This is a genomic window from Microcoleus sp. A6-C6 (assembly GCF_036705955.1).
GTDB lineage: Bacteria > Cyanobacteriota > Cyanobacteriia > Cyanobacteriales > Microcoleaceae > Microcoleus.
Genome location: NZ_JAUBVR010000047.1, coordinates 1 through 49,964, shown reverse-complemented (window position 1 = coordinate 49,964; position 49,964 = coordinate 1). Strand labels below are relative to the sequence as shown.

At 45.4% G+C, this 49,964-nt stretch carries 39 protein-coding genes; 22 read left to right on the top strand and 17 right to left on the bottom strand.

Translation table 11 applies throughout. From position 1 onward, the window contains the following. Positions 1-206: 206 nt before the first annotated feature. From QUB52_RS18880 to QUB52_RS18865, 4 genes are all read right to left on the bottom strand, one after another. Complete coding sequence (locus tag QUB52_RS18880) at positions 207-1,217, bottom strand: AAA family ATPase (protein WP_332974367.1); 1,011 nt, start codon at positions 1,215-1,217, stop codon at positions 207-209. Next, positions 1,214-1,885 carry a nicotinamide riboside transporter PnuC gene (gene pnuC / locus QUB52_RS18875; RefSeq protein WP_332974366.1) on the bottom strand — a complete coding sequence of 224 codons (672 nt, stop codon included), beginning with the start codon at positions 1,883-1,885 and terminating at the stop codon, positions 1,214-1,216. The genes QUB52_RS18880 and pnuC overlap by 4 nt, the downstream gene beginning before the upstream one ends. A gap of 27 nt (positions 1,886-1,912) precedes the next feature. Further along, positions 1,913-3,358, bottom strand: a complete 1,446-nt coding sequence (locus tag QUB52_RS18870) for an NAD(P)/FAD-dependent oxidoreductase (RefSeq protein ID WP_265239775.1) — start codon at positions 3,356-3,358, stop codon at positions 1,913-1,915. Between the two features lie 87 nt (positions 3,359-3,445). Continuing rightward, complete coding sequence (locus QUB52_RS18865) at positions 3,446-4,516, bottom strand: glycosyltransferase family 2 protein (protein ID WP_332974363.1); 1,071 nt, start codon at positions 4,514-4,516, stop codon at positions 3,446-3,448. A gap of 603 nt (positions 4,517-5,119) precedes the next feature. Here QUB52_RS18865 and QUB52_RS18860 point away from each other — a divergent pair. Continuing rightward, the gene (locus QUB52_RS18860; RefSeq protein ID WP_265239773.1) at positions 5,120-6,232 is read left to right on the top strand and encodes a glycosyltransferase family 2 protein; all 1,113 of its coding nucleotides are present in this window, start codon (positions 5,120-5,122) and stop codon (positions 6,230-6,232) included. A 161-nt stretch (positions 6,233-6,393) separates the two neighbouring features. Here QUB52_RS18860 and QUB52_RS18855 read toward each other — a convergent pair whose 3' ends face one another. Further along, the gene (locus tag QUB52_RS18855) at positions 6,394-6,933 is read right to left on the bottom strand and encodes a Dps family protein (protein ID WP_265239771.1); all 540 of its coding nucleotides are present in this window, start codon (positions 6,931-6,933) and stop codon (positions 6,394-6,396) included. Between the two features lie 152 nt (positions 6,934-7,085). Here QUB52_RS18855 and QUB52_RS18850 point away from each other — a divergent pair, with 152 nt between their 5' ends. The 5 genes from QUB52_RS18850 to QUB52_RS18830 all read left to right on the top strand — a co-directional run bounded on the left by QUB52_RS18850 (position 7,086) and on the right by QUB52_RS18830 (position 11,986). After that, the gene (locus tag QUB52_RS18850) at positions 7,086-8,126 is read left to right on the top strand and encodes a mevalonate kinase family protein (RefSeq protein WP_332974360.1); all 1,041 of its coding nucleotides are present in this window, start codon (positions 7,086-7,088) and stop codon (positions 8,124-8,126) included. A 178-nt stretch (positions 8,127-8,304) separates the two neighbouring features. After that, entirely contained in the window at positions 8,305-9,216 is a 912-nt protein-coding gene (locus tag QUB52_RS18845; protein WP_332974359.1) for a UTP--glucose-1-phosphate uridylyltransferase, read from the top strand. Between the two features lie 308 nt (positions 9,217-9,524). After that, a complete protein-coding gene (locus QUB52_RS18840; protein WP_265239768.1) occupies positions 9,525-9,875 on the top strand; it encodes a hypothetical protein in 351 nt (116 codons plus the stop codon). A 106-nt stretch (positions 9,876-9,981) separates the two neighbouring features. Continuing rightward, positions 9,982-11,502 carry a stress-responsive protein Ycf46 gene (gene ycf46 / locus QUB52_RS18835; RefSeq protein WP_265239767.1) on the top strand — a complete coding sequence of 507 codons (1,521 nt, stop codon included), beginning with the start codon at positions 9,982-9,984 and terminating at the stop codon, positions 11,500-11,502. Between the two features lie 130 nt (positions 11,503-11,632). Further along, complete coding sequence (locus QUB52_RS18830; RefSeq protein WP_006635781.1) at positions 11,633-11,986, top strand: DUF1257 domain-containing protein; 354 nt, start codon at positions 11,633-11,635, stop codon at positions 11,984-11,986. A gap of 109 nt (positions 11,987-12,095) precedes the next feature. On the opposite strand, the gene QUB52_RS18825 is transcribed toward QUB52_RS18830, so the two are convergent. From QUB52_RS18825 to QUB52_RS18815, 3 genes are all read right to left on the bottom strand, one after another. Beyond that, complete coding sequence (locus QUB52_RS18825) at positions 12,096-12,458, bottom strand: hypothetical protein (protein WP_332976233.1); 363 nt, start codon at positions 12,456-12,458, stop codon at positions 12,096-12,098. A gap of 173 nt (positions 12,459-12,631) precedes the next feature. Continuing rightward, positions 12,632-13,882 (bottom strand): glycosyltransferase family 4 protein, encoded by a 1,251-nt coding sequence (locus tag QUB52_RS18820; protein WP_265239764.1) that lies wholly within the window; start codon positions 13,880-13,882, stop codon positions 12,632-12,634. Positions 13,883-14,383: 501 nt separating this feature from the next. Beyond that, a complete protein-coding gene (locus tag QUB52_RS18815) occupies positions 14,384-15,388 on the bottom strand; it encodes a glycosyltransferase (RefSeq protein WP_332974358.1) in 1,005 nt (334 codons plus the stop codon). Between the two features lie 418 nt (positions 15,389-15,806). On the opposite strand from QUB52_RS18815, the gene QUB52_RS18810 reads away from it, so the two are divergent. Both QUB52_RS18810 and QUB52_RS18805 read left to right on the top strand, forming a co-directional pair. Continuing rightward, positions 15,807-16,010, top strand: a complete 204-nt coding sequence (locus QUB52_RS18810) for a hypothetical protein (RefSeq protein ID WP_332974357.1) — start codon at positions 15,807-15,809, stop codon at positions 16,008-16,010. A gap of 21 nt (positions 16,011-16,031) precedes the next feature. Continuing rightward, positions 16,032-16,697 (top strand): glycosyltransferase family 4 protein, encoded by a 666-nt coding sequence (locus QUB52_RS18805; protein ID WP_265239761.1) that lies wholly within the window; start codon positions 16,032-16,034, stop codon positions 16,695-16,697. Between the two features lie 62 nt (positions 16,698-16,759). Here QUB52_RS18805 and QUB52_RS18800 read toward each other — a convergent pair whose 3' ends face one another. The 6 genes from QUB52_RS18800 to QUB52_RS18775 form a co-directional block, all read right to left on the bottom strand. Further along, positions 16,760-17,314 carry a serine O-acetyltransferase gene (locus QUB52_RS18800; protein ID WP_265239760.1) on the bottom strand — a complete coding sequence of 185 codons (555 nt, stop codon included), beginning with the start codon at positions 17,312-17,314 and terminating at the stop codon, positions 16,760-16,762. A gap of 402 nt (positions 17,315-17,716) precedes the next feature. After that, the gene (locus QUB52_RS18795; protein WP_265238500.1) at positions 17,717-18,298 is read right to left on the bottom strand and encodes a serine O-acetyltransferase; all 582 of its coding nucleotides are present in this window, start codon (positions 18,296-18,298) and stop codon (positions 17,717-17,719) included. Between the two features lie 326 nt (positions 18,299-18,624). Then, the gene (locus QUB52_RS18790; protein ID WP_265238499.1) at positions 18,625-19,635 is read right to left on the bottom strand and encodes a glycosyltransferase family 2 protein; all 1,011 of its coding nucleotides are present in this window, start codon (positions 19,633-19,635) and stop codon (positions 18,625-18,627) included. A gap of 244 nt (positions 19,636-19,879) precedes the next feature. Continuing rightward, entirely contained in the window at positions 19,880-20,491 is a 612-nt protein-coding gene (locus QUB52_RS18785; protein ID WP_265238497.1) for an acyltransferase, read from the bottom strand. Next, the gene (locus QUB52_RS18780) at positions 20,484-20,699 is read right to left on the bottom strand and encodes a hypothetical protein (RefSeq protein WP_265238496.1); all 216 of its coding nucleotides are present in this window, start codon (positions 20,697-20,699) and stop codon (positions 20,484-20,486) included. Before QUB52_RS18780 ends, QUB52_RS18785 begins: the two co-directional genes overlap by 8 nt. Before the next feature lie 419 nt (positions 20,700-21,118). After that, a complete protein-coding gene (locus tag QUB52_RS18775; protein ID WP_265238495.1) occupies positions 21,119-22,036 on the bottom strand; it encodes a histone deacetylase family protein in 918 nt (305 codons plus the stop codon). Positions 22,037-22,113: 77 nt separating this feature from the next. Between QUB52_RS18775 and QUB52_RS18770 the strand changes: the two genes are divergently transcribed. The 4 genes from QUB52_RS18770 (at position 22,114) to QUB52_RS18755 (ending at position 30,607) form a co-directional block, all read left to right on the top strand. Then, positions 22,114-22,638, top strand: a complete 525-nt coding sequence (locus QUB52_RS18770) for a hypothetical protein (RefSeq protein WP_265238493.1) — start codon at positions 22,114-22,116, stop codon at positions 22,636-22,638. A 201-nt stretch (positions 22,639-22,839) separates the two neighbouring features. Further along, positions 22,840-27,579, top strand: a complete 4,740-nt coding sequence (locus QUB52_RS18765; RefSeq protein ID WP_332974356.1) for a PAS domain S-box protein — start codon at positions 22,840-22,842, stop codon at positions 27,577-27,579. Continuing rightward, positions 27,545-29,572, top strand: a complete 2,028-nt coding sequence (locus tag QUB52_RS18760; RefSeq protein ID WP_332974355.1) for an adenylate/guanylate cyclase domain-containing protein — start codon at positions 27,545-27,547, stop codon at positions 29,570-29,572. The genes QUB52_RS18765 and QUB52_RS18760 overlap by 35 nt, the downstream gene beginning before the upstream one ends. 144 nt (positions 29,573-29,716) lie before the next feature. Further along, positions 29,717-30,607, top strand: a complete 891-nt coding sequence (locus tag QUB52_RS18755) for an alpha/beta fold hydrolase (RefSeq protein WP_265238487.1) — start codon at positions 29,717-29,719, stop codon at positions 30,605-30,607. A gap of 400 nt (positions 30,608-31,007) precedes the next feature. On the opposite strand, the gene QUB52_RS18750 is transcribed toward QUB52_RS18755, so the two are convergent. Continuing rightward, the gene (locus QUB52_RS18750) at positions 31,008-31,889 is read right to left on the bottom strand and encodes a Cof-type HAD-IIB family hydrolase (protein ID WP_332969402.1); all 882 of its coding nucleotides are present in this window, start codon (positions 31,887-31,889) and stop codon (positions 31,008-31,010) included. 345 nt (positions 31,890-32,234) lie between these two features. Between QUB52_RS18750 and QUB52_RS18745 the strand changes: the two genes are divergently transcribed. From QUB52_RS18745 to QUB52_RS18725, 5 genes are all read left to right on the top strand, one after another. Beyond that, positions 32,235-37,748 carry a trifunctional serine/threonine-protein kinase/ATP-binding protein/sensor histidine kinase gene (locus QUB52_RS18745; RefSeq protein ID WP_332974354.1) on the top strand — a complete coding sequence of 1,838 codons (5,514 nt, stop codon included), beginning with the start codon at positions 32,235-32,237 and terminating at the stop codon, positions 37,746-37,748. Between the two features lie 52 nt (positions 37,749-37,800). Then, on the top strand, positions 37,801-39,213 hold the full coding sequence (locus tag QUB52_RS18740) for an adenylate/guanylate cyclase domain-containing protein (protein ID WP_265238481.1): 1,413 nt from the start codon (positions 37,801-37,803) through the stop codon (positions 39,211-39,213). Between the two features lie 193 nt (positions 39,214-39,406). Then, the gene (locus QUB52_RS18735; RefSeq protein WP_332974352.1) at positions 39,407-40,540 is read left to right on the top strand and encodes an acyltransferase family protein; all 1,134 of its coding nucleotides are present in this window, start codon (positions 39,407-39,409) and stop codon (positions 40,538-40,540) included. Between the two features lie 155 nt (positions 40,541-40,695). Next, entirely contained in the window at positions 40,696-41,025 is a 330-nt protein-coding gene (locus tag QUB52_RS18730; RefSeq protein ID WP_332969405.1) for a hypothetical protein, read from the top strand. Positions 41,026-41,066: 41 nt separating this feature from the next. Next, the gene (locus QUB52_RS18725; RefSeq protein WP_332969407.1) at positions 41,067-41,285 is read left to right on the top strand and encodes a DUF433 domain-containing protein; all 219 of its coding nucleotides are present in this window, start codon (positions 41,067-41,069) and stop codon (positions 41,283-41,285) included. On the opposite strand, the gene QUB52_RS18720 is transcribed toward QUB52_RS18725, so the two are convergent. Further along, the gene (locus QUB52_RS18720; protein ID WP_332974369.1) at positions 41,224-41,415 is read right to left on the bottom strand and encodes a hypothetical protein; all 192 of its coding nucleotides are present in this window, start codon (positions 41,413-41,415) and stop codon (positions 41,224-41,226) included. The two genes, QUB52_RS18725 and QUB52_RS18720, sit on opposite strands and share 62 nt — an antisense overlap. Before the next feature lie 72 nt (positions 41,416-41,487). Between QUB52_RS18720 and clpP the strand changes: the two genes are divergently transcribed. Then, a complete protein-coding gene (gene clpP / locus QUB52_RS18715; RefSeq protein ID WP_265238472.1) occupies positions 41,488-42,099 on the top strand; it encodes an ATP-dependent Clp endopeptidase proteolytic subunit ClpP in 612 nt (203 codons plus the stop codon). Positions 42,100-42,370: 271 nt separating this feature from the next. Here the strand turns inward: clpP and QUB52_RS18710 are convergent, their stop codons facing one another. Continuing rightward, complete coding sequence (locus tag QUB52_RS18710; protein WP_332974351.1) at positions 42,371-43,354, bottom strand: hypothetical protein; 984 nt, start codon at positions 43,352-43,354, stop codon at positions 42,371-42,373. A gap of 882 nt (positions 43,355-44,236) precedes the next feature. On the opposite strand from QUB52_RS18710, the gene QUB52_RS18705 reads away from it, so the two are divergent. From QUB52_RS18705 to QUB52_RS18690, 4 genes are all read left to right on the top strand, one after another. Then, complete coding sequence (locus QUB52_RS18705) at positions 44,237-46,600, top strand: ribonuclease R family protein (protein ID WP_332969417.1); 2,364 nt, start codon at positions 44,237-44,239, stop codon at positions 46,598-46,600. A 288-nt stretch (positions 46,601-46,888) separates the two neighbouring features. Beyond that, positions 46,889-47,515, top strand: coding sequence for a flavin prenyltransferase UbiX (locus tag QUB52_RS18700; protein ID WP_332974349.1), 627 nt, complete (start codon positions 46,889-46,891; stop codon positions 47,513-47,515). Between the two features lie 79 nt (positions 47,516-47,594). Further along, on the top strand, positions 47,595-48,467 hold the full coding sequence (locus tag QUB52_RS18695) for a LapA family protein (protein WP_332974347.1): 873 nt from the start codon (positions 47,595-47,597) through the stop codon (positions 48,465-48,467). Positions 48,468-48,489: 22 nt separating this feature from the next. Next, positions 48,490-49,071 (top strand): shikimate kinase, encoded by a 582-nt coding sequence (locus tag QUB52_RS18690; RefSeq protein ID WP_332969415.1) that lies wholly within the window; start codon positions 48,490-48,492, stop codon positions 49,069-49,071. The last annotated feature ends 893 nt before the right edge of the window (positions 49,072-49,964 follow it).

Here is a 49,964-nt window from a genome sequence, read left to right as displayed (position 1 = left end):
CATCATTAAATGGTGCACACCCGATCATTGCCTTTTTGTCAAGTACAATTTATACCAAATTAGATGAGCTTGCCCTGCAACTAGACTGCGAAATCAAAGACGCATCTCTTTTGTCCTTGGAGCGATCGACACTAAAATCTTCATAGTACGATCGCTCGGTGTTGACATTCCACAAGTCGTTTGGAATATTGTTACAAATGTTTTCCCTAGTTTAGTGGTTCGCAAAAATTTGGGTGAACTTCCTTTAACGGTTCAAACACCAGCACTGAATCGATCGCCCTAATTGCCTGCGACATTCGCAACTCGTGCCTTCCTCCGACAGTAATATACCGCTTGCCTTTCTTCTGAAGAACCTCAACAAACCACTGGTGCATAGTCATCCGTAAATGTTCGCTTTCTCGCGTTCCATCCTGAACAAATCCGAAATCCGGCTGAGTCAAAATATACAAATCGCAGCGGCGGCTGTCAGCGATTTGCTCGATCGTCGGATGTTCTGAACCAACGTAACGTTTGTGCCAAATACAAGTAGCTAAAGGGTCTGTATCGCAAATAACGACTTTGTTAGCGCGAGTAGCAATATGGTCTTCTATAACAGCTTGTTTCTTGGCAATTTCTACAAATTCATAGCTGTCCCAAATTTCAGGATCGGGCGAATATTGCCTGCCTTCCCAGTAACACCTGCCGTATTCGGGAACCCAAACAGTTTGGTAGTGCTGTGCGAGCGATCGTGCTAGGGTAGTCGTGCCACTCGATTCTACACCCAGCACGCAGACTCGTTTGGCAAAATAAGCTTTGGCTGGGGGAGTCAGCATTTGCCAGTTTTCGGCTAGGTGCGATCGCAATTGCGTTCCAGAAATCGGGAATTTGAGCCGTTGGCGATCGACTGCACAGTGTTGAGATCCCATCAGTTTTGCCCAAGGTTCGCCGTAATCCTCTGAAGTAAAAGCGATATCGGGTTTTCGCCCGGAAAGCACCTCAAGAGTCCTCTGAGCCCAAGGTTCGGGAGCTTCTGGCAAATCGTCGAGCACTTCGATAACTTCTGCGTCGGGATGCAAAAACCGAATCCAGTCGGCTCTAACGCTTCCTGCAACTGCTTGATTTGTTTTATAACAGGCGAGAACGATTAAACGATCGACCTTCTTTTTAGCTTCTCGAATTAAGTAGTCGTGTCCTTTGTGGAAGGGGTAAAATTTGCCTACAGTAACACCGAGTATCATAAAGATTGCTGCTGTTTTAACTTTTGTTCCGAGTAAATCCGCTGGAAATTTTGCAGTCCGTGAATTGCCATAAACCAAAAAATCGCGTACAAAATACTCGTTAGATATAGCCCCCGCGAGGCATACAAGGGAACGTAAATCGTGTCTGCAACAATCCATAAATACCAGCTTTCGAGATAGCGTTCCATCAGGTACAACTGGGCGATCGCGCTTAAGATAGTTGTCAGGGCGTCCCAAAATGGTGCGGCGCCGCCCAAAGATACTAATACTGTTCGCAAGCCAAATACAGCAACTGTAACTAACACTGCGGTGAGGATGAGCCAGCGTTGAGAAATGCGACATACAGGTTTTTCTGTGCTGTTTTCGCCGCCCCGCAGCCAAATATAAATTGCTTGCAAACTCGTGATTAAATAGAAGAATTGAATCGCAACTTCGCCGTAAAGTTTAACTTGATAAAACACCGCAGCGTAGGTGATAACTCCGATTAAGCCGACCCACCAGCCCAGGGAATTGTTTTTAGCAAGCAGCCAAACACTCCAAGCAGAAGCGATCGCGGCTATCGCTTCGATTAAGTTGAGTTGGATAGGGACAAACCGCTGCACTGAAAGCAGGAGCAAAAAGATGCTTGCTGCGAAGCCGATTAAGTTTGGCAGGTTGGCTTTTTTCATGGCAATCCCTATTTCGGCTGGCTATATTCACTGCGAAATCAAAGACGCATCTTTTTTGTCCTTGGAGCGATCGACACTAAAATCTTCATAGTACGATCGCTCAGTATTCACATCCCACAAATCGTGCTTTTCCCCAAGAATATTTCTCGCGGCCAGCATCCCCGTTAGCATAGAATGGTCTTGATTGTTGTATCGGTGCATACCATTTCGCCCGATCGTCTGCAAATTCTCCATTCCCTTCAAAAAACCTTCAAGCACCTCCAAGTGTCCTCGATATTCCGCATCGTAAACAGGATAAGCCTTCGGCTGCCGCAACACCACCCCATCCTCAACATCCGCAGCTTTTGCCAAACCCAACTCAACCAACTCCCGAGTTGCTAATGCCACAAGTTCAGCATCCGACATTTCCCAAAGTTCCTCGCCTTCATTGCAAAAATATTCCATGCCCAAACAAGTTTTGTTCGCGTCGGGAACCAATGCAGCACTCCAATTCTTAAAGTTTTGAATTCGTCCGACTTTGACTTCGGGAGAGTGAATGTAAATCCAGTTGTCAGGAAACAAATCCTTGCAATCGACAATCAGCGATACAATCAAGAAATCTCGATATTTGAGCGATCGCGCGGCGTGCAATACCTCTTCGGGGGGCTGCGGTTTCAGCCGTGCTACCAGCGCCGATATCGGCATACTCGTAATAAAATTATCCGCAGAATATTGGACTAATTCTCCATTATGTTCAGCAGTAATAGTTTTAATTTTATTACCTTCACGCTCAAAGCTAATCACCTTAGTATCGAGATAAACTTTGCCCTCTTTAGCTTCCACAGATTCGGCAAACTTTTCCCACATCATCCCCGGCCCCAAAGCCGGATAGTCAAACTCTTTAATTAACGTTTTAGTATCATTGCTGCCAAACAAAGCATTAATAATCGCTGTTGTCAGCGACAATCCTTTAATGCGCTGCGCCGCCCAATCTGCTTGAATTTCAGAACAGGGAATTCCCCAAACTTTTTCTGTATAAGTCTTGAAAAATGTTTTATACAAACGTTCGCCAAAACGATTGATCACCCACTGTTCAAAAGTTTCTTCTTTCGGAAGTGGCCAAATTCTCACTTTCAGATAACTCAAAATAATCAGCGCACTCTCAATTATGCCCAAATTAAAGAGAGTATTGAAGGCGCTGATCGGATAGTTGAAAAATTTACCTCGATAAAAAATTCGCGACAATCGTGGCACTTTAATAAACTCATTTCCCAGTACCTCTTGCCACAACTCCTGCACGGCTGCAACTTTAGTATAAAACCGGTGGCCCCCAATGTCGAAACGGTAGCCTTTGTAGGTTTCGGTGCGGGCTAACCCGCCAACTTTATCCCCTTTTTCGAGTACAACAGGGATGATGCCTTCCTTGACTAGCTCGTAGGCGGCAGTCAAACCCGCAGGGCCTGCACCCACGATCGCCACAGGATAATGTTTCACTCAGCGTACCTCCAGCCTTTTTATAGAACTCTACAATTATTTATAACTTCTAAAATTAATAGATGCACCCGTGAATACCCTGAGAAACTATCTATCGGGCTGATGTTGAAGGAGAATTTGCCTTGATTTATTAAGCGATACTGGCAAGTTAATTTTACCAGTCAAGGGCTTTTTTTGCGATAAGTGGCGACCAGTGCCGATCGCAAATGCCAGTCCGCTGTAAAAATAGAAAAGCCAGTGCCAAGGAATTGTTTTCAGGGCAAATACGATACCGTGTTTTTCCTTAAAAAAACGGTAAAGCGGTGCATTAATTACTACCAGCGGTGTTGCCAGTAAGCCAGCCAGTACCAGAAAGTTCAGCGACCAGCACGTCCCCAAAACTGCCAGCAGCACTGCATAAGTTAAAATCACGCTGATGCGGTTCGAGACTTGCAAGTTGAGATCGTTATTCAATTTGCGATCGCGCCAAATAAGTTCCGTCCAAGGCAGCGCTCGGTAAAAAAAGTCAGCTTTCACCATCCCCACCGCTTCCCAGCGCTTCAAATGCTTCACCTGCAATGTTTTACACAGCCGAATTTTATAACCGGCTTGTTTCAAACGGTAGCCCAGCTCAATATCCTCGATCGAAGGTTCGCGGTAACTCTCATTAAAGCCACCCATCTGCAAAAAAATTTCCCGGCGAATCACTCCGCAAGCTCCCCAAAAAGTCGAAGCTTCTTCGTTACCTGTTTGGTGCACGTAGTGGTGCAGTAAATTCCTATACTGGGATAAAAAATCTGGATCTCCAGGAGCATCATCGTAGGAGCCGATCAAAGCAGCTAAGTAGGGATTATTTTTAAACACCGATTTCGCATAACCCACAGCTTCTGGACAAACAGCCACATCAGCATCCACAAAAAACAGAATATCTCCCTTGGCAGCTTGCGCTCCCAAATTTCTCGCTCTCGCCGGGCCTCCAGATTCGGGAATTCTGATCACTTTTGCGCCGAATTCCTTGGCCAGACGCCAAGAACCGTCGCTTTCGCCATCTGCTACTACAATAATCTCGATCGGTCTCGGTACAGATTCAGCCAGTTTTGACAAACAGGTGCGGAAGTAAGCCCCCCCGTTGTGGACTGGGATAATCACGGATACAGTCGGGTCTTTGGTATAAATCATTACCGAGTTTACTTTAAATTGCAGGGAAAACAAATGATTGAATTTCAATGCTCCTACTGTACGAAGGGTAAAATCAGCTCTACTTTTTTATTTATAACCCGATTTCTGTTTATCTTCAACTAGATTTTTTACTGACATTGTAGGCTGCATTTATCCCGACTCATGCCTGTATTCTAAGCCACATCTGGCTGAGACTCACCTGATGAAGACAACAGCTTTACGAAATCTTTATATATATTATTGTTTTTGTAAACCTGATAACAAGCCCCACCAGCCATTGTGTTTGAGAGTATTCCACCACACAAGAATTTTCTTTTTTACTTAATTATTAGTATAAAATACAACATATTAATACTGAGGAGAGCCAACGGTGAGGACTTGCCCGTACAGGTGATTTTACAGACATCATGGGCAATCAACTCCTGCACGAAGTCTGTATCCCGACTGCTGTGTCAATGCACATTTTATGAGTTTTGGCAACATATTTAAAATGTACATCTGAAAATTTTTCACGATGTGCGATCGACCTTAGCTCTTTGTTAACATAGCATCAGATCGCTGCTTGAGATCCAAAATTTTTTTATGTAAAAATTTTTATATTACATGAACACCACCAAACATAATTTAGAACAGCCATTAATTTCAGTAATTATACCCGCTTACAACGCCGAGGAATTTATTGCTAAAACATTAGAGTCTGTCTTATCTCAAACCTATCAAAACCTAGAAATTTTAGTAGTAGACGACGGCTCCACAGACACAACCGCCGAAATCATCAAAATTTTTGGTCAAAAAGATAGGCGAATCATCTTATTGCAGCAATCAAATGCCGGAGTCGCCGCCGCTCGCAACCTAGCAATTCAAAAATCCCAAGGCGAATACATTGCTCCCATCGATGCCGACGATATTTGGTATCCGCAAAACCTACAAAAACAAGTAGAATGCCTAAAAAAATCAGAACCATCTGTAGGAATTGTCTATTCCTGGTCAGTTGATATAAATGAAAAAGACTTGCTCATCGGTGGATTTTACAACTCCACCATCGAAGGAGAAGTTTACACAGCATTAGTTTATAAATATTTTATCGGCAATGCCAGCTCATCTCTAATTCGCCGCGCTTGCTTTGAAAAAATCGGCGGTTACAACTGCAAATTAAAAGCAGAAAACGCTCAAGGCTGCGAAGACTGGGAACTGCATCTCCGCATAGCCGAACATTATCGATTCAAAGTAGTGCCAGAATATTTAGTTGGCTACCGCCAGATTGCCAGCAGTATGTCTTGCAACTATGCAGCAATGGCAAAAAGTCACTGTTTAATTATGGCAAATGTCCGGCAGCAACATCCCGAAATTTCCAGCAATATTTATCGCTGGTCTAGCAGCAGTTTTTACATTTACTTAGCATTCAGAAGTAACAGCAGCGGCAATCACCGAAGTACCTTATCTTGGCTAGTTCGAGCTTTCAAAGAAGATTTATTTATGTCACTATTACGTCACAATCTGTACTTACTGTCAATAACCAGCCTATTGAAAATTATAGTCTCGCCGCCCACTGAATCGGGCTTAAAATTAAAACCAACATCAGAATCATATGAAGGGACGACACTTGCGACGATTGAGACGCGGACGAAAGTTCACAGAATGCTGCCGTCGCAGGTGTATGAAAGAATGCGGTTTAATAGTTTAACAAATCGAAAATTTAAATCTACCCAACATTGAAAAACCCGGTTTCTTGAAAAAACCGGGTTTTTGAGGAAGCTAGAGGGCGTTTAATTCTGCCTGGTTACGCGAGCGAAAATCAGAAAATAGGGTTAAATAAAAAATATAAATTTTCCCTTCTTCCTTCTTCCGCATTCACGCTTGACTTCTTCTTAATCTCTCTAAGCGTGAGAAGCCGTAGTAGTTTTAGCTTGTGGCTGCTTACCGTCCGGCGAAATAGATTCCCCTTCAATAAACGATCGCAACATCCAAGCCATTTGCTCGTGCTGTTCCATCAAACCAGTCAAAAAGTCTGCGGTTCCGTCATCCTTAAACTCTTCACCACACTGTTCAACGTGTTTGCGGAGATTGCGAATAACCAGTTCGTGATCGTCAACCAAACGCGATACCATCTCACTTGCTAAAGGCAAATCGCCGACGTGTTCCTTAATCGAAGCATACTTAAGAAAACCCTCAGCAGTACCAATTGGGTAGCCGCCTAAAGCTCTCACCCGTTCCGCCATAGCATCGATATTTATTGTTAACGCCTGATAGTGTTCTTCCCACAACTGGTGGAGCGAGCGAAACTGCGGGCCAACTACATCCCAGTGATACTTTTTAGTTTTGATTAACAGCAGATAAGCATCTGACAGGTCATGATTCAAAAGTTCGATAACACCTGCACGTTGCTCGTCAGATAGACCTATATTTAACTTACGCATTGAAATTATTTCCTCGATTCTTCTAACTAGACATTTATTAAAACAAATTTTGCCAGCAGTTGACATCAACCCAAAGGACGATCGCACTTTTAGTCAAATATCTGCATTTCAGGTTAAAGTAATCACAATATAGATACCCTTAGATAGATGTCATGCAGCTTTTTGTTCCTGGCCGCCTTTGTCTGTTTGGCGAACACAGCGATTGGGCAGCCGCTTATCGCCCCCTCAATCCCGCTATAGCAAAAGGCTGCACTCTGATAGCCAGTACAAATCAAGGAATTTATGCTGAAGTTAAGCCGCATCCCACACACTTGATTTTGCGGGCTGCTTTAAATGACGGCACCAAAATAGAAGCTGCACTCCCGATGGAAAAAAATTGTCTGCTTGCTGAAGCACAAACAGGAACTTTTTTCAGTTATGCAGCAGGTGTTGCGGCTCAATTTCTCACCTACCACCGCGTGGGAGGAGTAGAGATTGACAATTATTTAACAGATTTACCAATTCAGAAAGGCTTGTCTTCCAGCGCCGCAATTTGTGTGTTAGTAGCCCGCGCTTTCAACCGCTTATACGATTTAAAAATGAACGTGCGCGACGAAATGGAAATCGCTTATTTAGGCGAGACTGCAACACCTTCGCGCTGCGGCCGCATGGATCAGGGTTGTGCCTATGGAAATCGCCCGATCATGATGATTTTTGACGGCGCTACAATGGATGTTGTTGAGTTAACAGTTGCCAAAGATTTGTTTTTGGTTATCGTAGATTTGGGCGCCAGCAAAAACACTCAAGAAATCCTGGCAAGTCTCAATCTAGCTTATCCCTTTGCTGCGAATGAAGTTGCAGCAAACGTGCAGCAATATCTCGGTGCGATTAGTTCGAGAATTACGCAAGATGCAGCCGCAGCTTTACAGCAGGGAGATGCAGTTAAACTCGGTGAGTTGATGAAAGTTGCCCAGAGCAAATTTGACCAGCATTTAATCCCCGCTTGTCCGGGACAGTTAACTGCTTCTGTTTTGCACGAACTTTTGAACTATCCACAGATTCAGCCTTATATCTTGGGCGGGAAGGGAGTAGGTTCTCAAGGAGACGGCACGGCGCAGTTTATAGTTAAAGATGCAGAAAGTCAACAGCAGGTGATCGAGATGATTGCACGAAATTTTCCTCAGATGAATTGTGTAAAACTGAAAATAAGTTGAAAAAAAAGACCAATTTAGGGAATCTTCAAATTCTTCAATAGAGCAATTGCCAAAATCGGAAAATACCCTGAAATCATCTGCGTCAATCTGTGTTTATCTGCCCGATATCTGCGGTTTCTCTATCGAAAGCAGACTTCTGCAATGCAAGTCTAATCTAAAATCTAAAATCTAAAATCCTATGACAATCCGTTCTCAGTACAGAGTCCGCAAAGCGGTGATTCCGGCCGCCGGTTTTGGCACTCGGATGTTTCCGGCTACTAAGGCAGTGAAGAAGGAATTCTTTCCAATTATCGATCGCGACGGCCGCGCTAAACCGATAATTTTGGCAATTGTGGAAGAAGCTTTGAGTGCGGGAATCGAAGAAGTTGGTATAGTTGTGCAAAATGGCGATCGCACTTTTTTTGAAGATTTCTTTAAAACTGGGCCGTCTCCTGAACTTTTCCAAAAACTGTCTCAGCAAAATCAGGACTATAGCAAATATTTACAAGAGTTGGGGCAGCGCGTTACAATTCTTACTCAAGATGTTCAGGAAGGGTTCGGACACGCGGTATTTTGTGCTCAGGAATGGACGAACAATGAGCCATTTCTTCTGCTTTTGGGCGACCATATTTACTTGTCGGACACTGCAAACTCTTGCGCGCGCCAGCTATTGGATATTTACTCGCAAGTGCAGCAAAGCGTAATTGGTTTGAGGGTGACACAGGCTGAGGTAATTCATCACTACGGCTGTGCCGCGGGTGTTTGGCAGGCACAAGATGCTATTTTGTCGGTGACGCAAGTTTACGAAAAGCCGGATATCGAGTATGCGCGGCAGCACTTAAGCGTAGAAGGTATGGCGGAGGATTTATTTTTGTCATTTTTTGGAATGTATGTGCTTGAGCCTAAAATTTTTGATTATTTGGCTGAACATATTAATGTCAATTTTCGAGAAAGAGGCGAATTCCAGTTAACTTCGTGTTTGGATAAGTTGCGACAGTTTGAGGGAATGGCTGGTTATGTGGTGCAAGGGCGGTGTTTTGACACGGGATTACCGGAGGTTTACCGACAGACGCTGATTGATTTTGCCATATCTGGTGGGGCGATCGGCTAACATGGCTGCGCCCTTGCCTGTACCCTATTTGTAGTGAGGACTTCAGTCCTCATACAACGAATAACAGCAATTCACCAGCAGCGCCCCCTGAACAAATCCACAAACCAACTATATATATATAAGTCGATCGACTTTGACGCTACCACACATCAGCTATAACCCTTGGTTTTCCGTTGTTAACCGCCCAAAATTCCCGTTTGTTGTAACGAAATATTACAAAATGACGCTAAAACAGCATAGAGTCTTGACAGTAAGAAAGTAAGCCGCTATTCTGATATACATACCCGGGTAAGTCAATTCACAGTCCTATGCAAGAAAAGCAAAAAGTTACATTGTATCTTCCACCAGAACTGCATCGCCAGCTCAAAATCCGAGCCGCAGTCGAAGCTGAACCGATGTCATCAATTGCAGAAAGGGCAATTTTCTTTTACCTAGGAAACCCCGAACTGGTTGACGAAGTAGAAGCATCCTACGGACAAACCCATCGGGTATACACTTGTCCAGAATGCACGGGTTCTGTCGTAATGCGAGATGGAGAACTGGCATCCGTAACAAGTCAGCCGAGCGTATTGGCTGAGCAGGATCTTCCAGTAAAGCAGGTGTCAGGCATCAGCGCCAGCACAGCCCAAGCGGGAGAGGAAGAATTGGTTCCCTGCTAAGAATGCCTTGCTTCCCCAAAAACCGAGAACTGAAAATTTCAGCATTGGGCTAAAGGCAGCATTGAGATTCAGCAAAGATAGCACCGTCTCTAGTGGGTCGAGGAATATGCAAGAAGAGATCAGTATCCTAATCCAAGCTCAATATCCTCTGATCTACCTCGTGACATCCGAGGAAGAGCGGTGTGAGCAAGCAATTTCGACAATAGCTCAAGCAAAACCACAGCGACGAGTATTTATCTGGACTGTAACTCACGGCATTGTGGAGTACGGTCAACCGCGCACCACTACCCAGCACAACACCGTCTCCCCAGAGGCAGCCATTGAATGGGTGATCAGGCAGCGAGAACCAAACAGCAACGCTAGCATCTACATTTTCAAAGATTTACATCCTTTTATCGATTCTCCTCCGGTAACGCGGTGGTTGCGCGATGCGATCGCCAACTTCAAAGGAACGCAAAAGACAATTATACTGATGTCTCCTTTGCAGCAAATTCCGATCGAGCTAGAAAAAGAAGTAGTGGTATTAGACTTCGCGCTCCCAGACATGAAGGAACTAAACCAAGTATTGTCTAGCCAGTTGGAGCAAACAAAATCGAAACGCATTACCACAGAAGCGCGAGAAAAACTTTTAAAAGCAGCCTTGGGATTGACTAAGGACGAAGCTGAAAAAGTTTATCGCAAAGCCCAAGTTTGCACGGGGCGCTTAACCGAAGAAGAAGTAGACATCGTTCTTTCGGAGAAAAAGCAGCTAATTCGGCGCAACGGCATTCTAGAGTTCATCGAAGAAGACGAAACCCTGGATGCAGTCGGCGGTTTAGAAGAGCTGAAACGATGGCTCAGACAGCGTTCCAACGCCTTTACAGAACGGGCGAGAGAATACGGTCTGCCTCAACCAAAAGGGATGTTAATTCTCGGCGTACCGGGATGCGGAAAATCGTTGATTGCCAAGACCACCTCCCGCCTTTGGGGACTGCCCCTGCTGCGGCTAGATATGGGTAGAGTCTACGACGGCTCGATGGTAGGTCGATCGGAAGCCAACCTCCGTAACGCCCTGAAAACCGCAGAATCAATCTCTCCAGCCATCCTCTTCATCGACGAACTAGACAAAGCCTTTGCAGGAGGCACTGGTTCTGCCGACTCAGACGGAGGCACATCCAGCCGAATTTTCGGTTCCTTCCTCACTTGGATGCAAGAAAAGACTTCCCCAGTCTTCGTAATGGCAACAGCCAACCGAATCGAGCGGTTGCCGGGGGAATTCTTGAGGAAAGGTCGATTCGACGAACTCTTCTTTGTTGACCTGCCAACTAAAGAAGAACGCCAAGATATATTCAAAATTCACCTGTCAAAACGGCGTCGGGAAATTACTCGCTTCGATTTAGAGCAACTTTCCAATGTTTCCGACGGCTTTTCAGGAGCAGAAATTGAGCAAGGGCTGGTAGCAGCCATGTACGAGGCCTTCGCTCAAGATAGAGAGTTTACGCAGTTAGATATCATCGCGGCCATTAAATCTACATTGCCACTGTCTAAAACCATGACCGAACAGGTCAGCGCCCTCCGAGATTGGGCGAGACAGCGCGCACGGCCCGCTGCGTCTTCCGTCGCTGAATACCAGCGAATGGAATTCTAAAAGCTTTCTCCTGGTCCAAACAGGAGCAAAGGCTAGCAACAGCTAGCAGTTCGATTGAAAAGCCGCCCAGCGGCACCGTTAAATCCAGACCGTTGTTGTTTCTCTCTCAGTTTTATTAGGAGGAAATCCAATGTCTCACTTTAGCACTCTGCGTACCAAAATCACTGATGCCGAAATCCTGAAAGCTTCCCTGCGCGACTTGGGCATTTCAGTCAAGTCCGAAGCTGATGTTCGCGGCTATAACGGCCAGCGCGTTCGCTCCGACATCGTGGCGATTCTGGAAGGCGAATATGACCTGGGTTGGTCTCGCAATAGCGACGGTTCCTTTGATCTGATTGCAGACCTCTGGGGCGTCGCCAAAAAGCACAATCAAACTGAGTTAATCAACTCCATCAACCAGAAGTACGCAGTTAACAAAACCTTGGCAGCCGTCAAGCAGCGTGGTTTGCAAAATGCCAACGTTAAGCTGGTAGTGCAAAACTAATTGATCTGCGCGTTTCTAAGCTTGCGGGTTAACCACATACGGGTTAACCCGTTTTTTGCTAGCTAGGATGTAGAGTGGGCTTTTTTGCCCGCCACATTTTTTAGCACCCCTAAGCAGCAGCTTTCAACCGGAGAGCTGCTGCTTTAGCTCGACAGACGGGAATCCCCACAGGGCGAGTGGTACTCCACTTACTGTGGGATGAAAGGCGAGCAAGATGAGGATTCCACCCGCCGGAGGGCCTTCCAAGCGCAGAAGAATGGGAGTGGGCGGGTGGATGAGGAGATGAGATGCCGAGGGCTAAAGCTTTATCCAGTAAGGGTTTGAGTGCTAGAATTATAGTTATTAGGCAGCCGAAAATGCTACCAATATACTCAACCTTGACAACTGAAGATAGGGGGTTTCTTGGGGAAGTGACACATTTAATTGTGGCAGCAAGAGCTGCGAGTAAAATTTTCAAGGCACGAAGGTGCACTTAATTTCATGTTTGAAACCAAGAGTGGGGCGGGACGTGTCCCTCACTATAAAATGCCGTAGAGGGGAAACAATGCTCGTATACCTAGAAGGAAGATCTGGATATCCTTAACAGGACTCAGATGCCTACACCATAAAGCTTGCGGTTGGTGTAGGAGCGTCACTGCCTGAATACTAATTCTTCTGGCAAGTGTCGATGGTTTGTTGATAAATTTCAATCATGCGATCGACTTTGCGTTGCCAGTCAAAATGCTCCCGAACCCGCTCCCATCCCGCCCTACCCATACTCTGTCGCAATTCTGGTGACTGAGCGAGCTTCAGCATCGCATCAGTCAGTCCCTTGACAAAGCCTTCTTGAGAAGCTGGTTCTACTAAAATACCGCAAGTGGAATTCAGATAATCCGCTGGCCCACCCCAGTTCGTTGCTATGACGGGCAAGCCCAGTGCCATTGCCTCCATCACCACCGCCCCCCCAGGCTCCCGCAAACTCGGAAACACCATTGTATCAGCTTGTTTCATTTTGAGAGCGCACTGCTCCTGAGAGAGCCAGCCGCTGAATACAACGCTGCTGTCGATGCCTAAACGAGCTGTTTGAGCTTCGAGTTCCCCTCGCATATCCCCATCGCCGATGATTTCCAAGACTGCATCAGTTTGAGCGGCGACGGTGGCAAAGGCTTCCAGCAGCAAGTCTACACCTTTCCAGTCGGCCAGACGCCCCAAAAAAACAAAATGAACTTGTTTATTTGGCTCCTTTGATGCGGTAGAGTCCGATCGCCACACCGAGAAATCCACGCCGTTTTCCACAAGTTCAATGATTTTACCCTGCACCCCAGTCGGAAGTGCTTGCTTCGTGCGATCGTTTGCCACTAACATGGTCTCGGCTTTGATTTTACCGGGCAAAAGACGATTGCAGAAATCCACGCACTGGTGACCGATCGCGATTAAAATATCGACTGAACGGTTTTGGCGCGATCGAAATGCCAGAGGAAATTTAACCGACGTGTTCATCGGCCCCATGACTACCGGCACCCCCAATCCGAACATCAACGAAGGAATTGTTGCCGAGACTGGTGTTGGCTCGTGTACAACATCAATCTGGTGTTCGCTCACCAGCCGTCGCACAATGCGACGCTGTAGCACTTGGGTGTACAGGTGACTCAGCAGCCCAAAAGTAAATTCATTCACTCTTGCTGGGATAAATCGCCCGCAATTGTTAAGCAGCCGATGCAGCCAAGTGTCAGGTACAAAGTGCATTCGATCGCGATCTTCGGGAAATAGCGCTTCGAGTTCAGTCTGGGTGCGTGCGTGAACTACTAACCACGTCTCTATTTGGCGCGATCGAAGTATCCGGAAGTAGTTCACCGGCAGCAATGACTCGCCACCGAATTGACTTGAGGCATTTTGAGCAACAATTACTATTCGCATAACTTGTTTTTATTTCCACTAAATTAATAGACAATTTAAACTTAGAAGCTGCTTTTTGGCAATTCATTGATTGAATTCTACATCAACTGGATTACCTCAAAAATTAGCTGAATACCCGTTCTTTTCGCCTTTCATTGTCAGGCGTTTTTTCCAGGCAAAGTAGTTGTTTTTCTTCACCTCGCTGCTGTTGGCGATACAAGTAATACTTGTGTGTATTTTTTTAACTTTGACTGGAGCTTTTTATTTCTTTCGTCGTTAACAAGATTTACATCTGCCAGTTTTCTATTTGGTTGAAAAAAAATGTAACCGACCCAAGGTATAGATGCAGCATCGGGGTTGCACTCTATAAATTAAATTTTTTGGTTAGCCATTTGTTTGTGCTATCGGGATACTTGCCTGAGGCAGGAACGCCGCAGGCAAGGGCATAGGGGAAAGACAAGTTATAAGTTATGTTTATTTTGACTCATCTACTCACTAGATTTAGCACTCATTCTACATCGTCTAATTCATAGACTTTGATGTTTTGTATTCGATCAAATTGCTGCGCTGTCCCAGCAACCTACGCTGGTGAAACTGAATCTGACCTTGCAACTGGGGAAATCTGCCGATCGCACAAGATATAGCATAAAGCGCAGCATCCTTGGCAGGCCAATTCCGCTCTTGCTGCATCCGGCGATAAATTCGGTAAGTAAGCACCGGGTAGCCGGCCAGCAACCACAGGCTCCACCCGTGAGTAAACCAGGCTGTACCCAATGCTAGCACTGGCAAAACCAATCCCCAAAACCAGATTCTGAGGGTGTCTTTCACCCAGTGGCGTTCGGGGGTGTTCCCGTGCAGCCAAGAGCCCTCAGCATAAGCGTGACCCGCTCTTTGAGAGCGCTTCCACCACTGGTCAAAACGAGTCATTTGAGCGTCGTGCAGGGTCATTTCTGCATCTAAGCGCTCGATTTTCCAGCCGTTTTGGCGCAGCCTCACGCACATTTCCGGTTCTTCGCCGGCTATCAGTGCGGGGTTGAAACCACCGACTTGCTCGAATGCTTTGACTCGCATCATTGAGTCGCCACCGCAGGCTTTTGCTTCGCCGATGGGGGTGTCCCACTCCATGTCGCAGAGTCGATTGTATGCTGTGGCTTCGGGGAATTTTTCGCGCCTGCGCCCGCACACTACAGCTAATTCTGTGTTAGCTGCGAGTTTTTGCTGGGCTGTTTCGAGCCAGCCGTCAACTACTTCGCAGTCGCCGTCTACGAATTGGACAAATTCGATGTCGGGAACTACTTGTCGCAGGCGGGCAAATCCTGCATTTCTGGCGCGGGCTGCGGTAAAGGGTGTAGATAGGTCTAGTTCAACTGTATCGCAGCCGATCGACCGGGCTAATTCCAAGCTGCCGTCTGTTGAGCCGGAATCGACATAAACCACCAAAGCTACTTTGTCGATCGCCGATTGCAAGCACGCTTCGAGCCTCACGCCCTCATTTCGCCCGATCGCCACTAATCCAATTTGTTTCAAAGCTTACCTCTGGAATTCGACTTGCGAGCTGTTCTTTTAATATTTTAGTAACAGTCACGCTAATTTCACAATATCTTTATGCCAAAACTTTCAGCCAGTGGCTGTGGTGGACATCGAAGCTCGTTGAGCTTATCATATATTAAATCACATCCAATCCACAGTTTTTAATTCAGAATAGTTAACCATGCTAAACATTAGTTCTCTGTTCATAATTTACTGTAACGGTCAAGGAATAAGCCATATATTTTTGTCACTTTGCTCCGAGTGGAACCACTCTGACTTTAAAGCCCGCATGGTTGTTCCCAATTGCGATCCGCAATATCGCGGCTATAATATAGTTGAAGGTATACCCCGATATTTAAAATCGTTCTACTACAGGGGCAAAGATAGAGCGGAATCTTGTACTGAAAAACGTTTTTTGAGAGATTTCAATGATTTTGATGCAGCTTACTTGTGGCCTGGCACTTCAATCAAAACTATTAGAAAGGTAAAGCAGCGGGGCAAAACAATAATTTTGGAGCGTATTAACTGCTCTACTAAAAAGGCAAAATATATTCTTGACGATGCTTACGGCCGCTTGGGCATCTCTCCCCAACATGGAATTACAGATGCGATGATTTAGCAAGAAGATGAAGAAATGAGCTTGGCTGATTTCATTTTTTCTCCTAGTCCGGAGGTAAAAAAATCTTTTCTCGAAATAGGAGTTCCTGAATACAAACTGCTCTCTACCAGTTACGGGTGGTGTCCAAAGCGGTTCCCGAATATTTCGCCCCAAAAAGAGCCGTCAGACACCGTTACTGTGCTCTTTGTGGGCAGCATCTGCGTCAGAAAAGGCTCTCACTTGCTCTTGCAAGCCTGGGAAAAAGCCGGCATTAAAGGCAGACTGGTGCTTTGCGCAAGGATAGAGCCTGCAATTGCCGAAAGTTGCAGCGATATTTTAGGACGGTCTAATGTAATTCATATAGATTACACCACCAATGTTGGCGCGGTCTATGGCGAAGCTGACATTTTTGCCTTTCCGAGTCTCGAAGAAGGTAGTCCGCTGGTTACCTATGAAGCTATGGCTCACGGGTTGCCAGTTCTCACCTCACCTATGGGAGCGGGCGCAATTGCCCGGAACGGCAAAGATGGGATCGTAGTTGACCCCTACGACTCTGATGCTTTGGTTGAAAGCTTGCGAAAGCTTGCTTTATCGCCGGAGTTGAGAGCTGAGATGGGTTATAGTGCTCGCCAGCAAGCCGAGGAATTTACCTGGGCAAAAGTAGCACGCCGCCGGAAAGATTTAGTGCAGGAAAAATTGAAAGTTTAGGAAATAGGAGAATTCTCTGAAAGAATCGTTGCTTTGCAACTTCCTTTTTCCTGCAAATATTTCTAAGGGTGCATTTTCAGACTTACTGGTATTTCTTTTTCGATTATTTTTGCCGGAATTCCCACCGCAGTTGCACCGGGTGGCACGTCACAAACAACTACAGCATTGGCACCAATTAAAGCATGATCGCCGATCGTTACGGAGCGAATAATTTTTGCTCCTGCACCGATATCCACGTGACCACCAATTTTGACATCAGTAACAATTGTGACCTGTTGAAAAATTAGACAGTTCGGGCCAATAGACGCGCATGGATTAATGACTATGCCATTAGGATGAACCATAATGAGTCCCCCTCCTATCTGGCAGTTCAAAGGGATGTCAGTTCCAGTTACAATGCTCCAGAATAGATGCTGGATTACGTTCAACCTGGATAAAAAATACCCTAAAATTCCACCTTGCTGGCGCCATTTTTGATAGTTGCGGATAGATTTTAGAAGTTGGCGACTGGGATCGTACCACTGGCGAAGTTTTTCGCGGCTCCAATCTGGTTCTGTGGCAGAAACGACAGGTGTAGTTGTGGGAGCAACGACTGGTGTAGTTATTGATTCAAGCATTCTTTGTGCAATAAAACAGATAAGATATACTGACAATCATCTGACCATCCATTATCAGTATATGATAACTGCTTGATGATTGACAATATTTTTTAAAATTCTCTAGCAATCATATTTGAGTTGTAAGGTTTTTGTAGGTTGCCAGGTTTTTAGAGTAGGTATGGCGGGGCACTAACGGACAAGTTGTTACAATCAATACAGAATTGCCATACGATCAACTTATGATTATTTAGTTAACCGAGTTGATGTTGATGTATACAAACAATCAGTAGCGCACTCTGTTTGCAACAATCACTGCAATAGAATTCCACGATTTCGTAAAAGTATCTATCACTATAGAGGCGGTAGCTCTCTAGTTTATTGAAGTAATAGAAGAGACAGGCTACTTTTTCTGATACTAATTTAAGGATTGTTTTCGACAGGGCGGGATTTGAGAATTTTGGCCGGAATGCCAACGGCAGTTTGACCCGCAGGAACGTCTGATAAAACAACAGCATTTGCACCGATATTTACGTCGTCTCCCAGGTTGACTTTGCCGAGAATTTTTGCTCCGGCGCCGACGTTCACCCGATCGCCCAATTGAGGCGATTCTAGGGGTTTTTCCAAGTAGCGGTTCCCCAGCGTAACGCCTTGGCGGATAATGCAGTCGTCACCAAGAGTGCAATGTCCGTGAACGATGATACAGCCTTCGTGTTCAATGACGACTCGGCGGCCGAGCTTGACTGTGTAGGGCAAATCTATGCCGTAGGTGTTGCGGATTTTTCGGTAGAGCGATCGATACAGAATGCTCAACGGAGCTCGCAGTAGTTTTGGTTCTACCTGCATCCTCCAGACACCGAATCTTTGAACTGCTACGGCCCGAAATCCCGGTTTTGTCCAGTCGCGTCCGTGAGCGATCCAGTCTTCTTGAATCTGCTGCCACAATCCCAGTGCAGGGGTTTCTACTTGATTTTCACTTGCTATTAAATTTGACTCCGTTACCATAAGCTGTACTCAACATTCTGTCTGGTTTAAGTTATTACTAGATGCCACCGATCGTCAGATGTCTATCTTATTTTTCAGGGATTTTCAACCCGGTTTCTTCAATTTAAAATATTAATACTGGGTGAATTAAGCAATCTTTCGCTTGCCAGGATAAACCTAGTTTCTCTGGTTTTATTTTTTTTACCAGAAAGCATTGGCTTAAAGCCTCTCCCTTGTAGGGAGAAATTAAAAGAAGACTATTCATTACTCCAATCCTCTTCCTTCCAAGTAGAGATCGCTGTCAACTATCAACTGTCAACTATCAACTGTCAACTAAAAAATACCCTTTAAAAAATTTTTGAATCTTCTATCTTACCTCCCTTTAAAAATACACTATTCATTACAAAATCGGTGAGCATTTTTGGTGGGTCGCCGTCTGGCTTACCTTGAAGTACGCGGCGCACCCTCCAGGCTGCAAAGCCCGAAGCCCAGGAGACATCAGTTAATGCTGTGTAAACCAAGCCGTAGTTTTTGAGAAAGTACCTGCGCCGGGAATCAAACCAATACTGTGGCAGTCGCTTAGGGGCTTTTTTGGTGTCAGTAACACCTGAGCTTTGACCTACTAGGTGAACCACGCGACTTTCAGGTACATACCAGCAACTCCAGCCAGCTTTGTTTGCTTGTAGACAAAAGTCCATTTCTTCGCAGTACATAAAATAAGCTTCATCCATCAAGCCAATCTTTTCAAATACTTCGCGACGGACGATCATGCTGGCTCCAGCTACCCAATCAGTTTGACAGATTTCTTGGGAAATAGGAGACGCTGCGATCGAGTTTGCCAATAACTTGGATATAAAGCCCGTCCGCCAACCAAAATCTAGTTCGGTCAAGAGATTGTGAAACCGAAAAGCTGACTCCTGTGGCGTTCCGTCGGGGTCTTCCAAGCGGCTGCCGGCGATACCTGCGTCGGGATGAGTCTCCATGAAATCGACCAGGGCTTTTAAGGCTCCGGGGCGAACTACGGTGTCTGGGTTGAGCAGCAGGAAGTATGGAGGGGGATTGGTGGATTGCAGGGCGGGACGGATCAGGGCGTTGTTGCCGAAGGCAAAGCCGCCGTTGCGCTCTAGGGGCACGAAGGATGCCCATTCGCTCCAGCCGAAGGTGTCTATGGCGGCTGGTATTTGTTCGTTAGAACTGTCGCCTGAAGCGTTGTCTGCTACTGCAACCCGCATACCGGGGAGCGATCGCACTTCGCTAACTAGAGAGTGCAAGCAGTCAATGGTCAAACCAGGGGTTCGGTAGTTAACAATGACGACAAGTAGCGGATAGGGATGATTGGGCGGACTGGCATTGGACATAGGTGCAGTTGTTGGTTTAACAACTTTTTAGCTCAAGTTGTATTGATTTGGCAAGGTAGAGCGATCGCTATTTGAGGTATCGCCTACTTTTTTGATGGCTCCTACATATTTTACAAAAGCTGCCACTATTTTTCACCTCTAGTCTTGAAAAGCCTACTTTACTCTTAATAAAAACCCCAAATAACGCCAAAAAATCTTCGGAAAAAGCTTGTTATATAAGGGGTTTGAGTATTGTTGGATATGTCTATTTATTTCTATAGAAGTATGACAATCGCATTTCTGTAAGCTGGGGCTCCATTTCGGGGTCGTAGGCACCCTCCCGACTGTTAATTAAATCTGCCCACGGTAGACTTTGAGTTTCAGCTTGCCATTTTTCCACCAAGTCTGCAACGCGGCCGATGGGTTTAGCGGGAACACCGGCAACTATATCGCCTTCTGCGACATCTTTGGTGACGACGGCACCGGCGGCGACGATCGCATTGGGGCCGATGGTGACGTTGCGGAGGACGAGGGAGTTGTAGCCGATAAATACGTTGTCACGGATGTCTATTTTGCCCACAGCATCTAGTTTGACGTTGTACGCCTGGTTAAGCATGGCGATCGAGCCGTCGTGGCCGATCAAAGTACAGGTGGAAAAGTGAACGTTGTTGCCGATGCGGACGTAGGTGGGGTCTGTAAACACCGTGCTTGGCAGAATTGTGCAATTTTCGCCGATCGAGTAAAGGTTGCCGTGAAGGCGGAGAAATTGGGTGTACTCCTCGGAACTCGGCTCGCAGAATTTGACGTAGAGGCCTCGGAACTTGCCGTAGCGCATGGCAAAGTGGCGAAGGATTTTCTGAAAGGTTGATTTAATCATTATTTTCCTGAGCCTTAGTAAATTTAAGAATATTGGCAGACATACTAACCGCTGTTGTGCCAGGAGGTAGAGCTGACAAGATGACAGCGTTGGCACCAATGTTCGTGTCATCTCCGAAAGTGATGCTGCCGATAATTTTACCACCATTGCTCAGCCATTGATTCGATCGCCCAATTGATGCCCTTCTACGCCGTGGTGGAGAGTGCAATTGTCCAAGCTTACGTATTGGCGGATCGTGCAGTCGTCGCCAACTAATAAAAATGAACGATCCTCGCGCCTTGATGTTCCAAAACTAGCTAGCGGCCGAGTTTAACAGTGTCTGGCAAGTCTCTGGTGTAGGTGTTGCGACTCTATAGCTGCTGTTGCTGGCGATCGCCAGCACTCTATTAGACATCAACCGAAACTATGTTTTTGCTTAAGCAGGACACTGGTTTCAGCTTTTTTGCGAGATTTCTATTGTTAAAATGAGCATTTTTTCTTAAATAAAACTATAATTAAATTGGCGCTAACATCTTGTATGTCGCCATCTGATAGCATTTATTTTATTTTCTTTCAACAGTTTGCGAGTTAATTAAACACGAGCATTTGCTAATTATATAGCTGTATTTACTTGTTTAGTGTTCGGGCTTAAAGTCGATACTGCCGATAAGCCTGACTTGCGGCTCGGTGCAGCAGCGAATGCCGGTAAACCAACCCCTTCGTGTCATCGGCATAGCCACCGCCAATCACGCAGGCAACGGGATAACCACCAGCCAAACAAGTAGATAAAACTTGCATTTCCCGGCGAAATAAGCCCGTATCAGTTAAAGCTAATTTTCCCAGTTTGTCTGCCTGATGAGGGTCTACTCCGGCATCATACAATACTAAATCTGGCTTGACATCCAAGAGTAAATCTGGTAAGTATTTAGCCAAGGTTTGTAAATATTCGTCGTCTTCCATACCGACAGGCAAAGCTACATCTAAATCACTCTTTTGTTTAGTGCCGGGAAAATTTACCTCGCAGTGCATCGAAAAAGTAAAAACGCTGCTGTCATCTTGGAAAATTACAGCGGTTCCATCTCCTTGGTGCACGTCTAAATCGACAATTAAGACTTTGCGAACTAAACCCATTTTTTGCAAAACGCGACAGGCGATCGCCAAATCGTTGAAAATACAAAAACCAGACCCATAATTTGGGAAAGCGTGATGAGTTCCACCGGCAGTATTGCAAGCTAAACCGCATTCTAAGGCAAGCTTGGCAGTTAGTACCGTCCCGGAGGAGGCGATACAAGTGCGGTTGACTAGGGCAGGACTCCAAGGCAGGCCAATGCGTCGCTGAGCTTTGGCATCCAGCGTCCCGTTGCAGTAAGCTTGAACGTAGGCGCGATCGTGGACTAATTGAATCCATTCTGTCCCAAACTGTTCCGGCGCGTGAAATTGCGATCGATCTGCTACCCCGTCGGCGAGTAGCATTTCGTAAAGCAGCCCGAACTTTGCCATCGGGAAGCGGTGACCGGGCGGCAGAGGTGCAACGTAATCTTCGTGGTAGATAATTGGTAAGTCCATTAAGATGATTGTAGAACGATTGAATCTCCAATTGAAAGCCTGCAATCTCAAATTTAAATTCGCTGGAGAACCTGTATATGCAACTAACAACAGTCTGGCAGTCCGGCAGCAACGAGCCCGAAAATGCTATCAACCTCGATCATATCAGTCAGTGGTGGGGAAACCTCAACGGCAAAGAAATTAGCTGGGTAGAGCGACTGATTCCACAAAGCGGTGGCTTGAGCGAAATTCACTGGCACCCCCAGCGTTTTGACGAAACATTTGTCATAGTCAATCCCGAAATTCGCGACGACACTCTCTATTGGTACAAACCTGATAGTCCGGTGGAACGAAACACAATAGTTCAGAAACTGGAACTAGACAACGTGCAACAGCAATTGTACTTTTATCCTCAATTGGAATCAGACATAGTAATTTGCATCGGAATTCCCAAAGTTAAATATCAAACACTTGAATTTAAAAATCTCGAAATCGCCTGGGGAGAAGATAATATTATGCTGCTGTGGGATGCGGAACAAGAACTTGAAATCAAAATCGCCCTCAGCCCCGAAAATATTGTTAAACTTCATAAATTATTGGCAAATAAGCTGCCAGTAATTTAAACAGTATCTTTAACAGAGGTTTTGAAACAAGTCTCAATTTCTCTGCCCTTGTTCTCTTCTCCTGCGGGAGTCCTCAGAGGCAATTTGTATTGGTAGCAGCTTAGCGGATCTGGCAAAAATATTCTTTTTGCTGAGGATTACAAAAGTTTCTTGAATAATTTGGTCTGGGATGGAATCGCTAGATTAACTAAAATATCGCAGATGCTGCTAACAGTAGAAGATACAACAATGGCAGAAGAAAAAATGCTGATCAACAAAGAAAATATCCAGATTCTAATTATTGACGATCAACCGAATAATCTCCGGTCTTTATCAAATATATTGACAAAACAGGGGTATAAAGTTCAGCGAACGATTTCGCGAGAAATGGCGGTAAATGCTAAATTTACCGTTCTTCCAGACTTGATTTTGCTAGATATTGCCATGCCCAAAATGAACGGATACGAAGTCTGCAAAAGACTGAAAGCTAACGAAAACACTCGCGAAATACCGGTGATTTTTTTGAGCGTTTTTAATGAAACTTTTCAGAAAGTCAAAGCTTTTGAAGTCGGCGGCGTTGACTACATTTCTAAGCCTTTTCAAATAGAAGAATTTTTGGTTCGGATTGAAAGTCAACTGACAATACAACAGCTCTCGAAACAATTAAAACAGCAGAATGCCGAACTGCAACGAGAGGTAGAATTTCGCAAGCGAACAGAAAAAGCACTCCGGGAAAGCCAAGGGCGGTTGCAGAAATTGGCGGTCAATATACCGGGAGTTATTTATCAATTTATTCAAAATTTGGATGGAAGTTTCAAAGTTGAATATATCAGTTATGCGGCTCGGGATATTTACGAATTTGAGATTGAAGAAATATTAAAAAATCCTAATGTATGTTTTGATCAAAATCATCCTGATGACAGACAATATCTGGAAGAACAAATTGGCGAGAGCGCTCGAACTTTAGAACCTTTTGCTTTGGAATGGCGGATTGTTACGCCGTCGGGAAAACTAAAATGGCTGCAATCTAATTCTCGACCAGAAATGCGTGATAATGGCGATATTGTTTGGTATGGGGTACTTTTTGATATCAGCGATCGCAAGCAAGCAGAAATAGAATCGGCCTCAGCTAAATCTGCTTTAGAACGGCAAGTTCAGCGAGAGTTGCTGATTGCAAAAATAACTCAAGAAATTCGATCGAGCTTGCAGCCGGAAAAAATATTTCAAACGGCTGCAACTCAAATCGGTCAGGCATTCCGCGTCAATCGCTGTTTGATTCATACTTACGTTACTAGCCCCCAAGTCGATCTTCCTCTGGCGGCTGAGTATCTCGAACCCGAGTGGGAATCAATGCGGAACGCAATTGTTCCAATTTGGGGCAATCCTCACGTTGTACAAATGATGATCCAAGATCGGGCGATCGCCTCCGACGACGTTTACTCAGAGCCTCTTTTGCAAGCTGCTGAATCGATTTGCCGCGTGGTTGGGTTGAAATCGATGCTGGCAATTCGCACTTCCTACCAAGGGATGGCAAACGGCGCTATTTGTTTGCACCAGTGCGATCGCGAACGCGAATGGACAAAAGATGAAATTGACTTGTTAGAAGCTGTGGCGAGTCAAGTCGGAATTGCGATCGCTCAAGCTAAATTGATCGATCGAGAAAAAAACCGAGTCGGGCAGCTCGATCGGCAAAATAAACAGTTGCAAGCAGAAATTCGCACCCGCGTCCGCGCCGAACAAGCTCTGCAAGAATCCGAAGCTGAATTGCGGGCGATTTTTACCGCCATGACTGACCTAGTTTTAGTCAGAAATTCAGAAGGGCGCTGCATCAAAATCGCCCCGACAGCAGCGGTCAATTTGGTAAAATTTCCCACCGAAATGATCGGCAAAACCGCCCACGAAATCTTACCGGAACCTGCGGCAGATTTGGTATTAAATACCATCCAACAAGTTCTCAAAACGAAGCAAAGCATCAATATTGAATATAGCTATAGACACGGAGAGCGCGAAGTTTGGCTAGACGCTAAAGTTTCTGTGCTTTCGCAGGACTCAGTGATTGTGGTAGCGCGAGATATTAGCGATCGCAAACAAACAGAATCTGCACTCCGAGAAAGCCAGCACTTCATTCAGGCGATCGCCGATTCCAATCCCAACCTATTGTACGTTTACGATTTAATTGAACAGCGAAATGTTTACTGCAACCGACAAATGGCTGCGATGCTGGGCTACACGCCTCAAGAAATACTAGATATGGGTACAACAATGATGCCAACATTGCTCAATCCCGAAGATTTACCAGACTTTCTTGAGCGCGTTCAACAAGTAGAGCAAGCCAAAGATGGCGATGTTATTCAATGTCAATACCGTATGAAACACAAAAACGGTGAATGGCGGTGGATACACAGTTGGGATACAGTATTTATCAGAACCACTGACGGTAAACCCAAACAAATTCTAGGCACGGCTAATGACTTCACAGACCGCAAATTAGCAGTCGAAAAACTGCTCGCATCGCAGCAAAGAATCTCATTTTTATTGCAGCAAACGCCGATCGCAGTGATCGAGTTAAACCTAAATTTAGAAATTATCACTTGGAATCCGGCGGCGGAAGCTATTTTTGGCTACAGCGAGTCCGAAGCCAAAGGGAGAGTCGCCGCCGATTTGATCGTACCTGAAAGCTACCGCGAGCAAGGAGCTGAGATTTTCAATCGTGGCTTGAGGGAGAAATCCAGCCCCATTTCCGAAAATCTGACCAAAGACGGCAGAATTATCATCTGCCAGTGGTACAATACTCAATTAATTGACGAGAAAGACAGAGCGATCGGCATCGCTTTAATGGCTGTAGATATTACCGAACGCCAGCAAGCACAAACTGAACTGCAAGAAAGTGCTTTGCGACAAAGAGCGATCGCCCGAATCATTGAAAGAATGCGCCAGACATTAGATCTCCGAGAAATTTTTCAAACTACAACCCGAGAATTGCGTCAAACCATGAAATGCGATCGAGTCGCTCTTTACCGTTTCAATCCTGACTGGAGCGGCGAATTTGTAGCCGAATCCGTTGACAGCAAGTGGGCTTCTTTCATGCAAGCACAACAGCTCGATTCTAACTATACAGAAAGTGCCTTAGAAAACGAAAACTGCCTCGTCAAAAGATTCGATAGCACCTCCCAAAAAGTATGCGATACCTATTTGCAAAACACTGCTGGCGGGGCATACAGCCGAGAGAAAACTTACCTTTGCGTCCCAGACATTTACAAGCAAGGATTCAATAGTTGTTACATCCAACTCTTAGAAAGATTTCAATCCAGAGCCTACATTACCGTGCCAATTTTCTGCGGCGAAAAACTCTGGGGACTTCTAGCATCCTATCAAAATTCAGCTCCCCGCCAGTGGAGCGAAGCTGAAATAAACGTTGCAGTTCATGTCGGCACTCAGCTAGGAGTAGCATTGCAGCAAGCAGAATTGCTCGCCCACACTCAAAGACAGTCAATGGAACTACTGAAATCCAAAGAAAACGCCGAAGTAGCCAACCGCGCTAAAAGCCAATTTCTCGCTTCCATGAGCCACGAGCTCCGCACGCCTCTCAACGCCATTCTCGGTTTTTCCCAAGTCATGGCTCGCAACAGTTCCATCACACAAGAACAAAAAGAATACATAGCAATTATCAACCGCAGCGGCGAACATTTACTGGAACTGATCAACGATGTTTTGTCAATGTCCAAAATAGAAGCAGGTCAAATTACTATCAATCAAAGCCGCTTCAACCTCTACAACCTTCTCAGCAGTCTCCGAGAAATGCTGCAACTAAAAGCCAACTCAAAAGGGTTGCGCCTCATCTTTGAAAATATCGGTGATTTGCCACAGTACATTGAAACAGACGAAGCGAAATTGCGACAAGTTTTAATTAACCTGCTGGGCAATGCGATTAAATTTACTCAACAGGGAACCGTTACTTTGTGCGTTAGCAGCCAAGTAGAAAATAACGCCGCAGGACAAGAAGAAGCCCAGTTGCATTTTGAAATTGCTGACACTGGCCCCGGCATTTCTCCATCTGAAATTATTACCTTATTCCAGCCCTTCGTGCAAACCGAAACAGGTCGTAAATCCATGCAGGGAACCGGGCTAGGATTGCCGATTAGTCAACGGTTTGTCAAGATTATGGGAGGTAATATTACTGTTGAAAGTCAAGTCGATCGAGGCACAATTTTTACTTTTAATATCCGCGTTAACGTCGTAACAGAAAGTGACGAACAAGAAAAATCGGCGGTTCAACTTATTGCTTTAGAAGCCGGACAGCAAACCTATAGGATATTAATAGTTGAAGATGTAGCGGAAAATCGCCAACTGCTGTTTAAGCTCCTCGTACCGCTGGGATTTGAAGTCCGCGAAGCAACTAACGGTAAAGAAGGAGTTGCTTTGCAGTCTACTTGGAAGCCGCACCTGATTTTGATGGATATGCTGATGCCAGTTATGGACGGCTACGAAGCTACAAAACAGATCAAGCAAACTCCCGAAGGTAGAGAAATAATAATTATTGCCCTGACTGCGAGTGCTTTTGACGAGCAGCGACAAATAATTTTGTCTGCTGGTTGTGACGATTTGATCTGTAAACCGTTTCGGGAAGAGGTACTATTTGAAAAGATAGCGCATCACCTGAATCTGCGTTATATTTATGAGGAAGAAAGCTCATCTATTTCTGATTCAGCACCGAGACTGCTTCAAAGTTTGACCACCGAGGATTTGAGTGTAATGCCCGCAGACTGGGTGGTCGATTTATACCAAGCAGCACTTTGCGTTGATGACAACCGCATCCTGCAACTGATCGCGCAAATTCCCGAAAATGAGGCAAATCTTGCTAATGCTTTAACAGATTTAGTCGATAATTTTCGGATAGATATCATTATAGATTTAACTCAATTATATTATGATGAACGACGAGCCATTACCAGCGACTCCTAGAGACATTCTGATCGTTGACGATATGCCGGACAACTTGCGACTTCTATCGACTATGCTAGAAGCCTACGGCTATCAAGTCAGGAAGGCTATTAACGGAAAACTGGCTCTGCAAGCAGCAAAAATGTCTCCTCCAGATTTAATTTTACTAGATATTAATATGCCGCAAATGAACGGCTATGAAGTTTGTGAAAATTTAAAAAAAATTGAAAAGACTAAAGATATTCCGGTGATTTTTATTAGTGCGCTAGATGATGTGATGGAAAAAGTTAAGGCTTTTCAAGTAGGAGGAGTAGATTATATTACTAAGCCGTTTCAAGTAGAAGAAGTTTTGGCCCGCGTGGAAAGCCAACTTTCTTTGCGTTTGCTGCAATCGAAACTGGAACAGCAAGCTAGGGAACTGCACGATCGCAATTCGAGATTGCAGGAAGAAATCGTGGAACGGCAGCGGGCACAAGAATCAATCAGGTTTTTGCTGGACACTACGCGGGCGATCGGGGAATCTGTAGATTTTAACTCAGCTTTGGAAGTAATTCTGCACCAAGTCGGCGAAACAATCGGATGGGATTTAGGAGAAGCTTGGATTCCCAATTCAAAAGGAACTGCCTTGCAATCTGCCCGGGGCTGGTATGCCAGCAGCGCGAACATGGAATCGTTCCGCACTCAAAGCGAACAACTGACATTTCCCATGAATATTGGGCTACCGGGACGAGTTTGGGCATCCAAGCAACCGGAATGGGTAGAAGATATTTCCCAGGGATACCCACTTTTTATCAGAAGTAAAATAGCACTAGATATAGGATTTAAAGCAGGTTTTGGCGTGCCGATTTTGGTAGGCGATGAAGTATTGGCAGTGCTAGTTTTCTTTAAAATTTCTCCCTGTCGGACAGACGCGCGATTTATAGACGTTTTTAATGCAGTCGGCACTCAATTAGGTTCTTTGGTTAAGCGCAAACAAGCAGAAGAATTGCTGCGGATTGCTGAAGAAAGATATCACAGCATTGTAGAAAATGCGATGGAAGGAATTTTCCAAAGCACGCCTTCAGGAGTATTTCTCAGCGCTAATCCAGCTTTGGCAAAAATGTACGGTTACGACTCGCCAGAAGCACTGATGTCCGGCATTAAAAATATTTCTGAGCAACTGTACGTTGACGCGGAACACCGCCTCGAATTCGTGGCTGCTATGGATGCAAAAAATGCCGTTTCGGGGTTTGAATCTATGGTATGCTGCCAAGACGGACGGCGGATTTGGGTGTCAGAAAATGTCCGCGCAGTTCGCGATTCAAAAGGTGCGTTGATGTACTATGAGGGTACTGTTTCTGACATTACAGAGCGAAAATTAGCGCAAGAAGCACTCAAAACTCAACAGGAAAAAAGCGAGAAGTTACTGTTAAATATTTTGCCCCAAGCAATAGCAGAACGCTTGAAGGCGGAGGAAAGTACAATTGCTGACAGTTTTGCAGAAGTCAGTGTGTTATTTGCTGATATTGTTGGCTTTACTGAGTTGTCTGCGAGAATGTCTCCCACGGAGTTGGTAAAGCGCTTGAACGTGATTTTTTCCCACTTTGACCAGTTAGCTGAAAAGTACGGTGTGGAGAAAATCAAGACTATTGGTGATGCTTATATGGTAGTTGGAGGATTACCTACACCGATAAATAATCATGCTGAGGCGATCGCCCTGATGGCCCTGGGAATGCAGGCAAAAATAGCAAAGTTGTCCGCCGAGACTGGGGAAAATTTGGCAATTCGCATCGGTATTAATTCCGGGCCAGTGGTTGCGGGAGTGATTGGTGTGAGCAAGTTTACCTATGATTTGTGGGGAGATACCGTGAATGTGGCGGCGAGGATGGAAGCTACGGGTTTTGCTGACAGGATTCAAGTTACTGATGTTACTTATGAGCTTTTGAAAGATCAGTATTTGTTTGAGAAGCGAGGGATGATTCCGATTAAAGGTAAGGGGGATATGATGACTTATTGGTTGCTAGAAAAAAGGTAAAAATGGGCATGGGGCATGGGGCATGGGGCATTGGGTATTACAACCAATAACCAATAACCAATAACCAATAATTCATGACTACTGACTTCTGACTTCTGACTTCTGCTATCATGAAAGTAGTTAACGAAACTTTACATAATAGCCGTGACTGCACAACAATTAGTATCTGCAACAAGTTTTGAAAAGCTAATTTGGACTTGGAAAGGTCACAAAATCCAATATACCGTCCAAGGAACCGGCCGCCCTCTGGTGTTGATTCACGGCTTTGGGGCTTCGATCGGACATTGGCGGCAAAATATCCCCCCACTGGCTGCTGGTGGCTATCGCGTATTTGCGCTGGACTTGTTGGGATTCGGGGCTTCTGGCAAACCAGCCCTCGATTATACTCTGGAATTGTGGGAAGAATTGCTGACAGATTTCTGCGCGGAGTTGGTACAGGAACCGGCGGTATTTGTCGGGAATTCGATCGGCGCATTGCTAAGTTTGATGGTAGTCGCCAACCATCCAGAAATATCAGCCGGCGGTGTCTTAATCAACTGTGCCGGCGGACTCAACCATCGACCCGAAGAACTTAGTTTTCCGTTGGGATTAGTCATGGGGACTTTTGCTAAATTAGTTCGATCGCCTATCATCGGCCCATTTGTCTTCAATAACATCCGCCAAAAACACCGCATCCGCAACACCCTGCGCCAAGTCTACGGGAACCGCGAAGCCATCACCGACGAACTGGTAGAACTCCTCCACGCACCCTCCTGCGAACCCGGAGCTCAACAAGTTTTTGCCTCAATTCTCACGGCCCCAGCAGGCCCTCAACCGTCAGAATTGCTGCCAAAAGTCGATCGCCCGTTACTGGTACTTTGGGGCGCAGACGACCCCTGGACGCCCATTACCGGCAGCCAGATTTACCAAGAATTGGCCGCCAACGGTAAACCCGTGAAATTTGTTTCGATTCCCAACACGGGCCACTGTCCTCACGATGAGCGGCCCAAAGAGGTCAATACTCTGATTTTGGACTGGATGCGAGAATTTAACTAAAATTTTTTGGCGGAATGCAAGGTTTGGGCGATCGAGCAAAACCCTTGCATTGCAAAGGTTCTACCTCGTTTCACCGCACCGGTAGCGGACTCAAAAAAAAACTTTCGTTAAAAGTGTTGACAGATTCCACCGAGTTAGCTATATTGATGGACGTGTGAGGAGCGAACCAGAGAAAGCACCGAGACGAAACACGGCCAGTCGTCGGTGCTTTTTCTGTGGAAAGGCATTTTTAAAATCTGAATTATACTGTGGCGCGAGATAACAGGCAAGATGCCTGTTCCACAATTCTGATATCAATGGAGAGCAGATCACAGGCAAGATGCCTGTTCTACAATTGATCACAGGCAAGATGGCTGTTCTACAATTGATCACAGGCAAGATGCCTGTTCTACAAGCAAGATCAACGATCGCCCAAAACAAATTGTTCGATCGCCAACGCCACTCCATCTTCCTCCACATCCGGCGCCACCCAATTAGCAACAGCCTTCACGCCATCAGGAGCATTCCCCATCGCCACGCCCACACCCGCGTAAGCAATCATTTCTAGATCGTTAAAATTATCGCCGATCGCCATCACATTCGCGGCCTGCAAACCCAAAAGTTCCTCCGCCAAATACTGCACCGCATCTCCCTTATTCGCCGAAGGATGCGTCGCTTCAAAAAAAGTAGCAACCGAGCGAGTTAAATAAAGCTCCGCAGGTGTGTATCGCTCCCGCATACTGATCAGTAACCCGTCTAGTACCTCCGGATTCTGGCACAAAGCCAAGACTTTCGTCGGTTCCCCCGGAATATCTCGCCGCAAATCTTTAATCACAATTGGTTCAATGCCCGATCGTTCCGCATAAAGTCGGGTAGCTGTGGTAATTTCCGGCACATAAAGTTTGTCGTCAATGTAGAAATGGATCGACAGGAGCGATCGTAATTCCGGTGCTTCAAAATGCTCTAACAGTTGCAAAGCCCTTTGTTTCGACAGCGGCAAGTGACGCAGCCGCTTTTGAGTCGCCATGTCTTGAATCCACGCGCCCTGGTAGCAAATCAGCGGCAAAGTTGAGCCGATGTCGCGATGAAAACGCAAAGCCGACTGGTACATCCTGCCCGTAGCCACAGCCACTTTCACGCCCCGCGACTGGGCTGCTAAAATTGCCTGCTTGACTGGTTCTCGGATCTCATTGGACAAACCTGCGATCGTGCCGTCGATATCCAGTACCAGTAGTTTAATCTCTGCGGTGCCACAAGGGCGATCGGTCGCAGTAGCTGGATTTGAGGCAGTTATATTCTGCATGATTGTTTTAAGATTTTACCTGTTGATTTGCACGCACCAGTTTATTTTGCCACTGCCGGGATAGCAAAATGCAGCTTTTGATTTTTTGAATACAATATAGATAACTCAGTCAACGCCAAAAAAGTATTGAGGATGAGCCTGTAGGGGCGAGTGCCGGCTAATATCACAAGATACAAGCGACTAGACTGCTACAAAACCCGCCCTTCCCATCTAATGTTTATTTGTAACCACTTACTTAATATCCATAATAGCAGCCAGTTTACTGCCGTAAAAATCGCCCTCAACCTGCATTTTTTATTTCCACTTACTTAATAACTGTACCTTTCAAGTCATTCTCAAAACAGCATGATTACCATTCCAGGATACCGCATTGACACAGAACTTTATACAAACCCTCACACAGTTATTTATCGAGGAATACAGCTTGATGAACAAAAACCCGTTATCCTCAAAACTCTCACGCCAACCTACCCTACCCCAGCGCAAATAGCCCAACTCCTGCACGAATCCGAAATCCTTAAAAATTTGAATTTGCCAGGAATAGTCAAGCTTTATAAACTCGAAAAATACAATCACTTTCCTGTTTTAATTTTAGAAGATTTTGGCGGCATTTCCCTAAAACAATTTCTCAACAACAACCAGCTAGAGTTACAACAATTTCTGCAAATTGGCAGAAAACTAGCGGAAACTATCGGACAACTCCACGAACACCACATCATCCACAAAGATATTAAACCCAGTAATATTATTGTCAATATTCAAACGGGGGATGTCAAAATTGCTGATTTTGCGATCGCCTCCCTGCTACCAGGCGAAAACCCAGCCCTCAGCTATCCCCATTTACTCGAAGGAACCTTCGCCTATATGTCTCCTGAGCAAACGGGACGCATGAATCGGGCGATCGACTACCGCACAGATTTTTATTCTTTAGGCGTCACATTTTATGAAATGCTCTGCGGCGAATTGCCTTTTAATGCCACAGATCCGATGGAATTAGTCCACTGCCATATTGCTAAAATACCCGTTTCTCCTGGCGAAAATAGAAAGCAGAAAGTCAAAGCCAGAATCAATCAAACAGAAAGCGAGGAGATTCCTCAAGCCGTTTCCGATATCGTGATGAAACTATTAGCAAAAACCGCCGAAGACAGGTATCAAAGTGCTTTCGGACTTTTGTACGATTTAGAAAATTGTCTCGCTCAACTCCAAACAACCGGCGAAATTTCTCACATCACCATCGGCGAGCAAGATCGATCGAGTCACCTGCAAATTTCCCAAAAACTTTACGGGCGAGAAGCCGAAGTTAATCTGCTACTAAGTAAATTCGATCGCATGAAGCGGGGGAATACAGAAATCCTGCTCATTTCCGGTTCTGCCGGTTTGGGCAAATCGTCGCTCGTCTATGAAATTTACCAACCCATCATGCGGGAAAACGGGTATTTTATTGACAGCAAATTTGAGCAATTTAAGCGCGATATTCCCTACGCTTTTTTGCTCCAAGCTTTTCAAGACTTGTTGCGGCCAATCCTCACAGAAACTGCCGCCCAAGTCCAAGTTTGGAGACAAAAAATCTTAAATGCTCTCGGCGGCAATTGCCAAGTAATTATTGAAGTTATTCCAGAAGTAGAACTAATTGTCGGGCCGCAGCCCCCAGTCCCAGATTTAGGAGCAAATGAATCTCAAAATCGCTTTAATTTAGTATTTCAAAACTTCATCCGCATCTTTACCCAAAAAGCACACCCGCTGGTAATTTTCCTCGATGACTTGCAGTGGATAGACTCAGCATCACTCAAATTAATCCAACTGTTAGCAACTGATTTAGAAAGTCAATACTTGTTAATCATTGGAGCCTATCGAAAACAGGAAGTAGATACAAATCATCCCGTAATGCTGACGGCGGCAGCAATTAGCAAAGCAGGAGGGACTGTAAGTGCGATCGAACTTTCGCCTTTAGATATTAACAGCGTCAATCAATTCGTTGCAGATACTCTAAACTGCGCCCCAGAAAATTCGCTAACTTTAGCAGAATTGCTGTTTCAAAAAACAGGAGGAAATCCATTTTTTTTAACTCAATTACTGAAGTCTCTTTACTCAAAAAAATTGCTAAAATTTAAATTTGCACCTGCCCACAATTCTATCTGTGGAGCAGAAACTAACATTTCTGACTTGACCCAAAACAATGCCTATCCAGTTGTGAAAAACTGCAAAATTACAGGCGAGTGGCAGTGGGATATCGACCAAATACAAGAAATAGGAATAACTGACAATGTTGTAGAATTAATGATAGACAACATTCAGAAACTTTCAGGAAATACGCAAGAGCTGCTCAAATTAGCCGCTTGTATAGGCAACAAATTTGATTTAGGAATTCTCTCCAAAATCAGCGAACAACCTCTGGCTTCCGCAGCAACAGACCTCTGGGAAGCACTTCAGTCCGGTCTAATTTTGCCAGTGAATAACGCTTACAAAATTCCGATCGCACTAGCAGCAAGCACAGAAGTAACAGACCAAATATCTAGACACTTTACAGATGAATTTTCCCTACCAGTTGCTGATGCTGCTAGGGCGACTTATAAATTTTTGCACGAACGAGTTCAGCAAGCAGCTTACGCTTTAACATCCGAATCTAAGAAACAAGAAACTCATCTAAACATCGGTAGATTTCTGCTAGAAAACGCGCCTCCAGAGCAATTAGAAGACCATGTTTTTGATACAGTAAACCAACTAAATGCAGCCAGAAGAATTATCAACAGTGAATTAGAAAAATTTCAATTATGCCAATTAAATTTAATTGCAGGCCGCAAAGCAAAAGCCAGTGCAGCTTACGAACTTGCCGTTAAATATTTAACCGCAGGTATTGAATTGCTTCCCATGCAAAGTTGGCAAACCGACTACGACTTGACTCTTGCACTCTACGAGTCAGCCGCCGAAGCAGCTTACCTCAATACCGATTTTGAACAAATGGAAAAATGGGCAGAAATTGTCCTGGAACACGCCACCAATGAACTAGACAAAATCAAAGTTTTTGAAATCAGAATCACAGCTTGTGCGATGCAAACCAAACTGCAAGAAGCGGTAACAATTGGTCGGGAAGCACTCACAATGTTAGAAATAAACTTTCCAGAATCGCCTATTCCCCTCCACATTCAGCAAGCACTTACGAAAACCACAGCTTATTTAACCGGAAAAAAGATAGAAGATTTAATAGACTTGCCGATGATGACCAATCCGCGTAAATTGGCAACTATGCGCGTGCTTTCCAGTATGTTATCAGCTACGTTGATAGTTGAACCAGTGCTGCTGCCGCTGATTGTCTGCGAGCAAGTTAATTTATCTATCAACTACGGAAATTCTGCTTTTTCTGCCTTCGGTTATGCTAATTACGGAGCAATTTTAAAAGGAATAGTTAGAGATGTTGAATCTGGCGAGCGATTTGGTCAATTAGCCTTGAATTTGATCGATCGACTAAATGCTTTAGAATTCAAAAGCAAGACGCTTAATTTAGTTGCCTTTATTTTAATGCACGGCAAGCATCATGTTAAAGATACTTTACCGCTGTTAGAAGAAGCCTATCAAAGCGCCCTAGAAAATGGTGATTTAGAATCGGTTGGATATGCTGCTGTAAATATTTGTCAGTCATTGTATTTCATCGGTCAAGAATTGTCACAGCTAGAACTAAAAATGGCAAATTACAATCATTTGCTGTTTCAACTCAAGCAAGAAACGGTATTGACTTGGAATCAAATATATCGGCAAACAGTTTGGCAATTGATGGGAAAAATGGAAATCCCAGACATTTTGTTAGGTAAAGCTTACAGCGAAGAAATATTATTGCCGCTGCTGTTGAAAATTAACGATCGGGTGGGTCTCCAGCACTTTTATTTGCAAAAATTAATAATAGCTTATTTATTTGGTAATGTCGATCTAGCGCTAGAGAATGCAGCGCAAGCCGAAGTTTATTTAGACGGAGTTGTAGGCTTTATCAATGTTCCTGAATACCATTTTTACGATGCTCTAGCCCGACTCGCAGCATATCCATCTGCAACAAAGGAGGAACAAGAAGGGCATCTTTTTTGTGCAACCACTAACCTAAAAAAACTGCAAAAAAAAGCGCTTTCTGCGCCGATGAATCTTCAGCATAAATGCGATTTAATTGTTGCAGAAAAAGCACGAATTTTGGGCAATATTGTCAAAGCAATGGAATATTACGACTTCGCAATTGAAGGAGCAGAAGAAAACGGATACATACAGGTACAAGCACTCGCAGCAGAACTAGCAGGAGCATTTTATCTATCCATAGGACGAGCAAAAATTGCTAAAACTTACTTGACAGAAGCGCGTTATTGCTATCAATGCTGGGGAGCGAAAGCGAAAGCAGCGCATTTAGAATCAAAATACTCGAACTTACTAACTTCAGCCTCGATTTCAACTAATATCGAAATTCACAAATCTACTAGCAGCGCTTGCACTACGAGCGACAGTGCAGGCGTGCTAGACTTGACAACAGCAGTCAAAGCATCGCAAACTTTGGCCGGTGAAATAGTTCTAGACAAACTGCTGGCAAAACTGATGAAAATTGTGATTGAAAATGCTGGAGGGCAAAGAGGTTTTTTGATACTAGAAAAATCTGGCAAATGGGTGATTGAAGCATCAGGATATGTGGATGCTGATCGCGTTTCTGTCATGCAATCAATTCCCATTGATTTTGTAGAAGAGAATCGACAAGTAACGCTGTTGGCAGTTGCAGTCGTCAACTACGTCGCCCGCACCCAGGAAAGTATTGTTTTAAATGATGCCTCCAGCGAAGGACAATTCACTCGCGCACCCTATATAATTGCCGTTCAACCTAAATCAATTCTTTGCACTCCGTTAATCCATCAAGGCAAACTCAACGGCATTTTATATTTAGAAAACAATCTAACTACAGGCGCTTTTACGCCAGACAGGTTAGAACTATTAAAACTGCTATCTTCTCAAATTTCTATTTCGATCGAAAACGCCCAACTTTACACCAATTTGCAGCAATTTAATCAAAATCTCGAAATGTTAGTACAGCAGCGTACTTCCGAGCTTTCCCAAACTTTAGAAGACCTAAAATCTGCCCAAAATAAACTGGTTGAATCGGAAAAAATGGCGGCTCTCGGAGGGTTGGTTGCAGGTGTTGCTCACGAAATCAATACTCCCATCGGCATTGGTATCACCGCCGCCTCGCTGCTGTCTGAAAAAGTCACAAAATTTTTTGATCTTTACAGCAAGGGTCAAATTAAACGATCTGAGTTAGAAAAATTCCTGGATACGACTCTGCAAAGCAGTAATATGATCTTATCCAACCTCACGCGGGCGGCTGACTTGATTCACAGTTTTAAAGAAGTGGCTGTAGATCAGTCGAGCGAGTTAAAACGCACGTTTAATGTGAAAAATTATCTAGAGGAGATTTTGACATCCTTAAGTGCCAAACTAAGAAGAACTAAGCACAAAGTAGAGATTAAGTGCGATGAAAATATTGTACTGGACAGTTATCCGGGCGTGCTGTGTCAAATTGTGACAAATCTGGTGTTGAATTCCCTAATTCACGCTTACGATGGAGAAGATGAGGGCATTATGGCTTTTGAGATCGAGCTGGAGGGCGATCGGCTAATCTTTGAATATACCGATAACGGCAAAGGAATTACCCCAGAAAATCTCAGTAAAATTTTTGAACCGTTTTTTACCACCAAAAGAGGTCAGGGCGGCACAGGATTGGGACTGCACATTATTTACAACCTGGTCACGCAAAAACTAAAAGGCACAATTAACTGCGAAAGTCAAGTAGAGAAAGGCACAAAGTTTATGATTGAATTTCCCGCTAAAATTAGCAATTAGTTATTATACTGCCAGCATTAATATAATTTAATTTAATTTAGGAGAACGATAAATGTCAGAAGCCAATAAAACTCTGTTCGCTGCGGGCGATGACGAATTAATCGCGGCGGGCGACGATGAATTAATATTTGCCGAAGAAGACGAGGCGGAAAAAAAGCCGATCGCAGGCAGTTGGAAAATCTTAATTGTAGATGATGAAATAGAAATCCATAATATTACAAAACTTGCCTTAAATGATTTTATATTTGAAAACAAACTGATCACATTTGTCAGCGCTTTTTCCGGCAAAGAAGCCAAGGAAATGATTCAAGCCCATCCAGATATAGCATTGATTTTACTGGATGTAGTTATGGAAACAGAAGAGGCAGGATTGGAAGTAGTAAAATACATCCGCGATATTTTAGACAATAAGATAGTGCGGATTATTTTACGCACTGGACAGCCGGGACAAGTCCCAGAAGATGTAGTAATTGTCAGCTACGATATTAACGATTACAAAACTAAAACAGAACTGACAAACAAAAAGTTATTTACCACGGTAGTAACAGCACTGAGAGCATTTCGCTCTCTGACTCAAATCGAAGCCAGCAAAAGCGAACTTGAAAAAATTGCCATAGCTTATGCTCGATTTGTCCCCCGCGAATTTTTAAAATTTCTTAAAATTGAAAGTATTGTTGATGCCAGATTGGGAGACTCTGTACAGGCAGAAATGACGATTATGTTTGCTGATATTCGTTCGTTTACCAGTCTGTCAGAAAGTATGTCTCCGCGAGAAAATTTTGAATTTCTCAACTCTTACTTGAGCCGAGTTGGCCCAGTGATCCGACAGTACAATGGTTTTATAGATAAATACATTGGTGACGGGATTATGGCTTTGTTTCCTAACTGTGCTGAAGATGCCGTGCAAGCAGCAATTGAGATGCAGCAGCAAGTTAAAATCTATAATAAACATAGACAAAATAGCGGCTATCAACCTATTTCGATCGGGATTGGTTTGCACACAGGAACTTTAATGTTGGGTACTATTGGCGAAGCGGAACGGATGGAAAGTACGGTAATTTCTGATGCTGTAAATTTAGCCTCTAGGGTCGAAGGATTGACAAAGCTTTACGGAGTTGGTATTGTTGCTAGCGTTCAGACTTTGTGCCGGATTGACGACCCCCAACATTATAAGTGCCGATTTCTCGATCGCGTTCAAGTAAAAGGGAAACAAACGCCGGTTGCTGTTTTTGAAATTTATGACGGCGACTCGGATATTATGATCGAGCTCAAAGGGCAAACCCAAACTGATTTTGAACAGGGGATTTTTTTTCACTACCAGCAGCAATTCGCGCAAGCAAGGCAAATGTTTCTGCGCGTCTTGCAAGTTAACAAGTATGATAAGGCTGCATCTTTTTATGCCGATCGCTGCGATATGTTGATGAAGAATGCTGTCATTATGACTTTAGAAGGAATAGAGATATAGGGCATTGGGCATTGGGCATTGGGCATTGGGCATTGGGCATTGGGCATTGGGCATTGTTGGCTGTTGGCTGTTGGCTGTTGTGTTGTGAGTGGCTACCAATGACTAATGACTACTGACTACTGACTACTGACTACTGACTACTGACTGCTGACTACTGACTACTGACTACTGACTACTGACTACTGACTAATTTATGCGCTTAAAATCTCTTGATGTTTTTCGCGGAATTGCGATCGCCTCGATGATTCTAGTCAACAACCCCGGCAGTTGGAAACAGGTGTATCCGCCGCTAGATCACGCAGAATGGCACGGTTGCACGCCGACAGACTTGGTATTTCCGTTTTTCCTGTTCATCGTGGGCTGCGCGATGTCTTTCTCCCTGTCAAAATATACTCAAACTACTACAAAAATAGAAAAAAATATCTACTGGCGAATTGCGCGCCGCGCGGGGATTTTGTTTGGATTAGGATTGCTGCTAAATACATCTTCGATCGCCCTTGACGTACTTCTCAACAGCGCCCCAGTGGAAAACTTCGGTAAAATCCGCATCATGGGAGTATTGCAGCGCATCGGTTTGGCGTATTTGATTAGTGCGATCGCGATTCTCAACCTTTCCCCCCGCCATCAAAAACTGCTCGCTGTGGCGGTGCTTTTGGGCTACTGGGGCGCATTGCTCGTATTTGCTGTAGGGGGGTACAGCGCCTACGAACTCACGCCGGAAGGATATTTAGGTGGATATGTCGATCGGCTAATACTCGGTAGCCAACACCTGTACAAAGGCGGCCCCTTCGATCCCGAAGGATTGTTGAGCACATTACCAGCAAGCGTGACAGTGCTGATCGGCTATTTTACAGGAGAGTGGCTGCGCGTACAGCCAATCAAAACCCGCACCAGTTTAAATTTAGTAATATGCGGCTTTTGTTGTTTAATAATCGGTCATTTGTGGGGATTTTCCTTTCCCATCAACAAACAACTCTGGACGAGTTCCTATGTAGTTTTTACCGCAGGTTGGGCGTTGCTATTGTTAGCAGCTTGCTATGAAACAATAGAAGTGCGAAAGTGGAAATGGGGGTGGCCGTTTGAAATCATGGGATTGAATGCAATTTTTTTGTTTGTTGCTTCTGGTATTGTCGCCAGAATTTTGTTAAAAACTCATATTGGTAGTGGTAAAACTGCTCCAAATACCTACAGTTGGATTTATGAAAACTGGTTTGTACCGTGGGCGGGGCCGCTCAATGGTTCTCTGGCATTTGCGGTGACGGCGGTATTGTGTTGGTGGTTGGTTTTGTATGGAATGTATCGCAGAGGTTGGGAGATTAAAATTTAAATTATGGCTTGTTTAACAAGTAGGTTTGTTGGCAAGTGATGAGGAAGGAAACTTGACAGTCAAAAGCTGTTTTCAGTATAATATATCTAAATTATTTTACGGTTTTTAACGTGTATATTCTAATTGAGTCAACAAGAGAATTTGAGAAAGATATTGTGCTGCTAAATGAAGATGAGAAAGCCACAGTAATTCAAAAAATTAATTATTGTGCCAGCCTTTTTCCTACTCAAAAATCTAATGTGTATCGAAAGCTGCGTCGTCTCCCGCTATCGTCAGACCTGAATGGTTACGAGTCTTCGCTTTATACGCTACGAATTTCTCAAAAACTGAGAGTGGTTTTGGCGGTTGACGAAGACCCAATTTTTGGGCAAGCTATTTTTACTCTTTTTCGAGCAGTTCAACACGACGAACTCGACAAAGCGTATAAGGGTGTAGCAGAGTCTTTGTATCAAGACTTGCTTCAGCGCGATCGAGAAACTGCATAGATATCATCAGCTTGGTTATGGCACAAAATACGTAAGCTATCATGAACCCCACAATACCTATACCGATCGTTCATAGCGACCCCGACATTCTAGGGGGAACTCCTGTCTTTATCGGCACTCGCGTCCCGATGAAGACTTTGCTAGATTATCTCGAAGCTGGTGATTCGCTGAATGAGTTTCTCGACCATTTCCCTAGTGTCAGTCGCGATCGAGCGATCGCACTTCTTGCAATGATACGATCGCCACATCACATTGATTGATGTCCGGTTCCTCAAGATCGATCGCCCTTTGATCGGCAATCCGATCGCCCGCCCGACACATTTCCCCCAAATTAACAGCCCAACCCCGCCCAAACTCAAGGATTTTGCAGATTTGTCGATCGCCCGCCACCGCACCCTAACTATAAATGAGCCCAAATCGCTAAAATAAAAAAAAGATACGTAAATAGGTAGGCTGGCGTCAATGATCCCAACAGTTATAGAACAATCCGGTCGCGGCGAACGCGCCTTTGACATTTACTCGCGACTCCTGCGCGATCGCATCGTCTTCTTGGGCCAACAGGTTGACTCCGACTTAGCCAACCTGATCGTTGCCCAATTGCTATTTTTAGATGCCGAAGACCCCGAAAAAGACATTTACCTCTATATCAACTCCCCAGGGGGTTCGGTAACAGCAGGTATGGGGATTTTTGACACAATGAACCACATCCGCCCCGACATTTGCACTATTTGTCTCGGTTTAGCCGCCAGCATGGGCGCTTTTCTGTTGAGTGCCGGCGCTAAAGGCAAGCGGATGAGTTTGCCTCACTCCCGGATTATGATCCACCAACCTCTGGGCGGAGCTCAAGGACAAGCTACCGATATTGAAATTCAGGCCAAAGAGATTTTGTATCACAAACGCCGCCTGAATGGATTTTTGGCAGATCATACCGGCCAGCCGCTTTCCCGGATTGAAGAAGATACTGAACGGGATTTCTTCATGTCCGCTGAAGAAGCAAAGGACTACGGTTTAGTCGATCAAGTGATCGATCGCCGTCCTTCTGCTAGCCGCCCGATCGCCGCTGTCGTCGCGTAAATTGAATGTTAAAAATCAAAAATGGAGAAATATTCTTCATTTTTGATTTTTAGGATCAGATGGCGGTTGAAACCACTTTTGAGTTCTAACTCGTATGTGGCGAAGCGCCCCTGGGTGCGAGTTAGAACTCAAACTACACAAACGATGTCCGCCTCCGCGGTGTAAAGAGAATAACGCAATTTTTACCATCCAATATTCAACCCGCGGAGGCGGGTTTTGTTTTTATAGACGCGGTTTCAACCGCCAGGTTTTCTTCTGAGTTGCTGAATTCCTAGGGTAAAGATTCGAGATATTGCAGGAAGTCGAGCAATTCTTCTTGCTTTAAGAAATGTCGTGCTTCTTTGCCATAACCTTGTTTGAGATAATCTTTTCCTTGGTTGGCAGTCCAACCCAATCTCTTGATTTCTTCGGTGGTTCTGCTGTAGATTTCTAGATATTCTAGAAAATCTGCTAACTGTTCGCTAGAAAGTTCTCTCTGGGACGATTTGCCATAAAGTTGTTCGAGACAGTCGGTTTCCGTTTTTTTATTCCATCGCTGGCGTTTGAGGATTGCGTCTATTTGGGCGATCGTATCAGAATCATCCTCGATCGCATCGCTGGGAATTCCCACCGCGATCGGTTGCAATTCCCGGACTTCGGCCGCACCCTGCGACAGTTCGCTTTGGCTAGTATTCGGCACTTCCAGTTCTGGAAGCGGTTCGCCGTAGCTGGAAGACAGCCAAGCGTCCGAGTCTATCTGCTTCGGTACAAATTCAGCAGCCGGAGGCAGATCGATAGTAGGTGGCAGCGGTTCCGGTACAGGTGCGATCGGCTCTTGATTTAAGTTCGCTTCAGTATTGACAAAATTGCTTTGATGTGGTACAGCAATTGGGTCGGCAACAGGCATTTCTAAAACAGGAAGAGGAGCAAGGGCTGGGGGAACGGGAGCCGGAGCCGGAACGGGAACAGCAGCAACCGGAGCCGGAGCCGGAGCCGGAGCCGGAACGGGAACAGCAGCAACCGGAGCCGGAGCCGGAGCAACGGGAACAGCAGCAACCGGAGCCGGAGCCGGAGCAGTAAATGCGAGGACAGCGATCGATCGCGATCGGGCGCGGTCTTCAGCATCCTCAACAGACTCAGCAGCCGACATACCAGTAGCGAGAGTTTTGCCGTCAACCTGAACCAGACAGCGAACCACAAACTTACCGTGATGAATAGTCAGCAACTCACAGATTAACTGTCCAGTGGGATAAAGGGCGCGAAATTCAGCAAACATAATTTTTTTACCCCGAAACCAAAAGGGGCTGATGACTTAAGTTTAGTACAACCCAGAGAAAACATTTTTCTGAAAGCACCTATTCAACATACAATAAATGTAAGGTGAATCATCCGCGCAACCTTTCACGCGACTAAACCCTATCCCACATCCGGCGGTTTAAGCTAACAAGCACCGGGCGTCATTTCTACCTATAGGAGATGACACAGCAACTAGGCAAAAGTAGTAAAAGTCTCCGGTTTTGTGTACCTTGCACTTTCTACAGCACAGATTGCTCCCTACCCTGAATTGCACCTCCGTCCGTAAGGGCAGAGCGCTTGCAAAAACAGGGGCATCGCAGCGGCGAGCTAGTAGCAATTTTGACTAATCGCCGGTAAAATCTTTGGCTTTAGCAAAAGGAAAGAGGCACTTCAAAAAGAAGAAGAAAGCAGGAAAAAGGCAGAAGGAAAAAGGCAGGAGGCTCAAATGCAAATTTTCTCCCTCTGCATCTCTCCATCTCCCGATCCAGGACTCAACCCGTCGCTTTCAGCATCGAGTCATCTTTTAAGAACCGACAGGGGCTTTCTACTTCGCGAAGATCTCGGCGCTGCAAGCGAAAAGCAAAGGAACCAACGCTAAAAAATTGTATTGGGGAATAGGGTATGGGGTATTTGTCTGCACCATCATCTGTCATTCGCAGACAGACAGCAGACAATTAGCGAGTGCCAATGTGGGGGGGAAATCTGAAAAAATCCCCGCGCACGGGTAGCACCGACTGTGCTGGCATCTCCACCTACTAACCCGCGCATTTGTTGGGAAGCAGGCACTACGAGGGCAAGAGAGGGTGCGGCTGATTTCGCCAAAATTAGACTAATTGCTGGAAAAAAGAGGATCAATCGCTACATGGAATTTTCTATCGCTGCACTGCTGGCAAATTTTACAGAAGACAAATTAGTGGCTCCCAAAGCATTAGAGAAAAAACTCGATTGCAATGACGCTACCAGTCAACTCAAACTTCAAATCGCATTAGAAGCTCTAGAGAAAATTGGCATATTAGTCAAAGACAAAGGCCGCTATCGTCGAGTAGCTGAAGAGGACGTAGTAGAAGCAAAACTGCGTTGTTCGAGCAAAGGATTTTGCTTTGCAATTCAAGATGCCGAAGGCTCAGAAGACGTTTATGTGCGGGAAAGTCACCTCTCGACTGCTTGGAATGGCGATCGAGTTTTAGTCAAAATTATCAAAGAAGGTAGCCGTCGTCGATCGCCCGAAGGCGAAGTCATGCTGATTCTCGAACGCGCCAACCCCTCGGTACTGGCGCGAGTCAAGCAAACCGCCACCCCGACTGGCCGCGTCAGCTACAGAGCAATTCCCCTGGACGATCGCCTGTTGTTTGAACTAGACTTGCTGGCAAATGGTACAAATCTGCAAGAGGCGATCGACCATTTAGTACACGTCGAAGTCAAACGCTATCCCCTCGGAACCCATCGCCCAGTCGGCAAAGTAGTACAGGTACTCGGTTCCGACGCCGAAGCCGCAGACGACCTCGACATCGTATGCTGCAAACACGACTTGCCGCGATCCTTCCCCGCCGCCGTCATCAAAGCAGCCGAAAACTTGCCCAGCAAACTCAAAAAAACCGACATCAAAAAACGGTTAGATTTGCGTAACATCCTGACTGTTACCTTCAGCAAAAATGAACCGGGCGAAACCAACGAAAATGATGCCCCTCAAACTCAGCAGGAAAGTTTCTCAGACGAAGCCGAAAACGAGTTTGACCCCACCTCATTCCTCTCCGATCCGCCAATAGAACGCGCTTTGTCGATCGAAAGCCTGAAGTCCGGCGGCTGGCAAGTCGGAATCCACATCACCGACGCAGCCGAGTACGTGCAGCCCGAAACCCCGATCGACCGCGAAGCCCGCAAACGAGGAACCTGCGCGCATCTGGGAGAAAAAATCATCGCCGTACTCCCAGAAATCCTCAACGATCGTTGCTCCCTGCTGCTAGACACCGAACGGCTGGCCTTCAGCATACTGCTCACCCTAGACGAATCAGGAGAACTCCTAGAATACGAAATTCAAACCAGCGTCATTCACATTGACTACCAGCTCAGCTACCAGGACGCTCAAGCAATTCTCGAACCAGACTCCGATGCCGAAGATCACGCTTTATCCTCAGCCCTCCGTCCTTTCCTAGATCAAATTTTAGCCGCCTCACAGGCTGCCAGACAGGCGAGACTCAAGCGGGGAGCTTTTGAACTAAATTTGCCAGACGCTAACTCTCACTTCGACGACGAAGGCGAATTAGGAGCTTTTGCAACAGCTCCCGCCCCGCAGTCGGCTGTCTCCGAGTTAGTCGTACTCGCCAACCAAGCTGTCGCCACCCACCTGCAAGCCTTGGGAGTCCCAGCAATCTACCGCGTCCAACCGATGCCAGACCCGGCAGACATTCAAGAGTTCATCAAACTCTCCAACAACCTCGGCGGCGAACTCTATCTCGAAAGCGAAGAAGAAGTTCTGCCCTTTGACTTTCAGCGATTTACCCAGCAGTTTGCCGGCCTCAAGTCCGAAAGAGTTCTCACCTACCTGCTGGAAGACACGATGAAACCCGCTGTTTACAGCACAACTCCCAAGCCACACTTCGGTTTGGGACTGTCAGAGGGTTACACGCGCTGCACTTCGCCGCTTTCTCGCTACGCCGATTTGCTGGTGCTGCGGGTGTTGCAGGCTGTGTTCGAGCAAGGGCGCAGCAGCCGCACAACTCGCGCTAAGGAAAAAGTTGACTTGCATCATTCCTCCTGTCACGGTCAAATTACTTGGAATGTCCTCCCCCCAGACTTGCACCATGAGTTTGAGACAGAGTTTGCAGCGGGGGTGGTACATCTGACGGAACGCGAAAGGGTTGCTGAAGATGCCGAAAGCGATTTGCAGGGATTGAAGAAAACGGGATTGATGAAAGAGCGCACTGGTCAAACTTTCCAGGGTTTGATTACAGGGGTGCAGTCTTACGGTTTCTTTGTGGAAATTGAGGTGCGGCCGCCGGAGAGCGAACTTCTGCGAGTTGAAGGATTGGTGCACGTTTCTTCGCTGAAGGATGATTGGTATGAATATCGATCGCGCCAGCAAACTCTCGTAGGTCGCAAAAACCGCAATCAGTACCGTTTGGGCGATCGGGTGGAAGTTCAAGTTAAGAGCGTTGACTACTATCGCCAGCAAATTGATTTAGTTGCTGTTGGTGGCGGTAGTCAAGCTTTTGATGATGAGGAATAGTCAGTTGACAGTTGACAGTTGACAGTTGGCAGTTGACAGTTGACAGTTGTCCGCTTGCTTGTCGAAGGCTAGTCAGTAGTCATTAGTTATTTAAACTATAACCAATGACTAATGACTAATGATCAACAGCTCGAAAATTTGCGTAGGTTTCATCTCTTTCTGGACACTGCACTGCGTCCAGAAAGACATTTAAACCAGTCCCGAATATCGGTTCAATATGATATTGTTTCTTCTTACTTATTCTCAATTTCTACTTACTTTTTTTCTCGTACTTATTGCTTAAAAATAATGACAAATAACTACCCGCTAATTGTAGGAGTGACTGGAGCATCGGGATTAATTTACGCCGTGCGAACATTAAAATATCTATTGGAAGCCGATCGCGCCGTCGAACTGGTAGCATCAAAATCTACCTACATGGTTTGGCAAAGCGAACAGAACATCCGAATGCCCGCAGAACCGACTCTGCAAGAAGAATTCTGGCGGGAAAAAGCAGGAGTACCCAATTCTGGTAAACTTCGCTGCCATCCGTGGCAAGATGTTGGTGCTAATATTGCTAGCGGCTCCTTTCGCACCCAAGGAATGATCATTATTCCCTGTAGCATGAGTACACTAGGCAAGTTAGCCGCGGGATTGAGCTCGGATTTGCTCGAAAGAGCGGCCGACGTTCAGCTTAAGGAAGGGAGAAAATTGGTACTTGTACCTAGAGAAACTCCTTTTAGTTTGATTCACCTGCGGAATTTGACCACTTTAGCAGAAGCTGGAGCTAGAATTGTGCCAGCGATTCCCGCTTGGTATCACAATCCTCAAACTATTGAAGATTTGGTAGACTTTGTGGTGGCTCGCGCTTTAGACCAGTTGGGGATTGATTGCGTTCCTCTCAAACGCTGGAAGGAAGAAGAAAAGAGTCATTAGTCATTAGTCATTAGTCATTAGTCATTAGTCATTAGTTAATTATCAATTACCGATTACCAATTACCTATTAAAATTTGATATGCGCGCTGTATTTTTGCTAGTGATTGTGGTAGGGCTAACTATTTTTGCCCTGCAAAATGTGGAGCCGGCATTATCGCTGGTATTTTTGGGAATTCGATCGCCCGCTTTACCCTTATCTATCTGGATTTTGCTCAGCATGGGGACGGGAGTTGTCACATCTTTGTTGATTTCTGCTTTGCTCTCCTTCTCAAATTACCTATCTCAAACACGAGATCGCACCGATCGCAATAGTCGCAGCCGTGATACTGTCTCAGGAGATAGAAGAACAGCTTACGCGCCGCCTCCGCCTCCGAGAAAACAAGAGATTGACCCAGATTTTGAGATGGAAAATAGCCAAACTTCCTATCGAACTGAGTACGGGACACCGGCAGGCTACACTCCGCAGACGTTCCAGCAAGAAACTCCAAACCCTCCGGCTGCAAGGAATTACACTCAACCGACAACTATTCAAGCGGCAGACGATGAGGATGATTGGGTTTCTGATGGCTCAAAATCCGGCTCTGGTGGCAGCGATGACGATTGGGGTAGGGACGATCGCGATTTGCCCGATCGACCGCAGGTAAATGATGTTCCAGCGGCAAATCCGACGGCTTACGAAACTAAACAAGAACCCAAAAGCAAGTCTTGGGCTGGCTCGGTATACTCTTATGGCTATCGAGATCCCAGCCAGTCTGGGGTGGGACAAACTGAGTCTGTTTACGATGCGGAGTATCGGGTGCTGGTTCCCCCCCAAGATCCCATACCTAACTCCGGTGATGAAGTACCCCAAAATCCTAGTGCAGAAACAGAGGATGATTGGGGATTGGATGAAGATGATGTATTTGAAGACGACTCACGCCCCAGTGGTGGGCCGATTGACCTGAAAAAATAGCAAAATATCGGAGGATTTGGTGGTGGATTTGTTGAGGGGAGTTAATATCTATCTCGTCGGGATGATGGGTGTGGGAAAAACCACGGTGGGGAGGATTTTGGCAAGGGAGTTAAAATACCGTTTTTTTGATACTGATGAACTAATTGTGCGGGTTGCTAATCAGTCAATTGCTGATATTTTCGATCGCGAAGGGGAAGAGGTTTTTCGGGAATTAGAAACTAAAGTGCTCGGTGAATTGTCTGCTTATCAAAATTCGGTGGTTGCTACGGGCGGTGGTATTGTTGCCCGATCGACAAATTGGGGTTATTTACATTACGGTATCGTGGTTTGGCTGGATGTGCCTGTAGACCAATTGTGCGATCGACTGCGATCGGACAGCACTCGTCCCCTGCTGCGGGAAGGCGACCTCAAATCTAAGCTGCAAAACCTTTTGAGCGAACGAGAGCGTTTCTACACTCAAGCAGATGTCCGAGTTGGCATTTCAGGAGGCGAAAGGCCTGAAGAAGTGGCGCGTCGGGCGATCGAGGAAATCAAAAAAGTTCTAGAAGAAGGAAGAAGGAAGAGGGAAGAAGGAAAAGGGAAGAAGGAAGAAGAAAGCAATTAAGAACATCCTCAACGTCGGCCCGGTTGCCAGATCAAATCAGAAACCGGGCCTGATATCAATGGATACGCTCAGAAACCAGGTTTCTGGGAAAGTAACAGGTTTTTGAGGACTTTTGAATTCCGTAAAAATACTGATTTATGCCTGAGTGTGTCCGTTTAACCGCCGAATGTTTGGGAATCAACCGGGTTTGAATCGACGGGGTGCGTAAGTTTTATTAGGTGTGAAGATGTGGCGATGGGAGACTTTGTGCAAAAACTGATGGCACACTCATCTGATGGGTTACAGTCGGCTATTGATTTGTGCCAAAAAATAAAATGGCCCCACCGCGGTCGGGCTGTAGGGCGCAAGGACAGTTAAACGCTAACCTCATTGTCGGAAAATTTAGCATCGATGCTATCTTGCTATGTGACGATTTTGCGATCGTCCATTCATTCATCAACTCTCCCGTATCAAAAAATGTAACCCAAGGGCGATCGAATTCTACCTGTCCTATTCTAAAAACAATACCTCATGCAATTCTGACGAGCAGCTCGCTAAAGCTGCTTTTTTATTGCGATCGAGTTTTTGGCTGCTACACTTGCGCGCGTTTGGCAATAACATTTTCTTGACATCCTCCCCACTGATGAATCAGGGGGATTCCAATCTACCCAAACAAAGAAAGTTGTTTAGGGAATTGGTGGGTTGACGCTTCGCTGGAAGATGCCACATTAGATGCGGTCTTACTCCGTCCTCCACGTCCGTTTTTAGCTAAACAGACGGGAATCCCCACATTATATCGCTTCGATTAGTGTGGGATGAAAGACGCGGTGAGACGAGGATTCCACCTGTCAACCAATTCAAAACTATGTTTTGACCGATGACGGGTGGATGACGAGGCGAACAAATTATTTTAT

What these genes read in the sequence shown, in the direction of transcription:
- QUB52_RS18865 (WP_332974363.1), bottom strand. Translation starts at nt 4,516, where the DNA reads ATGATTTATACCAAAGACCCGACTGTATCCGTGATTATCCCAGTCCAC.
- QUB52_RS18735 (WP_332974352.1), top strand. Translation starts at nt 39,407, where the DNA reads ATGCGCTTAAAATCTCTTGATGTTTTTCGCGGAATTGCGATCGCCTCG.
- QUB52_RS18695 (WP_332974347.1), top strand. Translation starts at nt 47,595, where the DNA reads ATGCGCGCTGTATTTTTGCTAGTGATTGTGGTAGGGCTAACTATTTTT.
- QUB52_RS18740 (WP_265238481.1), top strand. Translation starts at nt 37,801, where the DNA reads ATGTCAGAAGCCAATAAAACTCTGTTCGCTGCGGGCGATGACGAATTA.
- QUB52_RS18850 (WP_332974360.1), top strand. Translation starts at nt 7,086, where the DNA reads ATGCAGCTTTTTGTTCCTGGCCGCCTTTGTCTGTTTGGCGAACACAGC.
- QUB52_RS18775 (WP_265238495.1), bottom strand. Translation starts at nt 22,036, where the DNA reads ATGGACTTACCAATTATCTACCACGAAGATTACGTTGCACCTCTGCCG.
- QUB52_RS18830 (WP_006635781.1), top strand. Translation starts at nt 11,633, where the DNA reads ATGTCTCACTTTAGCACTCTGCGTACCAAAATCACTGATGCCGAAATC.
- QUB52_RS18860 (WP_265239773.1), top strand. Translation starts at nt 5,120, where the DNA reads ATGAACACCACCAAACATAATTTAGAACAGCCATTAATTTCAGTAATT.
- QUB52_RS18760 (WP_332974355.1), top strand. Translation starts at nt 27,545, where the DNA reads ATGATGAACGACGAGCCATTACCAGCGACTCCTAGAGACATTCTGATC.
- QUB52_RS18845 (WP_332974359.1), top strand. Translation starts at nt 8,305, where the DNA reads ATGACAATCCGTTCTCAGTACAGAGTCCGCAAAGCGGTGATTCCGGCC.
- QUB52_RS18840 (WP_265239768.1), top strand. Translation starts at nt 9,525, where the DNA reads ATGCAAGAAAAGCAAAAAGTTACATTGTATCTTCCACCAGAACTGCAT.
- QUB52_RS18800 (WP_265239760.1), bottom strand. Translation starts at nt 17,314, where the DNA reads ATGCTTGAATCAATAACTACACCAGTCGTTGCTCCCACAACTACACCT.
- QUB52_RS18745 (WP_332974354.1), top strand. Translation starts at nt 32,235, where the DNA reads ATGATTACCATTCCAGGATACCGCATTGACACAGAACTTTATACAAAC.
- QUB52_RS18725 (WP_332969407.1), top strand. Translation starts at nt 41,067, where the DNA reads ATGAACCCCACAATACCTATACCGATCGTTCATAGCGACCCCGACATT.
- QUB52_RS18750 (WP_332969402.1), bottom strand. Translation starts at nt 31,889, where the DNA reads ATGCAGAATATAACTGCCTCAAATCCAGCTACTGCGACCGATCGCCCT.
- QUB52_RS18880 (WP_332974367.1), bottom strand. Translation starts at nt 1,217, where the DNA reads ATGATACTCGGTGTTACTGTAGGCAAATTTTACCCCTTCCACAAAGGA.
- QUB52_RS18855 (WP_265239771.1), bottom strand. Translation starts at nt 6,933, where the DNA reads ATGCGTAAGTTAAATATAGGTCTATCTGACGAGCAACGTGCAGGTGTT.
- QUB52_RS18770 (WP_265238493.1), top strand. Translation starts at nt 22,114, where the DNA reads ATGCAACTAACAACAGTCTGGCAGTCCGGCAGCAACGAGCCCGAAAAT.
- QUB52_RS18785 (WP_265238497.1), bottom strand. Translation starts at nt 20,491, where the DNA reads ATGATTAAATCAACCTTTCAGAAAATCCTTCGCCACTTTGCCATGCGC.
- QUB52_RS18820 (WP_265239764.1), bottom strand. Translation starts at nt 13,882, where the DNA reads ATGCGAATAGTAATTGTTGCTCAAAATGCCTCAAGTCAATTCGGTGGC.
- clpP (WP_265238472.1), top strand. Translation starts at nt 41,488, where the DNA reads ATGATCCCAACAGTTATAGAACAATCCGGTCGCGGCGAACGCGCCTTT.
- QUB52_RS18765 (WP_332974356.1), top strand. Translation starts at nt 22,840, where the DNA reads ATGCTGCTAACAGTAGAAGATACAACAATGGCAGAAGAAAAAATGCTG.
- ycf46 (WP_265239767.1), top strand. Translation starts at nt 9,982, where the DNA reads ATGCAAGAAGAGATCAGTATCCTAATCCAAGCTCAATATCCTCTGATC.
- QUB52_RS18700 (WP_332974349.1), top strand. Translation starts at nt 46,889, where the DNA reads ATGACAAATAACTACCCGCTAATTGTAGGAGTGACTGGAGCATCGGGA.
- QUB52_RS18790 (WP_265238499.1), bottom strand. Translation starts at nt 19,635, where the DNA reads ATGTCCAATGCCAGTCCGCCCAATCATCCCTATCCGCTACTTGTCGTC.
- QUB52_RS18710 (WP_332974351.1), bottom strand. Translation starts at nt 43,354, where the DNA reads ATGTTTGCTGAATTTCGCGCCCTTTATCCCACTGGACAGTTAATCTGT.
- QUB52_RS18705 (WP_332969417.1), top strand. Translation starts at nt 44,237, where the DNA reads ATGGAATTTTCTATCGCTGCACTGCTGGCAAATTTTACAGAAGACAAA.
- QUB52_RS18795 (WP_265238500.1), bottom strand. Translation starts at nt 18,298, where the DNA reads ATGGTAACGGAGTCAAATTTAATAGCAAGTGAAAATCAAGTAGAAACC.
- pnuC (WP_332974366.1), bottom strand. Translation starts at nt 1,885, where the DNA reads ATGAAAAAAGCCAACCTGCCAAACTTAATCGGCTTCGCAGCAAGCATC.